Genomic DNA, 57671 nt, shown 5'->3' on the forward strand with positions numbered 1-57671 from the left:
ACGACGGCTTTCGTAGGAGGCAAATTTTATCACTTTGGCTGATAACTGACTGTCGTTATCGTCTTCAGTAAGAGCTTGTTCGGCCGCTTTCTTTTGCATGACACGATGGTTGTTTTCAGTGTTCATCACCGCTTCATAGACAGCAAGGGTGTAACCGCCATGGCGTTTAATAGCCTGTTCAAACACTTCGATGGCAGTATCGTCCATAAAGTGCTGTTTACCTTCGTATTCGTATGGTTTTACTTGACCCGTTACTTGCCCACGTAAATCAATAAACCGTGCAACAGGCTGAGATAAACGCGACATCTCCATTTTGATCAAGAACTGCTCAGGCTTAGTTAAGCCCGCTGTTTTTGATTTAAACAGTTTGTCGAATTTTGGGGTGCCTAAATACGCCTTTAGCTCTTCAACTAGGCTTTCATATTTAAGCAGAATGTCTTCAGCCATTTATAAAACCATCAACGTCTATTAAAAAAAGTAGGTATACTAGTCGGCAATTACGCAGTAAAAACACAAACAGTAGTCACTTTTTTATTTTATTAATTATTGTTATAAGTATTTGCCAAATAAATGGCAAGCACTGTTAAGTTTTATTTGTAAGCAAAAACTATGCCCTAAAGCGGTTCTTTATTTAACAGTGTGTTGAATAAAGAGCTGGAGTAAGAGGTTTTAGTTACAACGAGTTATCTTTTTGTGATTATAAACTTACTATACATTAATTGTGATAAGTGTCAGTTTTTAATAACAAGTTAGTCACAAATTAGCGACCTAAATAGGTAAGGCCGAATGGCAAAATCAGCAAAAATCGAATTTGTCTGCACAGAGTGCGGCATGAACTATCAGCGCTGGCAAGGACAGTGTAAGTGCGGTGCATGGAACACGCTAGCAGAATTTAAGCCCTCAGCCGGACAGTCAAAACAAGCGGCAAGCCGTGCCGTGGTTGCAGGCTACGCAGGCGGTGTTGGCGGCGGCTCAAAAAAAATTAATGAAGTCGAAACCGCCGAAGCAGAAAAACGCTTAACCGACATTGGTGAGTTAGACCGTGTATTAAGTGGCGGTGTGACCACCGGTTCCGTAAATATTATTTCGGGCGATCCAGGGGCTGGAAAAACGACATTATTGTCAGATTTAATTGCTCGCATGTCGAAAGTGATGCCGTCACTTTATTGTACGGCAGAAGAGTCATTATCGCAGTTTAAAAACCGTGTAAACCGACTGCGTTTAGATTATAACCCTGATGAGCTTTATTTACTGTCAGAAACCAGCGTTGAAGCAATTATTGAAGAGCTTGATAAGAACAAGATTAAGTTTGCGGTGATCGATTCAATTCAAGCGGTTGTGACAGAAGCCGCTAATGGCAGCCCAGGCTCTCCTTCACAAGTTAAAAGTGCAGCACAAGCACTCACTCAATATTGTAAGCAAAATGACGTCACCATGTTCATTATTGCTCACGTAAATAAAAACAACGAAATCGCAGGCCCGCAAACCTTAGTGCATATTGTTGATGCGCTGCTGCATATTGATACCAACGATGGGCAAATTCGTACCTTACGTGCCAATAAAAACCGTTTTGGCGATATTGATACCGTCGGTATTTTTAGAATGTGTGAGCGCGGTATGCTCAGTGTTGACAACCCAAGCGAAATATTTTTATCGGGGTCAAGCACCGAATCGCCGGGATCGGCTATTACATGTATTCGTAAAGGTAATCGTAATTTATTGTTAGAGATTCAGTGCTTAACCACAGAAACCGAGGCTGAGTTTCCGCAACGAGTGTGTGTTGGCTTAAATATGAATCGTATCAAAATGCTCACAGGGATTTTGCGTAAACACACCAAGACTAAAATCTTTCATGACACGTTTTTTAATATTGTCGGTGGCCTAAAAATTGATGAGTCTGAAACCTGTATCGACTTAGCATTAGTTACGGCATTGTTGAGTAGTTTGAATGAATTTGTTGTGCCAAGAACCACCTGTATTATGGGCGAATTAAGCTTAAATGGTGACGTTAGGCCCATCGACAGTGGGGTGCCGCGAGTAAAAGAAGCCGCTCAGCATGGTTTCACTGAAATTTTTATTCCATATCGTAACTACCATAAATCAATGGAAGGATTGGGCGCAAAAATTACACCTGTTAAAACAGTGCATGAGTTACTGTCTTTAATAAACTAGTTGTAATTTGATAGACTATAAAAAACACCAATCAAAGGAAATAAAATGAAAAAGTTAGTAATTGCAGCCGTTGTTGCTGCAGCTGTAGGTGGCGTCGTTTACGCAAACTATACAGCAACACAGGAAGTGAAAAAGGTTGTTGATAAGCAACTAAGCGCTTTATCAAGCCAAAGTGGTGTAGATATCACTTACAGCGATATTTCAGCAAGCGTGTTCAGTAGCAGCATGCAGTTGTCTGGTATAAATGTGCAAAGCATTGAAGGCGATGAAACCATTGCCACTATCGACAATATTGAAGTGACGGGTTACGAAGTTGATGCGATCCCACCCCACACGGGCTTCGTGATGACAAATTTCCGCTTTAGTGATGAGTTTTTATCGCAACTTCCAGACAGTGCGAATAATAAGCTTGCCGCAACGAGTTACAACGTGAATTCATCGCTTGATTACAACAAAGAGTCAGGTGATAGCAAGTTTGCGCTTAACGTGAAGGCAAACGAAGTGGCTGATGTACGTTTTAATCTTGGTTTAGCAAATTCAACGGCGTTGATGGAAGCATCTTTATCAATCAGCCAAGCACAAAATGCTGCGAATGGGGCTGAGCTCACTTTAGAGCAACAACTACAGCAACAATCAAAAATGATGGCGGCAATGAGCCAATTAGAGCCGCGCAGTATCGAGCTTGAAATCAACGACGACGGTGAACTTAAAACTGTTGTCGAAAGCTTCTTAAAAGCGCAAGGCATGACACTTGATGACTTTGAGCAAGTTGTGGCAATGCAATTACAACAAGCTCCTGTAAGTGCGGAGTTAGACACTGCGATTAAAAACTTTGCCAGTGGTTTATCAAAATTGTCTTTATCGGCACGCCTACCTGAAGGCAAGTCGATGATGCAAATCAACCAGCAAATCATGATGCTGGTTGGTCAGCCTGAAGAGCTTGCGAAATTTATTAATTTAAAAGCCAGTGGTGAATAACCCGCTGACCGCAGCCGTGCGTTAGCTGCAATAACCTTAAAGTGTTCAACTCTCTAGTTTACTCACTTTAAGGTTATTTTTTACATGCCTTACACCCTGACTGTGTTCTAAGAACTTTTGTGCCAGCGCACGTTGAAACCCCGTTTCCGTTGAACCTAATAATTCAATCGTATCGCCACTTACAATAACCTGTAAGTTTTCAATTTTAAAATTGCGGTTATTCGTTAGTTTCTTTAAAGCCACTTGCTGTAATCGCGGTTGCGCCGAAGTACTGGTTGTTAAAACATGGGTGTTGGCACTGGCTTGTGTGGCGCAAGCCAATAAAAAAAGACAGCTAAATAAGGTTACGACAACAGATAATTTGAAACGGCTCATACAATTCCCTCGCAATAATGACAGATTGAACTCTGTATGAACAATTACAAATTCTGTTCCAATTTTAGTTTGTTGATTTTTATAGGTTTTATTTTTTTGAAGAAACTGTATGTGAAGTAATTACACATAGTTCAGTAAAAAAGACACGGCAAATAACAGCGATAAAAATGCCGAGACAGGCTCGGCATTTTTATTAACAAGGCTTATTAAGCACGCACTACTTTTTCTTTTTTGGTTTTGCCTTTTTCTTCGCTTTGATCTTTGCTGGATCTTTTTTCTTTTTAGAAGGGATTTTTGCTTCTTTGTGTTGCGGCTCTATCCCTTTGATTACTCGACGCTTTAGTTTTTGTTCGATGTAACGCTCAACTTTGCCTAAAATGGCAACGTCATGCGCTTCGATAAATGAAATCGCGATTCCTTTTTTGCCTGCACGACCAGTACGTCCAATACGGTGAACGTATATGTCTGCGGTGCGAGGCATATCAAAGTTAATCACATGGCTGATATCTGCCACGTCAATACCACGGGCAGCCACATCGGTTGCTACCAATATTTTATTGCGGCCAGAATGGAAGTTCTCCATTGCTTTCATGCGTTTATCTTGTGGCATTTCACCACGTAACCAAGCAACGCGCAGTCCTTCGTTATTTAACGCACCAATTAATGATTCTAGGCGTTCACGGGTCTTAACGAACACTATCGCTTTATGGATATCATCGCCGTTTAAGATATCGACTAACATTTTAAGCTTATGGTTGTAGTCGTCGGCTAAGTGAACCCACTGGTGGATCTTTGCTTTTTCTTTACGCGACGATTCTGCTTCTAGTAGCGCAGGATCATTTAAAATACGCTCAGCGAAAAGCTCAACACTGTCACCTTCAAGTGTGGCTGAAAATAGAAAACATTGACGACGATTTCTGGCTTCATCACAAATACGCAGCATTTCTTTACGAAAGCCCATATCGAGCATGCGGTCGGCTTCGTCTAAAATAAGCATTTCGACATTTTCAGCATGGAAGTTCTCGGTTTCGAGGTATTCCATTAAGCGCCCAGGTGTCGCGATAAGAATGTCGTTATTGTTCTCAAAAATTTCTTTGTGCGTTCCATAGTTAATGCCGCCCGTCACAACACCTATTTTAAGGTGTGTTTGCTCAGCAAGCTGTTCACAATGCTCATGGATTTGATAAGCAAGCTCGCGAGTAGGAGTCATGATAAGTACGCGGGCAAAACCAGGGTCACGACGAGGGAAATCAAGCAAGTATTGAATAGCTGGGATCAAAAACGCGGCTGTTTTACCGGTACCTGTGGGTGCAGATGCCAAAATATCGCGCCCTTGTAATGCTTCAGGGATCGCTTGTTGTTGAATGCTGGTTGGCGTATCAAAACCCATTTTATTAATGGCATTTAACAGTTTGTTATCGATATCAAATTCAGAAAATTGCATAGAGTGACATAAATAGAGGACAATTGGCGTTAATTATACGCGCTATCCAGCTGTTGGTGAATGAAAAGGTGAAAAAATGTCAGGTTTTGTGTTTAAACAGTTTTCGATAGGGCAAACTCACACTGCAATGAAAGTTTCAACAGATGGGATTTTGTTGGGGGCATGGGCACATGTAAGCGATGCTGCACGAATTGTTGATATTGGCACAGGCACCGGGTTGCTTGCTTTAATGGCAAAACAACGTGCGCCGAAGGCGGTTGTTAACGCTATCGAAATAGAGGTTAACGCGTGTATTGATGCTCGCGCTAATTTTGCTAATAGCCCTTGGCCTGACATTATGCTTTATCAAGGGGCTGTGCAGTCTTTTAAAGCAGCAACCCCCTTTGATGCAATTATCACTAATCCACCTTATTTCAATGCCAGCCTTAAAGGCGATAATGCAGCACGCAATACAGCGCGCCACACCGATGGATTGAGTTTTAGCGAATTAATCAAAGCGTGTAGTGCGCTGAGTCATGCACATACTCTGCTCAATGTGATACTGCCTTGTCCTGAGGCCGAGCAATTTATTGCCATTGCAGAGCAAGAAGGCTGGTATTTAAACCACCTGTGTTTAGTTAAAACAACCGAGAAAAAAGCACCCAGTCGCAGTTTAATGTTATTTAGTCAGGTTGCAGCCCCTTTAACGACAACACATTTAACGATTCATGCAAACAGTGGCGCGTACAGTGCTGAATATAGTGCGCTATGCAAGGACTTTTATTTGAAAATGTGACGCATACCAGCCATTAATAGTCCGTTATCACTTTACTCTAAAAGGTCGTATTTGCTATTCACTGATGCTCGATTGTAGGCCATCTTCGCTTACTAATAATGTATAAGAGTGTCCATATGAGGCATGACAAATGGCAACTGATTCATCAACACGCTTACCTTCATCATTCAGTCGAGAGACTTTAATATCATCTGCGCAGTCATCAGTGTGATACCACGTACTTAATTGATTTTGATATAGGTTAACTATTTGATTCTCTATTTTTAAGCGAATGTTTTCGGTGGCAAGAAAGCGGACCGCAAAAAAGCCCTCTTTGTTACTTTGAGTCTGTTTTATGAGCGTTAAACGCAGCTTTTCTCCACTTTGCCAGGCGACAAAATGGTAAGGCTGGTCGTTGTCCACTTGATACATTTGCTCTGCGAAGTTGCTCGCTTCACTGTGATCTTCTACATAAAATGAAATACGGCGTCGTTCATTGTGAAGGTGTGTTATATCAACAGGTAATGAACCTGATGTGAGCGTGTCTACATAATATTGCGCATCACTGACTTCTCTTGCGTTACCAAACAGGTCGGTATTTGCCATGGAGTAGTCAACCTCTAAGGCGGTGGTGTTTATCAGTGTATACTTGTTCTCATACATCTGGTTGCCAAAATCATGACTTTCCTCGACTTCTAACTCATCACACCCTACAAGCAGCGTTGTTGCAAAGAGTAAAAATAGCGCATTTTTCATTGTTTATCCTTTTACTAATGAAGCTGCCGTATGGTTCCAATTCGCAAAAAATGCTTAATTATTTTGAGGGATTAAACCGGTTGCGACCTGTGTTAAAGATTGCTGATTTACGACTGCATGGATGCAGAGCAATGCAGGAGCAATCTAGGAGCAGTTACCGAGAGCAACTAAATAACGAAACCTTTGCCTTGTTTTCAACGAGGTTTTATCGCCCCAAAATAGCGCACTTAATTAAGCGAATTGGTATGGCATATTTATGCGTTGATTGTACCTCTATTTTACACTTAATTGCACGGGGGGTTGCAGCTGCATTACTTCATCAAGTTGAATTTGTTGAACATGCTCAAGCTCAAGTAAGGTGTCTAAGACTGCTTTTGTGTGCTGTTTTTCTATTTCAGCACTGCAAAAATCAATGATACTAAAACGGCGTTTTATCAATAAGCCATCGATATCAGGTAAAGGGTCTTTGGTTTCAATTAGCACGCGTGTGGCAGGGCAGGGGTCGGCATACCCAGAGCGCATTAATTTGTTTAAGTTAAATAAATTATCGTCGAGTTTACCAAGCTCTACGGCGGTTTTAGCGCTATGCGGAATAAATAATGACTCACCAAAGCGGTTTGTTTTAATCTCGCCATCTGCTTTAATTGGGGTGACTTGATTATTGTCGAAGCTGACAATATCTCCGGTAAGTAACGTATATTGACTCATTGTGTTCCCTCGCAATGTGTTGTCTTTTTCTGATCATAGCAAAATGGTGTGTTTTACCAAGCCCTGATATAGTAATAAGGCCTTAAATTTTATGCGAGTATTTTATGTTACGACTCACAATCGCTTTATCAGCCCTTTTATTTTCTCAATTAAGCGTCGCTGCAATGAGCCCTGTCGGGCTTTGGAAAACCATTGACGAAGAAACCAATGAAGCTAAATCTTTGGTACGCATTCGTGAGCAAAACGGTGTACTTATTGGTGAAGTTGAAAAAATTCTTAACCCAGCCAAACAAGATGCAATATGTGATGCATGTAAAGGCGATAAAAAAAATAAGCCAATTTTGGGAATGGCCATTATCGATGGCGCGAAAGAAGCGGGCGATGGCAGTTGGCAAGACGGTGAAATTCTTGACCCTAATAATGGCAAAACCTACACCTTAAAGCTCACCCCTAAAGAACAGGGAAAAGTGCTTGAAGTACGCGGTTATATCGCCTTTTTCTACCGCAACCAATACTGGCAGCGTGTTGAATAGCCTGACATTAAAACGCCAAGCAATGCTTGGCGTTTTAATAAATAAATGGGTTATGCAGCAATTCACTTAATTAGGGAGTGAATATTACAGGGTCTCGCTGTATTCAGTCATCACTTGCTCAACCCAATTAGCAATACGTTCATCGCTGAGTTCATATTGGCTGTCTTCATCAAGTGCCAATCCAACAAAGTGTTTACCCTCATTTGTGAGAGCTTTTGACGCTTCAAATTCATAGCTTTCATCGTTAGGCCATAGACCTAAGAAGGTAATATCTTGATGGCAAATTTCGTCGTGTAGCATACCCAAAGCATCTTGAAACCACTGGCCATAACCTTGCTGATCGCCCATGCCAAAAAGGGCCACGGTTTTACCGTTTAGATTCACCTCTTTGATGTCGTCCCAAATTGATTCCCAATCTTCTTGTAACTCACCAAAGTCCCACGTTGAAATGCCGAAGATAACGAAATCGAATTGTTCTGCATTTTTTAATGGCTCATCTTTGATATTGTGTAAGCTGACAACATCTTGCCCGATAATATCGCGAATTTTCTCTGCCGCTATTTCTGTATAGCAAGTAGTAGAACCATAAAATAAACCAATCTGCATCGTATTTATCACCGTCTATTTGCTTGATATGATAGTTACTCAAGCTGCTTTTAGTATCTATCTTCCTGTAGTTTGATACTATTTTACCGTAAGGCTTTTTTAATTGATACCTTGATAAGGATGACAATACGCGTGGCTGAAAATAATTTCACAGCTGAAAAAGTAGCAATAACGTCAAACAATGCCGAACATTTAGAGCTGTTTTTAGATATTTTGTACCTTGAGCAAGGGGTCAGTGAAAACACATTGATGGCATATCGCAGCGATCTTGATAAGTTTTGTCAGTTTTTAAAAGACAAAGATCTACTGGCTGTCAGCAGTGAAGATATTGAAGCATACTTGGCATACCGAGTTGATTTAGGGCTTAAATCACGCAGCACTGCGCGCAGCATCAGTGCGCTTAAACGTTTTTACCAATACTTTGTACGTGAAAAAGCCATTGCTGATTCGCCAATGCTGAATATTGCACAGCCAAAAGCAGGGCAGTCATTACCCAAAACTCTGTCTGAGGCTGAGGTTGAAGCACTACTCGCTGCGCCTAATATTGAAGAGCCTATGGGGCTGCGCGATAAAGCGATGTTGGAGCTTTTATACGCAACGGGTCTGCGCGTCACTGAGCTGGTAGGGCTTAGGATGGAGCAAATTAACTTGCGCCAAGCAGTTGTGTTCGTCAAAGGTAAGGGAAATAAAGAGCGTTTAGTGCCGCTTGGTGAAGAAGCGATGTATTGGCTTGAGCGCTTTTTAAAAGTTGGCCGCGCGCAGATGATCAAGCATGCAACTGACTTTGTGTTCCCATCTAAGAGAGGGATTGGCATGACGCGACAAACTTTTTGGCATCGTATCAAACACTATGCTATTTTGGCATCAGTTGAATCGCCGTTATCACCGCATACGCTTCGACATGCGTTTGCAACGCATTTGCTGAATCATGGGGCTGATCTTCGTGTCGTGCAAATGATGTTAGGTCACAGTGACTTATCAACAACACAGATTTATACCCATGTAGCGAATGAGAGATTGAAGTCGGTACACGAGCAACATCATCCACGTGCTTAGTGCAAGATTTTTAAAGATGTACCGGTCTATATAATAAATGATCAGGATATAGGATAGTTATGAAAAAGTTAGTTTTAGCCACGGCACTGCTTGGTACGAGTTTAAGTGTGTTTGCAAATGGTGTGTCGACCACCGACGCTGCAGATGCGCCAATTATTGCTAAATTTGCTGAGTTAGGTGTTACGGTTAAAAAAGTAAACCCAAGCCCTGTTGCTGGCCTTAAAGAGCTAATTACTGACAAGGGGGTACTTTACGCAAGCCCTGACGGTCAATTTTTAATGCAAGGTACACTGATTGATCTTCAAAATCGTGTCAATCTCACTGAGCACGCATTAAGTGATGTACGTAAGGCGGGTGTGGCTGAATACGAAGATTCAATGATTGTTTATAAAGCAAAAAATGAAAAACATTCAATTACTGTATTCACCGATATTACATGCGGTTACTGTCGTAAATTACACCGCGAATTAGACGATTTCTTAGAAGCGGGCATCACCGTAAAATACCTAGCTTTCCCTCGTGGCGGTTTACGCGGTAAAGGTTACGAAGACTTAATGAATGTGTGGTGTGCAAAAGACCCAGCAGAAGCACTAACTGAAGCCAAAGCCGGTGCAGAGGTTGCCAAGGTAGAAGGATGCAGTGCCCCTATTGCTGAGCATTATCAATTAGGCCAAAGCTTTGGTATGTCGGGTACACCTGCAATTATTTTAGAAGATGGAACGATGATCCCAGGTTATCAATCAGCAGCACAAATTAGCCAAGCGCTTGATGCCTTACCAAAAACATCTTCATAATCTTTTTATAAATAGGCCTACCTTAGGTAGGCCTTTTATTCGCTTTAAGCTAACTAAAGTAATACTTCCAACATGGAAAAAATAATCCAAGTTCGTCCCCGTGTCGATGACTCATACCTTCCTCAACACTTACATCCCGTTATTAAGCAAATTTATGCCTCGCGCCAGGTAAAAGATGCCAATGAATTAGATAACAGTGCAGCGACCCTGCATGACTTTAAATTATTTAAAGACATAGACAAAGCCGTATTATTACTGCAACAGGCACTCGCAGAACAACAGCGAGTATTAATTGTCGGTGACTTCGACGCCGATGGTGCAACCAGTACGGCCACTTTAATGCAAGGCTTGGCCATGTTTGGGTTTAACAACCTTGACTATTTAGTGCCTGATAGGTTTAGCCTTGGTTATGGCTTAAGCCCCGCACTGGCGGCGCAAATTGTTGAAATGAAGCCTGAGCTGGTTATTACAGTGGATAATGGTATTTCGTGCATTGATGGCATTGCGATTGTGAAGCGCGCCGGTATTAAGGTACTGGTTACAGATCATCATTTACAAGGGGATACGCTGCCTAATGCAGATGCTATCGTGAACCCTAACCGCCATGATTGTCAGTTCCCATCTAAATCGATTGCCGGTGTAGGCGTGGCATTTTATTTATTAATTGCGCTGCGCAGCCACTTACGCGAACAAGGGGCCTTTGAGCATAGTACAATGCCAAACCTTGCTGAGTTACTTGATATTGTCGCCCTTGGTACGGTGGCTGATGTCGTTGCGCTTGATGCTAATAATCGTACGTTGGTTCACCAAGGATTAGCACGTATTCGCAGTGGTAAAACTCGTCCGGGAATAAGCGCTTTAATTGAAGTGGCTAATCGAAATGCGGCACGTTTAAGTGCCAGTGACTTTGGCTTTTCATTGGCTCCTCGCTTAAACGCTGCAGGGCGTTTAGATGACATGAGCTTAGGCATCGCGTGCTTGTTATCAAACGACATAAATCAAGCTCGCCGTATTGCCAGTGAACTCGACAGCCTTAATCATGAGCGCCGCGAAATAGAGCAGGGCATGCAGGTTGAGGCGCAGGCCGTGCTCGATCGCCTTGCCTTTAAAACCGACGCTATCCCCGATGCGATTTGCTTGTATCAAGCTGACTGGCATCAAGGGGTAATTGGTATATTAGCGGGGCGTTTAAAAGAGAAATATCACCGGCCTACGATTATTTTTGCCGCGGGCGATAACGGTGAAATAAAAGGCTCATGTCGTTCAATTGAAGGTCTGCATATGCGTGACTTACTTGAACGAGTGAATACTCTACACCCACACTTAATCAGTAAGTTTGGGGGGCATGCAATGGCAGCCGGCTTGAGCATTAATGAGCAGAGTTTTCCCGAGTTTAAAGCTGTGTTTGAGCGTATGGTCACCGACACACTGACCGATGAGCATAAACAAAGTATTTTGTTGACCGACGGCGAGTTGCCAAATGAGTGTTTTTCGATGGAGTTTGCCAACCTGTTAAAAAATGCAGGGCCATGGGGACAGCAATTTCCCGAGCCGGTATTCGAGCACCTATTCGAGATTATTCAACAACGTATTGTAGGTGAAAAGCACTTAAAACTCGTGTTAAAGCATCAATCTGGACGTTTGGTTGATGGTATTGCATTTGGTGTCGATGTGCGTGCCTGGCCCGATACCGAAGCACGCTATGTTAAAGCTGCCTACCAACTCGATATAAATGAATTCCGTGGCAAATTCTCGTTACAACTGATTATTCGAGAGCTACAAAAAGCGACATAAAAATATCGCTATAATCGACATAAAAGGCTAATAAAACGCTCGGTTTTTTGTTAAAATCGGGCGTTTTTAATATTTGTAGATATTTTACCGTAATTCATCTTGAGAGCTGTGCGCGGTAAATCAGCCATTTTGGAGTAATGTACATGTTTGAAGTGAATCCTGTGATTAATCAAATCAAGGAAATTCGCGAACGTACTGAACTGCTTCGGGGGTACCTTTGACTACCCTCTTAAAAAAGAGCGGTTAGAAGAAGTTAACGCAGAACTTGAAGATTCAGCAGTGTGGAATGAGCCTGAGCGTGCTCAAGCCCTTGGCCGTGAAAAGTCGGCATTAGAAGCTATCGTTGAGACCATTGATAATTTAGTGGCCGGTACTGAAGATGTTGAAGGCTTAGTTGAACTTGCTGTTGAAGCCGAAGATGAGGAAACCTTTGCTGAAGCCGAGGCTGAATTAGCCGATTTAAATGCGCAACTAGAAAAGCTTGAGTTCCGTCGTATGTTCTCAGGTGCCCATGACCAAAACGACGCGTACTTAGATTTACAATCGGGTTCTGGCGGTACTGAAGCGCAAGACTGGTGTAATATGCTACTGCGCATGTATTTACGTTGGGGTGAAGCGAAAGGCTTTAAAGTTGAGCTTGTTGAAGCAACCGACGGTGATGTGGCTGGTATTAAAGGGGCGACAGTTCGCTTTGTTGGCGAATATGCATATGGCTGGTTACGAACTGAAACGGGTGTGCACCGTTTAGTGCGTAAAAGCCCGTTTGATTCAAGCGGTCGTCGTCATACCTCGTTTGCGTCTGCTTTCGTGTACCCAGAAATTGACGATAATATTGAAATTGATATTAACCCCGCCGACTTACGTATTGACGTATATCGCGCGTCGGGTGCGGGTGGTCAGCACGTAAATACCACCGAATCAGCAGTACGTATTACGCATTTACCAACCAATACGGTTGTGCAGTGCCAAAATGAGCGTTCGCAGCATAAAAATAAAGACCAAGCAATGAAGCAGTTAAAAGCGAAATTGTTTGAGCTTGAGTTGCAAAAACAAAATGCCGAGAAGCAAAGCCAAGAAGATGCAAAATCAGACATTGGCTGGGGAAGTCAAATTCGTTCATACGTGCTTGATGACTCGCGCATTAAAGACTTACGAACGGGCGTTGAAAACCGCAATACTCAAGCGGTTCTTGACGGCGATTTAGATAAATTTATTGAAGCCAGCCTTAAATCTGGCCTATAACCACCAAGCTAAAAAAGAGCTAAAAAATGACTGATCAAATCCAAGACGAAAATAAGTTAATCGCTGAGCGTCGCGGCAAATTAGACGCTATTCGCGAAAATTGCCCAGCCAACGGTCATCCAAACCAATTCCGTCGTGAACATTACACGGCTGATTTGCAAGCTGAGTTTGGTGATAAATCGAAAGAAGAATTAGTTGCTGAGCAACATGTAGTTTCAGTAGCAGGTCGTATCCTTGCTAAACGTGGTCCTTTCCTTGCGTTACAAGACATGAAAGGTCAAATTCAAGCATACGCATCAAAAGACGTACAAAAAGAATTAAAAGCAAAATACGGCCAACTTGATATCGGTGACATCATCGGTGTTAAAGGTGCGCTAAATAAATCAGGCAAAGGCGATTTATACGTCGAAATGACTGAGTATGAGCTACTGACTAAGTCACTGCGTCCATTACCAGAGAAATTTCATGGTCTATCAGACCAAGAAACAAAATACCGTCAACGTTATGTTGATTTAATCACCAATGAAGCGACGCGTGAGACATTCCGTATTCGTTCAAAAGTGGTAGAAGGTATTCGTCGTTTCTTAGCAGACCGTGATTTCATGGAAGTTGAAACGCCTATGCTACAGGTTATCCCTGGTGGTGCGTCTGCACGCCCATTCGTAACGCATCACAATGCACTTGATATCGATATGTATTTACGTATTGCGCCAGAGCTTTACTTAAAACGTTTAGTTGTGGGTGGCTTTGAGCGTGTATTCGAAATCAACCGTAACTTCCGTAACGAAGGTTTATCGACGCGTCATAATCCAGAATTCACGATGATTGAGTTCTACCAAGCATACGCTGATTACATCGACTTAATGAACATCACTGAAGATATGCTACGTACAGTTGCAACAGATGTATTGGGTTCACCAATCGTTGTTAACACAACGAAAAACGAGCATGGCGACGTAGTTGACTCTGTAGAGTATGACTTTGGTAAGCCTTTCGCACGTTTAACAATGAGCGAAGCTATCCTTAAGTACAACCCTGACTTTGATGCGGCTGTATTTAATGACCCAGAAAATCATTTTGAAGAGCTTAAAGCGTATGCGAAGCAAGTTCACGTTAAAGTACCTGAAAACTGTGTATGGGGCCCAGGTAAGTTCTTGTGTGAAATCTTCGAAGAGACTGCAGAGCATAAGTTAATTCAACCTACATTTATTACGGCATACCCTTGGGAAGTGTCGCCACTGGCTCGTCGTAACGATGAAAACCCATTTGTTACTGACCGTTTTGAGTTCTTTGTAGGGGGTCGTGAGCTTGCAAATGGTTTCTCTGAGCTAAATGATGCACAAGACCAAGCAGAACGTTTCTCTCGTCAAGTTGAAGAGAAAGACGCGGGTGATGATGAAGCAATGCACTACGACGAAGACTACATTCGTGCATTAGAGTACGGCTTACCGCCAACAGCAGGCGAGGGCATTGGTATTGACCGTTTGGTGATGCTATTTACAGACTCATCAACGATTAAAGACGTTATTTTATTCCCTCATATGCGTCCGCAAGCTGATTAATCAGTACTAAGACTCTAATAAACGCCGCTTTTTAGCGGCGTTTTTATTATCGGAAATTTCTGATTTTAAACGTTGAGCTCTGTGACTACTGATTTATAATTAATTGATAAAAAAAGAAATACTGATTAAGTCTGCGTTGTTGTTGTAGTAAAAGTGTTAAACATCGCCTTTTGTTCGTAATTACAGTGGTGTTTTTTTAATACGAGTATGAGAACATTGTACAAATGTCGTTCAACGTATTAGTGGACTTAATTATAATGACAAAAAAGCCTGTGCAGTTGCAGACAGACACCAGTAAAAGCGATGAGCAACGTGAAGCTTTTTATCGTGCCTGCATCGCCGAGTTTCAACAACTAGGCTATCAGGATCAATATTTAGCAGAAATAACCGATGAGCATATCCCATTAACGGGCATCGATTCGTTCAGACAAAAAGCAAAACCGGTCAAAGGCTGAGCAAAAGTTTGTTGTTTTTACCCGTAGTGGACAATCTATAACCATCTGTGCGATTTTCCTTGAAAAGTGTTTGACATATTTTCTGAAATCTTTATTATACGCCCCACAAGACGGAGAGGTGGCCGAGTGGCCGAAGGCGCTCCCCTGCTAAGGGAGTATAGGGTTTGTAGCTCTATCGAGGGTTCGAATCCCTCCTTCTCCACCATTTTTTAAATGGTTATCTTGTAAAGTAAAGAATGGGCGCATAGCTCAGCTGGATAGAGTACCTGGCTACGAACCAGGCGGTCGGAGGTTCGAATCCTCCTGCGCCCACCATCCTTTACTAACATCAAAATGTGGGCGCATAGCTCAGCTGGATAGAGTACCTGGCTACGAACCAGGCGGTCGGAGGTTCGAATCCTCCTGCGCCCACCACTTTTGAAAAGTCTTAGTGAGACTTAAACTAACTAGAATAGAATGTGGGCGCATAGCTCAGCTGGATAGAGTACCTGGCTACGAACCAGGCGGTCGGAGGTTCGAATCCTCCTGCGCCCACCACTTTCTATACATTCATACAGCAATGTAAGAAAGCATAAACCGACAAACTGTCGGTTTTTTTGTGTTTAAACGACACCGTCATTGCAAGACGTAAATAAGCAGAACTATTGCGGACGCGTAGCTCAGCTGGATAGAGTACCTGGCTACGAACCAGGCGGTCGGAGGTTCGAATCCTCCCGCGTCCGCCACTTTCACTCTGAAAGTGACATAAACCGACGAAAGTCGGTTTTTTTGTGCCCGAAATCCGCAGCCGCAGTATTACAGTATATTTATTCTTCTTAACAATATGCTGCTTCACCTTTTAATCAATATTGACCTATTATTTACATTTAGCATGTAAAGGGTACAATTTGCTAATACAATAATAATTAAATTAATTTCCTTTGCGTTTACTCCACTTTTTATATATCTGTTGCTTTGCTGTTTTTTCTGTTGCTGCGCAAAGTGAGTCAACGGCGGCTCGTTCAATACAATTAAGCTCACAGCAGATCCAAGCTCTCAATTTTGAGTTTCTTCCTAAAGACGACTGGCAATTTAGTACCTTTAGAGAGTCTGTGTTTAATTCATCGATGTTGGTGTTAGAGGTGGGTGATAAGCAGGCTCCTCCGCTATTATTAGTGCATGGATTGGGCGTATTGGGTATGCAAGACTGGTTTAGTATTATTCCTGAGCTTAGTAAAAACTACTATATAGTTGCTATTGATTTGCCAGGGTTTGCGCATTCACAAAGCCCTGATGGTCGATACTCACCACGCAATTATGCGAAAGTTTTGGCTGAGGTTGTCGATTATTACATGACAAAACCTCCCTCGGTTGTCGGCCATTCTATGGGGGGCGCTGTGAGTTTATATTTTGCTGGTAAGTATTCTGAAAAGCTCAATAAATTGGTGTTGGTCGATGCTGCAGGTATCCTACATAAAGTCGCCTTTATTAAGCCTATTTCTAATGTGCCTAAACCCAATAGTAAGCTACCCGCATTTATCTCAACGAAATTAGCACAGCTAAACGACTTTACAACAGGGCTTATCGAAGAAGGCGCGATTGACTCTTACCTTAGTGAGTTATTACAGCGCAGCGACGGAGCTTGGAAGCTAGTGATGGGTGATACGCCTAATATGAATGCTGCGCTAAGTTTAGTAGAAGAAAATTTTAGCTATATTGTCGCAAACCTCACAACCGAAACCCATATAATATGGGGGGAAAGCGATGCGATTGCTCCGCTGCGTACCGCAAAAGTATTAAATAGCCAGCTTGCAAACAGTGAATTAGCAGTTTTGCCCGGTGTCGGTCATGTTCCTATGAAACAAACGCCCTTGGCATTTTTGGCCTTGTTAGATAAAGCATTAACAGGTGCTATTCAGGATGTCACATCCGGAAAGGTTACTGATAAACAAATCGCGACCTTTCACTGTGAAGATCAACATAGTCGAGAATTTACGGGACATTATCGTCATATGATTATTGAAGATTGTCACAACGTGCTGCTTAAAGATGTGGTTGCTGAATCAATTCGTATTAAGGATTCATTGGTTAGGCTTGAAAATGTCACACTGGCGGGCGCTGAGCTTGCGTTAAATATTAAGCGCTCCGTGGTTGAGTTAACCAATGTATCAATCGATGCTGAACGAGCGATAAAACTTAACGAAAGCCGTTTTGATGGTGCTGGGGTCATGATTAACGCATCTAAGCATGCTATGAGCGTCGTTGATGATAGTAATATCATTTTTTCGTTAAGTACGATTAATAGCCCGCTTTATCAAGGTTTGGCACATGATGCCATCGAAGCAGAAAAAGGAATTGTCGATGCACGTTTTAAATCGAGTCACACTCACTAAACTCGTAACTTGCTCTGTATTAAGTATCGCTTTATTAAGTGCATGTAAGTCAACAAAATCAGAGCATCAACAATATACTGAGCTGCAACGTAGTTTTAGTTATGAAGCCTACTCGGGTGTATCTGATACCAGTGTAGATACCATTGCTTATGGTTATAAGACTCTACAAAAAGAGCGATTAAAACAGGTTGGCGAAATTGAACCAACACTGACCCATGCTATGATGAGCTATATTCTTAGCATGGGATTAAGCAATGACTTTGCCATCGCCGAGAGCGATCTAGCGCTAGCAAAAGCCATTGATATACGGGGAAAGTATTTAGCTTATAGTGCTCAGTCACTGGCATTTTATAATAAAGGTTGGCGAAAAATGGCGAAGCAGAAAGCCGATTTCATTCGTACCGACCCACTTTTTAAAACGGTTAGTCAAAGTTACCCGAAAGAGCAGCTGATTTCATATCTGATCATAGGTAGTGTTGCTGTTCGTGATGGTGACTTGGCAACGGTGCAAAATATGTTTTATGTGATTGGTGAGCAAATTGAGAAGCCGTGGTTGCCCAGTTTAGCGAAGGCGATCACTGTGACACTAAACGGTTCTATGCTTGAATCACTGGTTATGCTAAAAGATATCAGTACTGATCCGTCTTTAAATGCGTATGAACAAGCGAAAATTTCTGAACTAATAGGAATTGCTGGCAGTAAGTTAAGTGATAAGAACAAGCGCCAGCAAATAACTCGCATTACTGACGACTTTTTCCTCGACCGCATCAAAGATAACAGTGTATCGCTTTACCGTGACCTAATCACTAACTTGCAAAAGTACACAGACCAGGTTCTCTAAAAGAGTAAACTGACGTTGAATCTAAGCGTACGTGGCTCTATGGGGTGGTAGTGATTATCTTCTATTCCCCCTGCGGGCTCAGTCGGTAAGCGTGATGCATAATAGTAATCGATATCATGATCACTGCTATCGAATAGATTAAGTAGCTCTAAGCCGACTTTCCAGTGAGTATGTTGGTAACTAACTAAACCGTTAACGACGGTCAAAGGCTCTGAACGTTGACTGCCATCATCATTGAGCATGCGTTTACCTATATGGCGAAGACGCAACGATGTTTGCCATTGCTCTGTTATGTGCCAGTTTACCCCAGCACTGGCAACTACTGGCACAGCCCCTTCAATGCGGTCGTTCTGGCTATCTATGTCTAGGCGTGAATGTGTAAACGATGCTTCAGCATCAAGGCTAAGTGTCTCGGCTAGCCAATAGTAAGCGCTTAGTTCTAATCCGTAACGTGTTGATGCATCACTGGCTTCAGTATTGCCTGCATCACCAACAAAGAGGAGTTCTGAGTCAAGTGAAAGCCACCACAGTGCCGCTGAAAAGTTAAAGTGCTTTTCATCAAAGTAGCGCATGCCCAACTCAGCACCATTACTTTTAACCAGCAAATCAACGGTATCAGTGGCTGCAAGGGTTACAGGGTCTTGTTGAATTGTTGCGCCGCGTGCATCGTTAGAATGAAACGATTGCCCCCAGTTGGCATAACCCGCTACGTTCTCGTTGAATAAATAAGTTAGGCTTGCTTTGAAACCGAGTAAATCGTCATTTGCATCGCCTGAATTTAGGTGATTATCGCTGTTAACGCTCGCATCAATATAGTCATAGCGTACGCCTACAGTGGCCTCTAATTGAGGGCTCATAGTAAGTTGGGTTTGCCAATAAGCAGCGTAACTTGTTTCGTCAACACGGTCTTCACGTACGGTTGATAAGTAATTTCTCGACTGTGTGTTATACAGTCCTACGTTATCAATGTTATCGTTACGAAGTTCAACACCTACATCATGATTCAGTAAAATAGAGCCTAAAACATCCGAAAATTGATAACTGATTGCCCCGCCAGACACCGTACGATTATCACGTTGATTAAATTGGTCGCCATTAACAGGATCATTAAGAAAATACGAGAAATTAGAATACAAGTTCAGTTTGTAATCAATTACATAGGCATTAGCTGTGAGGTGTTCGTTTTGCCAATTAGCCGATAAGCTATAGCGACTAGAGCTGCCACCTAATGTGGTGTCCAAAGAGCCCAGCGATGAAATGATACCTTGATCAACGGCGCGTTGCGGAATTTGGTCAGCCGAATTCCACGTATTATCATATGCCATAGCACTGATGGATAGGTTACCGTGCTTAGACTCATTAACGAAACGAAGGAGGGCGTTCTTTTTATTTACACTTTCTTTAATGTCTTGCCATGGCCCGTCGTAACCTTGCCATTCTGTGGCGCCAATAAGTTTACTATTACCAAGTGGAATGCTGCCTAAAGCAACCGCGCGTAAATAGTTATCCTCACCAATAGTGAAATCTAACTGTTGATGCTTTGGGTTATCTGTCAGGTGAAAGTAGGCGCTGCCCGCAGTTGAAAAGTCACCTTGCTTTGCATCGTAACTGCCTTTTTGATAACTGACTGTGGCAATCGTTTCGGGAATAATAAAGTTCAAGTCTGTATAGCCTTGACCATGTCCATGGCTGCGCATATTGATTGGCATACCATCAATATTGGTTGAAAAGTCTGTACCATGGTCAAGGTTAAAACCACGAATAAAGTATTGATTTGCTTTACCTGAACCACTGTGTTGAGTAACGGCCATACCAGGGATTAACTCAAGTAGCTCTGTGCTTCTGAGCATGGGTCTATTTTCAATCTCACCTTGGCCAATAATGCCACTTGAGGCGCTGATTGATTCACCGATTAAGCCAGAGCGGTGGCCATATACGGTAATTTTTTCAATATTAGCAAATGCGCCACCAGAACAGCTTAGACAGCCCGCAATAAAGCATAACTTTTTCATTTTATAAATCCCTTTTCTATTTGGTATTAAAAGTATATACGCGTAAGTCATTTTTTTGGATGCAGAATAGATGAATCGTAATAAAGCTGAGTTAATTTGCTTCATGGGAAATTTGTGTTAAATTTAATAAAATATTCCAAAAATAAAAATAAGTGGGAATTTTATTTTATGCACACCATGCGTTTACGCTCTCTCAATTTTACGCTGTGTAGTAGCCTTTTTCTGTTAGTTGGCTGTCACGCGAATAACCCCGTGGACACAATGATTGACGAGCAGTTTTTTGCCGAAGTGATGATGGCACCTGCAATCATGCCACGTGATTTAAATAATACCGGTTGTTTAAGTCTCGCTAATAATGGGACTGGAAAAGGCTATAAAAGTGCTGACCAAGTGGCTTATCAGCAACCTGATTGGCAGTCTCGAATTGCCGCGGATTGGCAATATTTTTCTCCGTCTCAACAGCAAGGAAAATTGCTTGTTATTGATTATCAGGTAAGAGGCGGGGCACTTGCTTACCGTTACTTAAGTGATGGCACGCACAATGAGCTTTATGAGCCATGGAGCTCATCAAAGATTCAAGCCTTCACAGGTGCTGTCGCTACCGTGAGAAAAGATCAGCCTAAATTAGGTGCGCACGCACTGGCTGGTGATACTCCCTTGGCTGATTTAATTAGTAGCGTAAATAGCTATGAGCCATTTGGAAAAGCGGATGGCAATTCAAATGCAATCGCGAGTTATTTTATTAATGTTGCTGGGCGCAATACATTACAAAGCTTCTTTTATAATGACTGGTTAAAGCTCAAAACCCCTGGTTTATTATTTAATGGTGCCTATGGCGGTGAGCAGTTTATGCCATCTGATGAATATTGGCATGACCCTGCACACCCAGAACATGATGCAAAGATCAGCCATTACAAAGCAAATCGTGATGATCCTGGTTATTTAAGTTACCGTTGTGATAACTGCGGTTTAACGGGTAATAAGGCAATGACTACCTTGGCACAAGCTGAATGGTTAAAACGCCTTGTTAGTCACGACCGTGAACCCAGTACCCGTATGCCGTATTTGCAAAGTAGCGATGTAGATGTACTCCTTAATGGCACAGGTCATAGCGAACAACAGGCTGGCGGAGGTGGTATGATGATTGGCATCAGTCATCTTGTGACTAATGCACTTGCAAAAGCGATTGCACCCAATGATACACGCTCGGCAAAAGAAGTACTTGATACCGCGACAAATGGGCAGTGGCGAGTGTGGCAAAAAATCGGCTGGGGCCCAAGTGAAACTCGCTCTGCGACCGAAACGGTTATGCTCGCTCATGTTTGCTTGGGGCAAATTAATGGCGGTCGCGAGTTTACCTTGAGTATTCAGCAAGCAACCCCTGGTGCAGAGGAAGCCCACTTGCCAAAAGTCGGCAAGCTAATGCAGCAAAATTTGCAGGCAGCTTTTACAAAACTATTAGATTCACGCGCTCAATAAGTATTAAGGAACACACATGCGTCGTTCAATTATCGCTTTATCAATTAGCCTAGGTGTTGCCTTTAGCTCACCTATGCATGCCGAAGGGTGGCAGTCAGATGTGATAGCCGTCACTCAGTCACAGTTGTCACCTAGTTATTGGTTGCAGCAAGGCGCATCAGCAAAAATGCTCATGACAAATGCGCAAATTCAGGCGTTTAACGATAAGTTAATCAAAGAAAATAAGTACATTGTTGATCCACTGTCATTTCAAAAATCGCTGTCTAAAGCCGAACTCATTAGCTTAATTAATCAAGCCAGCTCAGTGCCAAAAAGCCCACGCTTTTTTACTGACGGACGTCAATTAACAGCGAAAGATTTTGCTAAATATCAGGCAAATTTAAATATTAATAAGGTCGCGAGTACTAACTTAGTTCGCTTTGGTGTGGTGGTGAAACGTACGTCATTACGGACCTTTCCAACGTGGGATCGGGTGCTCAACAGTGGCTTAGATCACGACCTAGATCGCTTTCAAGAAAGTGGCATGTTTCCGGGAGAGAGTGTCGCTGTCTTGCATCAAAGCGCGGATAAAAAGTGGCTTTTAGTGCGTGCTTATAACTATTTAGCGTGGACGCCCGCTGAGGATATTGCTTTTGCCGATGCTGATAAAATTAAAGCGTACCGAGACCAAGAAAACTTTTTAGTCATCACTGGCGCTAAAGTGCACACTGCTTATGTGCCTAATGATGATGCACGCTCAGAAGTTCAGCTTGATATGGGGGTGCGTTTACCCCTTGTTGATAACGAGCAAGTTCCTTACTTACTGAATGGGCAAAATACTTATGCCAGCCATATTGTGCAATTACCAACGCGCGATGAAAATGGCCAATTAGCCATAAAGCCAGCAATGATCAGTAAAACCGCAGATGTAAATATCGGTTACCTCGCCTACACCGAACAAAACCTGATTAAGCAAGGCTTTAAGTTTTTAGGTGAGCGGTATGGATGGGGGCACGATTACAATGGCCGAGATTGCACTGGTTTTGTGGGAGAAATTTATAAAAGTTTTGGTTTACTCATGCCACGTAACTCCGGTCAGCAAGGGAGCAGTGAATACGGTAAAAATAGCCGCTTTGATAAAAATGCCAATGAAGCGTCTAAATTATCTGTGGTTAAGAATATGGCAATTGGTGATTTAATTTATATTCCAGGTCATGTGATGATGTATTTAGGTGAACACCAAGGTGAGCCGTACGTAATTCACGACGTGAAAGGGCTTGGCTACAACAAAGGCGATGGTAGTTTTTACAGCAGTGCTCTAAATGGGGTATCGGTTACTCCATTATTGCCGTTAAGACTCTCGCAAGAAACCAGCTATTTAGACCGTGTGTACAACATTAAACGTATTCGCTAGAGGCCTGTATGAAAATTAAAGCAATTCGTTTTGCAAAGCTCAAAGTGCCATTAGTGACCCCATTCAAAACGGCGTTGAGAGAAGTTAGTTTTATAGAAGATTTAGTGGTGATCATCGAGACTCACTGCGGCCAGATTGGTTATGGTTCAGCAGCATCAACCCCAGTTATTACAGGGGATACTCACCAAGGCATGATAAGCGTTATTAAGCAGTTTATTGCGCCGAAATTATTGGGCCTAGAAATAGAAAATATTAATCAGCTCACCCATATTATACAAACGACAGTAGTCGGTAATAGTAGCGCAAAAGCGGCGCTAGAAATTGCTGTTTATGATTTATGGGGCAAGCTTTATAAAGCGCCGTTGTATAAATTACTCGGTGGCGGGCAGTCAGAGCTTAAAACAGATATCACTATCAGTGTTGATAATATCGATAAGATGCTCAGCGACTGCCAGCTCGCAGTTGATCAAGGTTTCGATGTATTAAAAGTTAAAATCGGCAATAACCTGAACCAAGACATTGAGCGTGTTAAAGCAATTTATGCGGGCTTTGCAAGCAAAGCACTCTTGCGTCTTGATGTTAATCAAGGCTGGAGTGCTAAGCAAACAGTGCAGGCCTTACAGCAACTAGAACACGCCGGAGTCGTGCTTGAGCTTGTAGAGCAGCCTGTTAAAAGTAACGACATCCAAGGACTAAAATACATTACTGATCGTGTTAATACACCGATTATGGCCGACGAGAGTGCTTTTTCTCCTCAGCAGGTTATTCAGCTTTTAGAGCTTGGCGCCGTTGATATTATTAATATTAAGCTGATGAAAACCGGTGGGTTGAGCCGTGCGATTGAAATAGCCAATATCACTGCGCAGTATCAAGCGCAGTGTATGATTGGCTGTATGCTTGAGGGCAGTATTGCTGTGGCGGGAGCTGCACATTTAGCATCCGCAAAAGCCCAACAAATTAGTAAAATTGATTTAGATGGTCCTGCCCTTGGCCAGTATGATCCGGTGCAAGGTGGGGTTGAATTTAATGGCCCGCAGATCACGCTTTCGGATGCCCCAGGTCTTGGTATTGAATCAATCAACGGTCTTGAACTGATAACAAATGGAGTGTGGCCAGAATGAAAAAAATCTTTAGTTTTGTTGCAGCAATGAGTTTAACCGCCTGTGCAAGCTCGCAGCAGTACACGCCTGTGATTGATAATACACATCAACAATTAGTTGTGGTTGTAGCCAATGACAGTGACGCAATTGATGCGACGCTTTATCGCTTTGAAAAAAAAGGACGACAATGGCAACAACAAGGTGATCAACACGCTGTTGTGCTTGGGCGTACTGGGCTTGCTTGGGGTGTTGGCTTACATCCAGCGCAAGCTGGTTTGCAAAAACAAGAGGGGGATGGCAAAGCGCCAGCGGGTATCTTTGAACTAGGTACTGCATTTGGTTACTTAGACACATTACAAACGAATCTTAGCTATCAAGCTATGACTGCTAACGATTACTGCATTGATGTAAAAGGGTCTCCTTTTTACAACCAACTCGTTGATAAGTCAGAAGTGGGAGACGCTGCGGTAAAAAGCTCATCTGAATGGATGCGCCGTGATATTTATAGCCAAGACGACTTATATAAAAAGGGGATCGTGGTAAAGCACAATCCTTACAATGTCGATGGGGCGGGCAGTTGTATTTTTATGCATTTATGGCGTGCGCCCAGTAAACCAACGGCAGGATGTACAGCGATGACCGAAACCGATATGGATACCTTATTAGCTTGGCTTGATGAGCGTAAAAAACCATTATTGGTGAGTTTAACTAAGCAGCAATATCAGCAAAAACAAAGTCAGTGGCAATTGCCGGTACTGGAAAATTAAAAATAATAAAATAAAAGTATTTTATTATTGTCGTAAAGATGGAATAATATATTCCATTAAGGTTTGAGTTAGGATAATAAATGAGTGCAAATTACGCATTACTCGATTGGTTAGTATTCGCAAGTTATGGCGCAATTTTATTGCTCAGTGGCTGGTGGTTTAATCGCAAACGTGCCAACTCAAGCCAAGATTTTTTCTTGGGTGGAAATAGCATGCCGACCTGGATGGTGGCTATTTCCGTTTTGGCGACGTCGCAATCTGCGGCAACCTTTATTGGTGGCCCTGATCAAGGTTATCAAGGTGATTTCTCTTATATCGCAACAAATATAGGGGCGTTTATTGCGGCATTTGTGGTGTCGGCATTTTTAATTCCTAAGTTTTACCAACAAAAAGTGTACACAGTGTATGAGCTGTTAGAAAAGCGTATAGGCCCAAAAGCTAAACGCCGTAGCGGTTTAATGTATTTATTTGGTCGTGTGTTTGCCAGTGGTGCGCGTCTTTATATGGCAGCCATCGCGGTGGCTATGATTTTATATGGCAATATACATGCCGACAGTGTGGTGATAGCGACCTTAGTACTGGCGCTGGCGGGTTTACTTTATACCTTTTTAGGCGGGATCCGCAGCGTTATCTATTCTGATGTTTTACAGAGTGTTGTTTATGTTAGTGCAGCGATCGCGGTTATTTGGTGTTTGCTGAATATTATTCCTGCCGATTTCTCGACCATTATAGCCACCTTAAATGAACCCGCTCCTGGTGCTGACTCGAAACTTGCTTTGTTTAAGTTTGATTTAGACTTTACGCCATCAGGGGTATTCAATATGGCCTCTGTATTAACCGGGTTTGTATTGTTAAATATTGCAGCATTTGGCCTTGATCAAGACATGACACAGCGTTTATTAACCTGTAAGAGTCCAAAAGAAGGCAGTAAGGCATTATTGCTATCGGTGCTGATGGTAATACCGGTTATGGCTATTTTTATCTTCATTGGCATGCTGCTTTATATTGTTTATCAGCAACCAACACTTATGAATAATCAGGCTGGAGAGGCGGTTGTACAAGAGTTTAATGGCGAAAAAATTACTATTTTTATGTATTACGTATTAAATGAAGTACCAGCAGGAATTAAAGGCTTGGTTAGTGTGGGCATAATCGCTGCGGCGATATCAACATTAAATTCGGGGCTGAGCTCAATGTCATCAGTGATAGTGCAAGATTTATATCGCCCGTATCTAGAAAAAGCCAATAAACACGTGAGTGACCACCACTTTGTTAAAGCCGGTAGAGTGGGGATGGCAGTGGTTAGTTTAGCGTTGGCGTTGATGGCAATACTTTGCTATTTCTGGCAGCAATACAGTGATATGCCGTTATTAAAGTTTGCCTTAAGCGTTATGGTGTTTTCGTACAGCGGTTTATTGGGTGTTTATTTCACAACGTTATTTACAAAACGCGGCAGTGAAGGTTCTGTGCTCGCTGCATTAATTGTTGGTTTTGTTGTTACGCTATTAATGCAACCCTATATGGTTGACTGGTTATTGCCTGAGTCGATGCGCTTTTATTTAGGTTTTACTTGGCAGTTATGTATTGGCACCTTGTTATCAACATTAGTGTGTTGTGTTGGCAAACCCAAAGCAAGTAATGAGGCATTTGCATAAATGACAGTGCGTTATGTTCTAGCCATTGATGGTGGCGGTACTAAAGTTTTAGCTGAACTGACAGAGCAATCCTCACAATTGACGTTTCGCTCACAAGGCGGGCCCGCGTCTATTTCGAATGATCTTGATTTAGCAGTTGAGAATATTGTGAAGGTTGTTCGAGACGTTTGCGAACAAAGTGGTGCAAAGGCCAGTGATATCGTTGCTGTAATGGGCCTCGCCGGAGGTGCATCAACCACATTAGCTGAGCAAGTTAAAGTAATGCTCAAGCTAATTTACGAGATTGAGTTTGCAAGTCTTCGCATAGAGAGTGATGCCATTACATCGCTTTATGGTGCAAATTTGGGGGAACCTTGTGTTGTTGTTGCCCTTGGTACAGGTGCTGTCGGAGCGCGTTTACAATCAAACAACCAAGCTAAATTAGTCGGTGGTTGGGGTTTTACTGTGGATGACTTTGGTGGCGGCGCGCGTATTGGTCTAATGGCTGTACAGTATTTATTAAACGATATAGATTGTTACGATTTACCAAAAAGCCGATTAACGATTCGCTTGAGTGAGCAGCTAGGATGCACTCGTCAAGCAATTAGTCATTGGCTTAAACAAGCCAAACCCGCGGATTATGCACGTTTTAGTCCGCTTGTGTTTAGCTTACAAAACGAATGTAAAGTAGCCAATAAGGTATTAACTGAGCACACGACGTCAGTGGTTGAGTTAATTAATAAAAGTCGCGGTACATCGCCGTTACCCGTAATTTTAATTGGGGGGCTTGCTAAGGTGAGCCAAGACTTATTGCCACTTACATTGCAAAACGAATTATCTCCTTGTAAAGGGGATTCATTAACTGGTGCCGCTATACTAGCGGTAAAGCATTACCATGACATTATTGAAAAAGGACAACGTAATGAGCCCTGAGCACGTCTTTAAGCATCAAAGTGAGTTACTTGAAGAATTAAACGGTATTGTCTCTGAAGGACAAAACCCTGACACTTTGGATATCGATCTGCTCAGCACCACTGAGATCCTCACAAAAATCAATAATGAAGATCACAAGGTTGCAGCAGCCGTTAAGCTGGTTATCCCGCAAATAAGCTTAGCAGTAGATCATATTGTTGAAGCATTTCAACAAGGTGGCAGACTTATTTACATAGGCGCAGGCACTAGCGGCCGTTTAGGTATTCTTGATGCTGTTGAGTGTGCCCCGACCTACAGTGTGAGCGAACAGCAGGTATTAGGCATTATTGCTGGCGGTGACACCGCGTTTAAAAAAGCTGTTGAGGGTGCCGAAGATAGCACCACACTTGGTGTGGAAGATTTAAAAAATGCGAACCTTACAGGAAAAGATATCGTTGTGGGTATCGCTGCCAGTGGACGTACTCCATACGTGTGTGCTGCAATTGAGTATGCTAAGTCGTTAGGGTGTGTCACGGTGGGCATTACGTGTAACCCTGATTCAGCGGTGATGCGTTTACCGCAAATTGGTATTTGCCCTGTGGTAGGGGCAGAAGCTGTGACAGGCTCAACACGAATGAAGTCGGGTACGGCACAAAAGCTTGTACTTAATATGTTAAGCACTGCCAGTATGATCCGCACCGGTAAAGTGTATAAAAACCTGATGGTTGATGTAAATGCAAGTAACGAAAAGCTCCATGCACGTGCTATTCGTATTGTGATGCAGGCAACTAGTTGCTCACAGCAGCAAGCTGTCGATGCTTTAAAGCAAGCCGAGCAAAGTGCCAAATTAGCTATTTTGATTGTATTAACGGGTAAGCCTGCAGATGAAGCAAAACAGCTGCTTTGCCAAACGAATGGGTTTTTACGTAAAGCGGTGGAGGAATAATGCGTTTTTTAGCCATTTTAATTGTGAGCTGTTTAGCATTACTTGGTTGTAAGGAAACGCCAGTTAATGTGCCAGAAAAAGCACAACCATTACAAGTGGGGGCTGTTAACTATCAAGCCTATGTGCCAGAACTTAAAGGCAAGCGCGTTGGTTTAGTTGTCAATCAAACGTCAGAAATTAATGGTCAACATTTAGTCGACTTTTTACTCGAGAAAGGCGTTGTGGTGCGTAAAATATTTGCCCCGGAACATGGTTTTCGAGGCGATCATGATGCGGGTGCCCATGTAAAAAGTACTGTAGATGCCAAAACGGGTATCGATGTTGTTTCTATATACGGCAGCAATAAAAAACCGAACCCAGAAGCACTGGCTGATCTAGATGTTATTATTTTTGATATCCAAGATGTCGGTGTGCGCTTTTATACATACATCAGTTCAATGCATTATATGATGGAAGCGGCTGCTGAAAACGGTAAAGCGTTTATTGTTCTTGATAGACCCAATCCGAACATTGCTTATGTCGATGGGCCAATTTTAGATCCCAAATTCCGTTCGTTCGTGGGGATGCATGAAATTCCCGTTTTACATGGTATGACGGTTGCTGAGCTTGCACAGATGATTAAAGGCGAAGGGTGGATAAATAACGCAGCTGAACTTCAGCTATCAGTGGTACCGGTGGCGAATTATAAGCGCACCATGACTTACGACTTGCCAGTAAAACCAAGCCCTAATTTGCCAAATGCTCAATCTATTCAGCTTTATCCATCATTATGCTTCTTTGAAGCGACACCCATAACCATTGGTCGTGGAACTGATTTTCCGTTCCAAGTCGTCGGCTATTCACCTGTAAAACTAGGAGAGTTTAGTTTTACGCCACGTGCGATTAAAGGGGCATCAATGAACCCTAAATTCAAAGACGTTGAGGTTTTTGGTCAAGATTTACGTGATTCAAACATGCATGGCTTAGATTTAAGTTTATTTATTGCTGCTTATCAACAACTAACCGATTCACAGCAGTTATTTTTTGAACGTGCTGAGTTTATGGATAAGTTAGCGGGTACAGATAAGCTTCGTTTAGCGATTGAGGCGGGACAAACCGAGCAACAAATAAAACAGAGTTGGCAAACTGAGCTTGCGGCATTTAAACGTAAGCGACAGCCCTATTTACTGTATCAATAACAAAACATATTTCAAAAAGAGGCACTTGCCTCTTTTTTATTATCACTTTTTGACGGCTGTGGTAAATTCAGGCCCTGAATAATTAAAAGGATGTATTATGAAGGTCTATTTTTGTGCGGCAGTATTTTCCTTCCTCTCTGGCTGCTCACATGCCTCTAGCAAGGCCGCACGTATACTTGACTTAAGCGCCGATAAAAGCGCTGCAGATCGAGCTATGGGCGTTAAAATGCGTAACTAAACCTAGCTATCCTAAAGTGGCACTGATGACCAAAAAAGCGGGCTGTGCACGCTTCATTATTACGATTGATCAACACGGGAATAGCAAAGATATTACCTTTCTAGAAAGTTTCCCCGCAGGCATGTTTATTAATGAATCGCGTGAAGCACTTAGTGACTGGCACTGGCAAGCAACATTAAAAAACAGCCAGCAACACGCTATTAAACGTACGGTACAGATTGATTATTTTATTAAGCAGGCCATTAATTTAGATGAAGCAAGAACGTTTTGTACAATTTAGATTAAAAGGGATGAAAAAGGGCCGCATATGCGGCCCCCAACAGGATTGATTGGTTTAAAACTTGAAGTTAACTGAAAGCTGTAAACTACGTGGATTATAGTAACTGCGTGATTCACCATAGTTTTCATCAAGTACATACGGGTTTTTGTTGTAACCTGTTTGACGGTTAAAGACATTAAATAAGTCAGCACGGAATTGTAGTTCCATGTCACCTGAGAACGTAAAGTCTTGCGTGTAGTTCAAGTCAAGTTGCCAGTGGCTTGCTGTTCTACGAGAACCAGCAGGTTCTGCATAACGACTAACATGGCTTGTCGGATAACCATACATAGTCCCATCCCAGTTTTCCCAAGCTTGACCAGACTGGAATACAAAGTACGCACCAATGTTTGCTTCCCACGGCACAGTGTAGTAACCATAGACTTTAACCTTATGCGGCTTATCTCCTGAAAGTGTGCCGTAACGGTTATCCCATGAGTAACGGCCGCGGCCATCACCATAGTATGATGAGCCAATAAAGTTATTTGCATCGTTACTTGTCGTGGTATTGTCTTGGTCGAAATTACCGTAGTAATGGCTCCACACATAAGAGGCATTGATATAGCTGTTTTCACCTAGGTATTCAGCTTCGATACTGGCTTCCCAGTATTTCGTTTCGCCGCCATCAACCTCAGCGATTACATACGATGAGCCACCGATTTCATCGATAATATCGGCAAGGTTTTCAACATAAAGGCCTTTATCTGCGATATGTTGTGGCACACCTTCGGCATCAACGCCTGAGTAATCAGTTAAGCGTGCATTGTTAGGCATATCTTCCCAAAAATGCATACCTTTACGGTGACGTACGTGAGCACGTAATACTAAATCAGAGCCCACATATTTCGTTGTGCCAAGCGTGAATTCATTGATACGACGAGGTTTCATGCCTTCTTGGAATGCTTTACCTGATGAACCACGTTGAGGTGATGCAGAAAGAATGTTGCCAGACTCATCTAGAAGTAGCTCAATTTCTGAGCGCGTATTACGGTCCCACGAGGCTGCACGAGCGAGTGAACTTGCTTCAGGATTATAAATTGCGAAATTTGCAAAGACTGAGTCTTCATCTGAGTACGTCCAAGTTGCACCTAAACGAGGTTGCAGCATATCACTCCAGTCTGTTTTATACATTTCGTACTTCTGTCCTGGAGCCAACTCATAACCTGAAACGGTGCCTGACTTCGCTTTTAAACCTTGCCCGTACCACGTATCTTGGCTTACGAGTAAACCGATATTATAAGTCCAGTCACCATGTTCTATGGTATCGTTTATTTCAAAATTGATACTACGCATTTCTGAGTTTATGCCAGAAACAGTTGTACCATCTTCAGTTGCCAGACTCATTTGTTGCACATGTGCACGATATATAGCATCTGCAGGGTCAAAGCCTGCCGTATCTGCATCAGCATCAACTAAACCGCCAAGGTAAGAGATGCGCCCCCAGCCATTTGATAAACGGGTAAGTTGTTCTTCACTTTCTTCCCATTTGGCACCAAAGTGGAGTGTATGGTACGTGTCACCCCAATCAAATTCATGTTCTAAGTTGAGTTCAAATGAATCACGATAGAAGTTTATATTGTCATATTGTGAATAAGCGCCAACACCACCGCTGCCTTTCATTACACCATCTTCAAGATAGCCATAAGTATTAATTAATGCGGTAGCTCCGGCATTATAAATAGCGATTTGCTCTTCTGTGAAACCTTCTTTAGAGACATATTCTCTTGGTTTTGGCACCGAAAAATAGCCCATCTGAGTAAGGTTGTTAACATCAAGCTGACTATTTAACGAAGGTACGACACTCAACTCAGTATCTGGTTTCGAACCTGTTTCTAATTCAAACTTACTGTATTGGAATGACAGGGTGGTTGCAGAGCCTAAAATCCAAGAGCCATCTAACGTAAAGATATCTTGGTCGGCTTTGCTACCAACAGATACACTGTCAGTTTCGTAAGCGCCTATTGAATCGCCTTTTACCTCTTTATCAGAGGTACGTTGTGAAATATTAATTAAAATATCGTCGGTCGGTGCCCATGTAAGCTTACCGAAGTATTCGTCACGGATACTTTCATAGTCTTTTACTTCGCCATAAGCTGTATTCTTGTTAGCCTTCGTTTCTTCAGGGCGATAATACGAGGTATAAAAGTACAGTGTATCTTCAATCAGCGGTCCACCTAGGCTTGCAGTTAACCAGCTTTTATCCATCTCATAACTTTCTTCGCCTATAGGGGTCGCAACAAAACTCTTCGGTTGTGCTTTGTATTCAACGTTACCGTGAAATTCATCAGTGCCAGATTTTGATACTGTATTGATTGAGAAGCCACCTGAACGGTTAAAGCCTACCGCTTTAGCACCACCGCGGTCCATGGTGACATACGCCACATCATGGGTCGAAGGCTCTGACGCTAAATTACCAAACATTGGCATAGAAACATTTACGCCATCAAAACCGTATGAGTTATCAACCCCTGAACCACCTGCTGACGGACCTAAAACTGTGTTCGCCGAAAGCTCCACACCTGGTACAAGTTTTAATAGGTCTCGGTAGTCTTGACCCACTGGCACGTTGTTGATTGCCTCTTCGCCTAGTGAGTTGGTCAGAGCTGACTTACCCTGACGGTATAATTTACTACCAGTAATGGTGATGACCTCAACATTTTCATTTGCGCCGCCGAAGGTAACGTTAAGGCTCGATGTTTGCTCAAGCAAAACATCGACGGTCATCGTTTGAGTGACCCCGTTTTTATCGGTGAAAGTGAGTTCATAAGTCCCCGGTTTTAGTTGGGGTAAGTCGTAGCTTCCGTCTTCACGAGTCACAACAGTGCGTGGTTTCGGCATTACGTTACTTTTTGCCGTTACCGTGATCCCCGCCAGAGACTGCTGTGCCTCTGGTGTTGATACTTTACCCTTGATTCCACCGGTTAAATTAGCAAAGGCTGGTGCGCTGGCTAAAGCCGCGGCCATTACAACACCTGTTAGAGCTGTTTTCTTTGCGCGAAGTGCATTATGTGTCGCTTTAGCTATGGAGCTTATTACGAGTGAGGATGCATGTTGTTTCATTGTTTCCCGTCCTTATATTTATATGCTTTGTTGGACTGCTTACCCAATTGAGACTTATGAACTTTAAAATTATGTTGCCTATACATTAAACAGCTGTTAGAAGAATCGGTCAAGAATATTTTTTTGTTACTCATGTTTGTTTGTGGAATAAAATATATTACCTTTATTGGGTAAGTGTTTGTGTTCATTTGCTTTTAAGAGCATACGGAATGTGAGGGGCTTTTTTGTAAGAAATTATGATCGCTTTATTTTTTATTAGCTTATACAAATCAATACATAACAAGATAGGTGAGGTGCAAATTTAGTTGCTAAATAAAGGCATAAAAAAAGCAGCTTTCGCTGCTTTTTTAGGTTTATAGTCAGTATTTAAAAATTAGTTATTCTTAAATTCGCCTACAACTTCATTAGAATGTTCTAGTAATTTCCTGCCTTGTCGACTCGATTGAGTCAGTGCAATGAACAGAATATCAATGACAAAATCTTGTGCAGTTCGGGCTAAAATTGATGACAGCCTTACTGATTCACCTTCAGCAACAGAGTAGAGTTTTACATCTGCTGAGTCTGCGACGGGGCTACTACCAAACTTAGTGACTGAGATCACTGCGCTGTCGTTTTTCTTAGCTTGTTTAACGACCTCAGCAATTTCACGGGTCATCCCCGATTCACTAATTGCAATAACCAAGTCACCTTTTGAAAACGTAGCAACGTAGGCAAGTTGGGCGTGGCCGTCTGGTTCAGCGATAGCTGGCATTCCTAGTTTTTGTAATTTATAAGAGAAATCTTTGGCAACCAGCGCCGAGCCACCTAAACCGCAAATAAGAATACGTTTAGCTGATTTTAATAATTCAACCGCTTTTTCGATTGCAGGCGCTTCGTTAAGGTTTTTGGTTTCAGTTAAAACGGCCAGTTTACTGCTGAGTAATTTTTCGGCAATTTGTTCAAGAGAGTCGTTTAAGGTAATTTTACCGTGTAACTTGGGCTCGCTGCTTTCATCGTTTAGTGCATCGATAACGGCTAGCTTAAAAGCAGGAAACCCTTTGTAACCTAATTTTTGTGAAAACTTAACCACGCTTGATTGGCTAACACCAACCACTTTTGCTAATTCAACAGAGGATAAATTACGAATCGCATTGGCCGAGTTTAATGTGAAATCTGCTAGTTTTGCTTCGCTGCTCGACAAAGACTGGCGTAAGGCTTTAATTTTTACAAAAGTAGACATTCGGGCTCACTTTGTTAGTTAACTTATTCTTTGTGTAATACAAACTTTTCAATCGAAAATATTAAGCGCCAAGACGCAAAATTAAGTATAAACGACGAATTATTTTTGTTTTACTCGAATTAACTTTGGAATATTTTTCTTAATTTAGATGGAATAATATAGTTTTATTCCATAATAGATACAACATTATTTGTTGAGATAGCACCATTTTTAGTGAGGTAGCGATAATGTATGCTTTTTATTCTTAGATCTTAAAATAAAATATTTTACATGTTAAGTCGGTGTTGCTACTGTATTGCAGTGAATCGTCAATGCTTAAAACTTCAGGTATGAAACTGTTATGAGTTTTCCCTCTTTAAAAACATTACTTAAACAGCTGTGTTATCTCAGTGGCGCTGCGCTTTTAGTCAGTTGTGCCAGTAATCAATATACGTTTACCCAGTCAGCTAACTACAGTCATCGCGTTAAGTTTTTAGTGATGCACTACACCGCGATTGATTACGAAAAGTCGATGCGAGCTTTAGTGGATGAAGGGGGCTTAAGCTCACATTACTTATTACCGGAGTCGGGCGATTCAAGTTATCCGCACGATAAATTAGAAATTATTCAACTTGTTGATGAGAACGATCGCGCGTGGCATGCTGGACGAAGTTACTGGCAAGGACGTGAAGATTTAAACGATCACTCCATTGGCATTGAAATAGTGAATGTGCCTACATGTCATATTCCTGAGCATAGTTCGCCTGCAATGCAAAATGATGCAAGCAAGCTGTGTATTTATCCTGATTATGATGCCAAGCAAATTGAATTATTAATTACGTTAAGCAAAGATATTCTTAAACGCAATCCAGATATTGGGCCAACTCAAATTGTAGGGCATTCAGACATTGCGCCAAGTCGTAAAAATGATCCTGGTCCGCGTTTTCCTTGGTATCAATTATATAAAGCGGGTATTGGCGCGTGGTACGACAGCGACACGGTCGATAAGTATTGGCAGTTATTTAGTGCATCGAAACCTTCGACAGAGTTAATGCAAAAAGCCATGCGCAGCTACGGTTACGAGGTGATTGCAACAGGGCAACTTGATTCACAAACATTAGATGCGTTGAGCGCCTTTCAAATGCACTTTTTACCTTGGCATGTTAGCGGTAATAACGATGCCAGAAGTGCAGCTGTGCTGTTTGCTTTATTAGAAAAGTATTTTCCTAAAAAGAGCGAGAGACTGTTTAAAGAGTATCAGCAACAGCAACTGGCAACGGAGCCTGAGACAACGGTGCTTGCGAATGCACAAGTTGTCGTACGTATTCCATCGCTCGACCCTAGTAGCCGTGAGTTAGTAAATAACCGAGGCACGTTTCAAGCGTATAAGGGACGTGGTGAAATAATCATTGAAAATCACGATGCCCGCAGTGCTGATATTTATATTAATGGTGAAAAAATTAATATCGCATCACCATTAACAGCTGAAAAAGTATATCAATACAGCTTAGCGAAACGCACTCATAACGGTATTAACACCTTTAAAGTTGACAATGTTCAACCCGAGGGGGCGAGCTTAACATTGCGGTTTCCTTACCCAACGTTGATTAAAAACACACATAAAGACCGTTTTAAGGCTGTTGATGAGCTGATAAATCAAGAAGTCGCCGCAGGATTTCCTGGCGCTGTGCTTGGCGTTATTAAAGAGGGTGAGTTAATTAAATTAAGCCACTATGGCGCTGCTAAAAAGTACCATGCAGATGGCACATTACTCGCATCGCCTGAAGCGATGAAAAACGATACCTTATTCGACATTGCCTCGAATTCAAAAATGTTTGCTACTAACTTTGCGTTAATGAAACTTGCAAGCGAAGGTAAGTTAGATGTAGAAAAACCATTATTTTATTACCTGCCAGAATTTAGAGGCAGCGGTCGAGAGCAGCGTTTAGTAAAGGATTTGCTCACGCATAGCGCAGGTTACCCTGCAGTGGTTGATTTTCACCGTAAAGATAATAAATTTGGCGAACGGTTTTTCTCGCAAAACAGTTTACGTACCAAAAATTTACTGCTTACAGGAGTGCCTTTTGTGGCGGGGCGTAATGTAAAGCACCTCTATTCAGATATTGATTACATGTTGCTAGGCGTATTGATTGAGCGCATTAGCGGTATGCCTCTCGACAGCTATGTTGAAAGCCAACTCTATCAGCCGCTAGGGTTAACACACACAGTGTACAACCCTTTGCAAAAGGGATTTTTAGCGTCGCAGATTGCTGCAACTGAAATAAATGGTAACACCCGTGGCGGGCGTATTGAGTTTGACAATATTCGTACCGATGTATTGCAAGGTGAAGTACATGACGAAAAAGCCTTTTATGCTTTAGGGGGCGTAGCAGGGCATGCAGGCCTCTTTAGTACGGCTGGCGATATAATGGTATTGATGCAGGTGCTGCTTAACGGCGGTGGCTACGACAATAAACAGTTATTTACCCCACAAGTACTCGCGCAATTTACTCAGCCTCAAGCCAGCGACGAAACCTATGGCTTAGGCTGGCGAAGAGCAGGGCACCAAGCACGCACATGGCATTTTGGCCCGTATGCCAGCCCAAGAGCCTATGGTCATACTGGCTGGACCGGCACCGTTACTGTGATTGACCCCGAGTATGACCTTGCCATCGTGTTACTTACCAATGCCCGTCACACACCTATTGAGGGCAACGATAAAAGTTATGAATTTGTCGGAAAGCGTTTTGAAACAGGTAAGTATGGTTCAATTATCTCACTGATTTATGAGAGTATATTAAATCACTAGTCGATTTAAGTTGAGTTTAGCGGCAAAGCCATTAAGCTTAGCGAGTTTTTGCATAATAAAAATAAAATATTGGTCTTAATTTAAAAGGGTTTTTATGTCTTGGTATTCAATTTTACCACCCTTGATTGCTATCTTAATTGTGTTTTGGCGCAAAGAAGTGATCATGGCTTTATTGGTCGCCGTTGCGTCGTCTGAGTTTTTGCTAGCCCTCAATGGTGAAGGCAATAGTGTGTTTTACACTTTTATCAATACCATTGAACGGGTAATCGAAGTCGCGAGCTCAGCGGGTAACAGCCGTATTCTTATTTTTAGTATTTTGATTGGTGCACTGCTTGCCTATATTCGTGAATCTGGCGGTGTGGCAGCAACCGTAAACCTATTAATGAACAAAGGTGTTGCTAAAAGTAAGCGCCAAGTGGGTTATTTAACCATGTTCTCGGGCATTGCGGTGTTTATTGAATCGAACTTGAGCGTATTAACTTCGGGTATTTTATCGCGAGGTTTATTTGATAAATTTAAAATGAGCCGGGCGCGTCTTGCCTATATTATTGATAGTACCAGTGCACCCGTGTGTATTTTAATTTTACTTAACGGCTGGGGTGCGTATGTGCTTGGCCTACTTGGTAACTACGAGATGGAAGAGTCTGCTGTTTCGGTACTGTGGGGCAGTATTGGTTATAATTTTTATGCGATTATCACCTTGCTCATCGTGTTTTATACCATTACTTTCGACAAAGTACATGGGCCATTAAAACAAGCCGAAGAGAACTTTGAGCAGCAAGAAACCGAATTAGCAGAAGAAGTTAAAGGCTCAAAAGCGCGTTACATGCTTATTCCACTTATTACCTTAATTGGCAGCATGGTTGGCTTTATGTTCTGGACTGGCGATGGCGATATTGCTAGTGGCAGTGGCTCAAAATCAGTGTTGTATGCAACCATTTTAGCCTGTGTAGTCGCTTACTTTTTAATGATTAGCTCTCGTGATTTTACTCACCATAAGCTTGTTGATATTGGGTTTAAAGGCATGGGTGAATTATTACCGCTGGTTGCAATTGTCTTGTTATCACTCACACTTGGTGCGAGCTTAAAAGACTTAGGCACCGGTGTGTTTGTAGCGGGGCTTGTGGGTGATTTCTTACCTATTTACCTTGTTGTGCCAGTGCTATTTTTAACCGGAGCGGTTATTTCATTCACAACGGGCACCTCGTGGGGCACATTTGCCATTCTTATTCCAATTGGTGTGCCGCTTATTCAAGCGCTAGGTTTACCGCCTTCACTGGTTATTGCTGCCATTCTAGGTGGCGGTGTGTTTGGCGATCACTGCTCGCCAATTTCAGATACCAGTGCGGTATCGGCGATTGCCTCTGGGTGTGACTTATTAACCCACGTTAAAACTCAAATGCCTTACGCCTTATTCGGCGGCGCATTAACCTTTATCGCTTATTTGGTAACCAGTATTTTGGTTTTGTAACTTTAAGCCCTTAAGCAAACAATAAAAAACCACAGAGAAATCTGTGGTTTTTTATTGTCCGTACCTCGTATTTCTAGGCTCGCTTCTCAAATCTCGATAGCCAGCACGTTCAAATCTGATATCTGACGACTGAAAACTAGCTTCTTCGAGGTGACAGCTTAAGGCTTGGAGCTAGGCTTTAGGCACAACTTTATAAATACCTACACCATCAACCCCAAGGTATAAATCTCCATTTGGATGGGTCGCAATACTGCGCACTCTGCCAACACCCTCAAATACTTTGCTGTGGCCAGTGACTTTATTACCATCGAGTTTAACAAGCACAAGGTGAGCAAACTTCATTGAGCCCACGGCTATTTGCCCTTGCCACTGCGGGTATTTATCGCTATTTATAAACGCCATACCAGAGGGCGCAATTGAAGGTACCCAGTACCAATCAGGTTGCTCCATGCCTTCGCGGCTTGTTTCATCAGTGATTTTTGTACCAATGTAGTTAATGCCGTAGGTGATCTCAGGCCAACCATAATTAGCCCCAGCTTTAATAATATTAATTTCATCTCCCCCACGAGGGCCATGTTCATGACTCCAAATTACCCCAGTTTCTGGGTGCATAGCCATACCTTGAGGATTACGGTGACCATATGAGTAAATGCTTTTACGCGCGCTCTTATGGTTATAAAAAGGGTTTGATTCAGGAATAGAGCCATCACTGTTGATACGGTGAATTTTACCCGCATCGTAATCAAGGCTTTGTGGGTGAACATCTCTGTCGCCACGGTCGCCAATCGAAAAATACAAATAACCGTCTTTATCAAACTCAATACGCGAACCATAGTGTTTAGTTGTTGTGGTATTTGGTTCACCATTAAATAAGAGTTGCTGGTCTACAAGCGTCATGTCCTTTAAACGTGCACGCATTATTGAGGTGTTATAGCCTTCATCATCACCTTCATAACCTGAGTAAGAAAGGTAAATCCAGCCATTGTCGGCAAAATTTGGGTCGAGCTCTATATCAAGTAATCCCCCTTGGCCTTCTGCGTGAAGCTTAGGAGTTCCTTTGATTATTTGTTTATCAAGCTGACCATCGCGGATCAGCCTTAACTCACCACGCCTATCGGTCACTAATAAATCACGCTCGTTTAGCCACGCCATACCCCAAGGGATCTGAATCCCTTTACTCACTAATTCAAGCTCATACTTATTGGCACTGGCATCTAACGGAATTGTTTGCTCTGGCTGCGCACATGCCTGAAAGCTGGTTAAACTGATAGAAGCGACGACGAGGCTGCTAAATAAAGACTTTTTCATGGTTACTCCAAATTATTAAGCACAATACTATTAGCCTAGCTTGTTCGTAGGTAAATTGTTATTAACTTTCAGCAAAGTGCGACTATTGGTAGAAAAAGCGGGATAGAACAAAAGCGGTTGTAAGTTAGCCGTAGGCGTGAAATTTATTTCGCGCGAAAAATGAAATGTATGAATGTAGTTGGCTTTTTAATCTCGAATATTAGGCATTACAGTCATGAAAAAACCTGCCAAGTTGATTAACTCGAACCTTCGTCCCTAGATAGCTTTGTTTTAAGTTTACTGGTAGCTTAGAGATATCAGTTACTTAAATGGATTTAATCTACGTATGAAATCAGAAAAGTTTTTCAAATGGGTGTGGAATATTAATGGCCTTGTGTTACTTATTGGCTTAATTATCACAATATTGGTTGTTGGCTATAATCTTGCGAGCTTTTTGTTTAAATCTAATACTCAAATGGATCATCAGGCGCTCAATTTAGCTGAAGATGAAAAGCAGCAAGAAAAGTGGAAGTTAGGGTACCCACGAAAAGTCGCTGATAGCGATTATTATTACATCCCGTTAGAGTCAGAAAAAAGATCGGTTGATATAAAACCTGAATCAGCAGTTTACGAAAGCTTTGGTAGCGGCAGCTACAAATATAATCCCACGCGCTCAAAGAATATCTTATTTATTAATGACAAAACCAATCAAGCAAAGTGGCTATTTAACACAACTGATCAGTTAATCATAGAGTTTGGTGCTTTAAGCAATTACAAAGAGTTTGATACTCGAGCCTACATGGAGCAACAAGTCGATACTCCTCGTGGGGTTTCTTATGAGGTTATCAAAAACGATAGCAATAATGATAAACGGCTTGATGGCAAAGACAAGCGCACCTTTGCGCTTAGCAAGATTGATGGCTCAAACTACACCGAAGTCATTTCAGGTTACAACCGCATTGTAGAGTCTAATCTCAACGCCGAAGGCAATCTATTTGTGGTATTCATCAACAACAACGAAGTTTATTCGATGTTGATAGATCTAGATACATTCAAAGTGATTAGTAAGAGTATGCTGCCGAAGGTCGGGGCATGACCCAAAAATTAATGCTATTTAAAATAATTTGATATTTGGATACATGGTATGGAAAGAAAGGAAAGCGAAGTAATAAGTCAAGACTATCATAAAGAGCTAACTTTATGGAAAAGTCGTTTTAAGATTTCTTTTTATGCTACTCCAATAATAACTATAGTATTTTTCTTATTACAAGCACTATTCACTAGTGAACAGCTATCTACAGATTTTAAACTAATTGAAAACTGGGTTGGCTTTTCTAGTACCTTCAAGTTACCTATAGGTGTCTTTACTTCTATGGTTGCTATTACCTCATTAATAGGGATGTATTTCAGAAGCATTCAAGTTTCACATCAGCTAAATAAAATAGAAAAGCAGTTAGATATTTCTCAACAGCAATTTAATTTGGCCAATAAGAAAGAAAATTTTGTTCTGTTCATAGAACATAGGAAAGCACTGTCTGAGTTAGTAAAATTAGAGCTAAAAGAGCAAATTTCTTATCAGAGCAACATTTTTCAAAGTAGAGATTTTAAATCAGCTTTATGTATTGATAGTCAAAAGCTATATAAAAAATTATTTCCAGAAAATAGCCCCGAAGAAATGGTTTGCTTTGATTTATGGGTGCCTAAAAGTAAAGAGATCATAAATATTGAAGTATTGAGTGAAAAACTATATTCACTAAGTAACCTCGATTTATTAAAAGTTAATTTAATATCTTTGTACTCTTTCTACGAAATGTTTTTAGATTTTGGCGTTGTGTTTCAAATAAACTCTTATGGCTCATGCCAGAACAAAGGAGGGATTGAAATTGCGTATTTTTTCATTGATTTTTATATTGTAATCAATGTGTTGTCTAAACTGGGTCTAATTGAAGAAACTGATACTCAAAGACTTAGAGGAAAAATTATAAGCTTAGCACTTGATATTAATGATTCTCTTATTCCGGAGTAGTTGTTATTCAATCTAAATATCTCGGCGTTAAATCGCCTCTTAGGCTCGAAAAATTGGCTTAAGCTTTTTATGCTTCACATTTCACGGCCTCATGCGTTAACTGTTTAAGTGCGATGATTTGCCCTTGTTGGTTTTGGTCAAGGGCCAGCAGGTCGCCTTGGTGAATGTGGGTATCGAGTGTGCCGTGTTTTTGTAGCTCTTCAAGTAGTGACTGTTTTATTTGTACGAGTATATTTTGCTCGCAGTCTGCGATATACCAATCGTTATCAACACTGACTAAGCGGCCAGTGAAGCGGGTACGGGTTTGATGAGCAGCAAGGGCGTGTTGGTAGTCGGCATCTAGGGTTTGTTTTTGTTGTTTTAGGTTGCTGACATAGCTGCCTTTTGCGTCAAGTTCATGAACTTCAAGCCAGTGGTAATCTGATAAATCTACAGCATATACGTCAGTCAGTTCGCGGTTATTGTATTGCAACATAATAAAGCCCAAAATGGCCAGCGCAGCAAAAACACCTGTCATTTGAAGTCCTAAAAAGCGTTGCTGTTTTGAGCGAGCTTGTTGTGGCTTTTGCATTTGCGTCAGCTGCTCAGGGCTTAAAGTATGCTGTGCTTTGCGTTTTTGATAATGCGCTTTTAAATCGGCATCAAATTGCTCGTCGTTACGCTTCATGATTGCCTCCAAGTTGTTGTTTTAGGTTTTGACGGGCGTATCGCAGCCGAGTTTTTATGGTCTCATGGTTGCTTTGTGTAATGGCAACAATGTCATCGAGGCTAAAGCCTTCTTGCTGCAGGGTCAGTGCTTCTCGCTGCACAAAGCTAAGCGCCATTAGTGCTTTATCAAATGCGTCATAATCGTAGTGATAACTTGCATCGTGTGGCTCAGACACTAGCTGGTTGTCTTCTAGTTCAACAAATTTTTGTTGTTTTCGAAACTCATCAATTAGCACGTTACGCGCTAAACGAAATAGCCACGCTTTTGGGTTGTTTTGCGCGTGATAAAAGTCACGTTTATCAATGACTTTTAACCAGGTTTGCTGGCAAATATCGAATGCTAAATCTTTATCACTTTGTGTTACTAGGTAGTGATAAAGGTCGTTACCGTATTGAGCAACAAGTTGGTTGAGATAACGGTTGTCGCCTGTTTTGGCATACAGCGCCAAACAATCGCTGTTTGGCGTGTCAAATAACCATGTCTTGATGCTCATTAGCATAGGCCGTTATCCATCTATTTTAAAATCAAGTTGAACGCTTTGGTTTGTTTGTAATTGTGCCACACCTTCAACTACTTTGGGGCGGTATTTCCAACGTTTTATAGCGCGAATAGCTTCTCGATCAAATACTCGTTTTGGCTCAGCGTCAATAATGACTGGGTCGATAACTTCGCCGGTGGGTGAAATGCTGAAACTAATTTGCACCCATCCTTCAATACCATCACGTGCAGCAACAGGGGGATACTTAGGGTTAATACGCACGATAGGGGTCGCATCACCGGTTGGTTGATTAATTGCTTTACTGAGTGAGTCGCCAATGCCATCAAATGTCATAGTAGGTGTTGCATCGGAAATGATTATTGTATCTGGGTTTTCAGCAGCTGGCCGCGGGGGCGTTTTCGGTGGCACCTGAGCAACGGGCGGTGGCGGCAAAGTTTGCTTTACTTGCACTTTTGAGTCTTCGGGCACTTGGTAAATTTCAACGGTGATATCGGGGCCCATTTTTATATCTGCGCGTTGCTCTGCTGAAATTAGGTATTGCATAAAGGCAAATGCAGCAAAGGTCATTACCCCGCCACCTATAATTGCGACGGTTGTCTTTAAAGCGCCATTGCTGTTATTCAAGCTTGCTGAGTTTAGTGGTAAAGTATGCATAGCCGTTCCTTTTTGGATAATTGCTTTCATAGCTAAAACGGCTGGCAAATAAAAAAGGGGTGAAACTATTTTCACTTTTTATTTTTTCACTTTAATTAGTGTGATTCTTTAGGTAGTTATGAAACTCATTCAAATAGATAAAGCCCGTTACCGTAAGCATTTAAACCACGTTATTGTAGCGTGTGTTATTGCTTTAGCCGTTGGTAGTTTAGCCATTTCACAAACCTTGATTGCGTTATTCCCAGACCCAAGTGGGAGTCATTTTCACTGGAATCTATTGGGGGTTGTTGTGTGCAGTTTGCTGGTGGGCTTTGTACTCAATAAATACCGCAACCATGATTATATGACCGAGATTGTGTATGTGTGGGAGCTTAAAAAAGCGCTGAATAAGATTACCCGTAAAATGCCAAAGCTAAAAGCGGCTGGGCGTGAGGGCAATGCCGATGCTTTATTAGCGATTCATTACAGCTATGCTGGCTCGCGTTTGTTATGGCAGCTCGACGACAACACCATCACTATGGATGAGCTGGCAATTAAACAAGCTGAGCTTGATAGTGTCGCCGAGAAATATAATTTAAGCCTGGATGCCGAGCGCTATGATGAGGCTATTTTAAAGAACTTTTAAGGACGAGTAATGAAGAAGGTTTTGGTTGTATGTTTGGGTAATATTTGCCGCTCACCAACTGCTGAAGCGGTGCTCAGAAGTCGTGCAAATACGCTTAATGTTAATGTAAAAGTCGACTCAGCAGGCACGATTGGCTATCACCAAGGTAATCCACCTGATTCACGTTCAAAAGCAGCAGGCGAAAAACGAGGCTACAGCTTTAAAGGGATTTATTCGCGCCCGGTTACGCAGGCTGATTTTTATGAGTTTGATTTTATTTTAGCGGCTGACAAGCAAAACCTTGCTGATTTACACGCGCAATGCCCTGAGCATTTGCAATATAAATTGTCGTTATTTTTAAGCCATGGTGATGCGGGCGAGCAAGAAATTCCCGATCCTTATTATGGTGGCGATCAAGGTTTTGAAAAGGTCCTAGATTTAATCGAAAACGCGGCGGATAACTTGCTCAAAAAGCTTTAATTTTTTTAAAAGGTCGCACTGCGACCTTTTAGTTTATTTTGATTAGTTTATTTTAAAGTCGAGCTGAACTTGGGTTGTTGATGCAACGGCATGCCCATCTTCAAATTTTGGGGCATAACGCCACTTTTTCATTGCTTTTATAGCTTCTACTTCGAATGCTTTACCGCCTTTAGACTCAAGTACGGCAACGTTATCTACAAAGCCTGTGGGAGTCACTTCGAACTCCATAATAACAGAACCACTTTGTCTAAGCTGTGCCTTTGACATGGGGTACTTAGGATGCACGCGATACAAGGGCTCTTGCTCTTGGTTGTCTTTCCACGGCACCATTTTTGCGATAGCAATACAGTGCTTGGTTGCTTCATCGCTTTTGCCTATTTTTTCGTATAAATGAACTAGCTTAGAGTGGGCGTCCAGTTCGGCTTTGTGATCAAAACTGAGTGCGTCATCAAATACTTTAACAACATGGTTAAGGCGCTCAATTGCGTAGTCATAATCGTGCCTGCTTTGAGCAAAAGCGGCGGCTAAAAAGTCTGCTTGAATACGCTCTAGCGAGTTACTTGGCACATTATCTTTGTAATATTCATCGGCTTCTTCTAGGTAACGTTTAGCTGTTAAGTAACGTTCACCACTGTTTTTAAGGGCCAAAATACGTGCTGCACTGAGCTTACTGTCGGCAACCAGTTTGTCATTCTTTTGTTGCTCAGCAATGCTAATTAAGTCGCTTAAGTAAGCACTTGCTTTTCTTGCTGATTGAGTCGATTCAGCCATGCCGAGCAGTGCATCATAGACTTCGGTACTGTGTTCACCATGTCTTTTTTCTAAAATAGTGTATGCCGTTTTGTATAACTCGTATTGTTTTTCGTGCTGGTAAGTGGCAAGACTATTTGCGTAGTTAATGGCTAAATTCGCTGTATTATCGGTGTTTTCGCCATACACTTTTTGACCGAGTTGATAGGCTTTTTGCGCAAGTTCGGTAGTGTCTTGTTGGTTTTCAAGCGCAGCTAAATAGGCGCGGTAAGTTTCATTAAACTCACTGTTTATATCTTGATTAGCTAAACAAGGCTGGCTTAATAGTATGCCTAAACATATGGCTAAAGAGGCTTTTTTCATAATAATCCTTATTATATTTCGCAAGTTAGCTTTTAAATAAACCACAAACGAGGGTTACTCATATTTATTAGTCGAGATTAGCAAAAGGTATTATAAATGTCACTTAATTGGGTAATTTCTAGTTAAAAATGCGGAGGAAGTGTTGATGAATACGGCTGTAAAATTAAGCTTGAAAGATGTGCAAAGCTCGTATCTTCGTCTGGTTTGAGTGTATAATACTTGAATTGCTGGTAACTGCCTCAATATTAGTTATCACTCGTCGTATGTTGCATTCTTACAACCTCAAACTGTTGTAATCACATTTGCAGTATTGCATTTATTTTTTTAATTTGGATTTGTCGTGGCGCAAGTAAGAGCAAGAGTCCAGCTAAATGTTGGCAAAAACAGTGATATCCCTGCAGAAATCGTCTCGTTTAGTGGTTTAAATGATGGTCAAGAGCATATTGCTTTAGTATTTAATCAAGCCGACACCGAGCAAGACATCCCCTTAATTCGTATGCATTCAGAGTGCTTAACGGGTGATGTATTTCATTCTTCGCGTTGTGACTGTGGTGAGCAGTTAAATGAGTGCATTGAAATGATGCATGAGCAAGGTGGAATTTTATTATATTTGCGCCAAGAAGGGCGTGGCATAGGTTTATACAATAAGATTGATGCTTATGTATTGCAATCGCAAGGTATGAATACTTACGAAGCGAATAACCACCTAGGTTTTGCCGATGATTTGCGTGATTTTTCTGACGCTGTTTTAATGCTCGAGGCACTTAATCAAAAGCATGTTAAGTTAATGACTAACAACCCAAATAAGCTCAAAGCTCTGCGTGATGCTGGCATTGAAGTTGATTCAGTTGTCGGCACGCATGCACACATTAAAGCAGGTGTTGTTGGTAATCGCGCTTACTTAGAAACAAAAATCAAACATGGTTCACACATGCTTGACATCAAAAAAATTAAAAAGCCTGAATAATTTTCACAGCAGGTGACTATAAACAAATAGCGCACCCAGTTATACTCGGTGCGTTTTGTCGTTATTGAATGAGAAGCTATGTCGATCGAAGTGCGTATTTTTAAAGCCGATGCAGGCGTAAAATGGTTTAAAGCAGGTTGGGAAATCTTTAAGCTGCAACCGTTTACGTTTATTTTAATGCACCTATTAATAGGTGTGATTGGTTTCTTATCGTTAGTGTTACCCCTGCTGCAAGTTGTCGGTGCATTTGTTGCCCCATTTTTAATGGCGGGCTTTTATCAAGCCGTGCTAACTAAACAACAAGGTGGCACGATTAGTCAGGCAGATATCTTTAAACCGTTTACCAATAAAGGGAATCGTATTGGTTTAGTGCGAGTTGCTGTGTATCAAATGGCGGCGGGCATTTTATTAGCGGTGTTATCTAATTTTATCTTTGCTGATGCCTATGCAGTTATTTCAAGTCAAACGTTCGACCCACAAAACCAAACACACATAGCGGATTTACTGGCAACCATTTCTATGGGGCAAGTGGCCGTTTTTTTACTGGCAATCTGTGTGTATTTAACGGCGTTTGCTTATGCAGTCCCCTTGGTTTATTTTCAAAAGCAAACCAACATGTTCCAGGTATTAAAAACCTCGTTCATGGTGTTTTATCATAATATGGCTCCGTTAGGTGTTTACGGTTTGATTTGTGCTGTATTAATGCTGATCTGTATACCTTTATCGTTTATTCCACTATTGGTTTTAATGCCAATTTGTTACATTAGCTTCTTCGTGTCTTTTCAGGCTATTTTTATGCCAGTTGTGCCAAAAAGTGATGACCAACCAAAGACACCAGAAACATCGTCACAATCAGGACGCTTTGACGCGTAATGGATGATAAAGAAAAAAAGTTAAAAAATTACGTACTTTGGTTACTTTCACGACAAGATTACTCGCGTCGCGATTTAACCCGAAAGCTACAACAAAAAGAAGCGACGCCCGAGTTTACAGAGCGTTTGTTAGATTGGTGTGAGTCACACAACTTTATTAACGAGCAGCGCTACTGCGAAGGGTTTGTACGCCGCCATTTAGCGAAGTATCATGGGGCTAAACGCATCCAAAGCGAAGCAATGGCAAAAGGGATAGATCGGGCTTTGTTAGACAAGACGCTCGAAGAGTTCGAAATCGATTGGTTTGAGCTCGCACAGGACGCATATTTAAAAAAGTTTTCAAATTCACGTAAAGAACTCGATCAGAAAGAAAAAGCGAAACGTGTACGCTACTTGATGTATCGAGGCTTTAATTACGAACAAATTGATTTTGCAATGCAAGCACAGCAATAAACGGGTGAGACTTTCACATGCAGCATATGACTACCGCACAGATCAGGCAACAGTTCTTAGACTTTTTTGCCTCTAAACAACACCAAATTGTTCCTTCAAGCTCGCTGATCCCGGGCAACGATGCCACATTATTATTCAATAACGCCGGCATGGTGCAATTTAAAGATGTATTTTTAGGTGCGGAAAGCCGCCCTTATTCACGTGCAACCAGCTCACAGCGTTGTGTGCGCGCAGGTGGTAAACATAACGACCTTGAAAACGTGGGTTACACTGCACGTCACCATACATTCTTCGAAATGTTAGGTAACTTCAGCTTTGGCGATTACTTCAAACAAGACGCGATTAAGTTTGCGTGGCAGTTTTTAACAGAGACTGTAAAGTTACCGCAAGAAAAGTTATTGGTTACTATTTACCACGATGACGAAGAAGCGTTTAACATTTGGCACAAAGAAGTGGGTCTAAGTGAAGACCGCATCATTCGTATTGCAACGAGCGATAACTTCTGGTCAATGGGTGACACGGGTCCGTGTGGTCCATGTTCAGAAATCTTTTATGATCACGGTGAAGAAATTTGGGGGGGGCCTCCAGGTTCACCTGAAGAAGATGGCGACCGTTTCATTGAAATTTGGAACCTCGTATTCATGCAATACAACCGCCATGCCGACGGTACAATGGAGCCGCTTCCTAAGCAATCTGTTGATACTGGTATGGGTCTTGAGCGTATCGCGGCTATTTTACAAGGCGTTCACTCAAACTACGAAATCGATTTGTTCCAAGCACTCATTGCTGCGGCGGCTAAAGTAACCAACGCGCAAGATTTAAATGATAAATCATTACGCGTAGTGGCTGACCACATTCGTTCGTGTGCATTCTTAGTGTCTGACGGCGTTATGCCATCAAACGAAGGCCGCGGTTACGTATTACGTCGTATTATTCGTCGTGCAGTACGTCACGGTAACAAACTTGGCGCAAAAGGCGCGTTCTTCTATAAGCTTGTTGCTGCACTAATCGAGCAAATGGGTCAAGCGTACCCTGAGCTTGCTAAGCAACAAGAAATTATCGAAAAAGTATTACGCATCGAAGAAGAGCAGTTTGGTAAAACACTTGAGCGTGGTCTAGCAATTCTTGAAGAAAGCCTTACTGACATCGAAGGTGATGTAATCCCGGGTGATTTAGTCTTCAAGCTTTACGATACTTACGGTTTCCCTGCTGATTTAACGGCTGACGTTGCGCGTGAGCGTTTCATGACTATTGATGAGCAAGGTTTTCAAGAGTGCATGGCTGTTCAGCGTAAGCAAGCACAGCAAGCGGGTAAATTTGGTGCTGATTATAACCAGCAACTTAAATCTGAAAAACACACAGACTTTAAAGGGTACGATTCAGAGCACTACACTGGCACCGTGGTTGAATTATTTGCTGAGGGCCAATCTGTTTCTGTACTTGAAGATGGCCAAGAAGGTATTGCAATTCTTGACCGTACACCATTCTACGCCGAGTCAGGTGGTCAGGTTGGTGACACGGGTGTGTTAAAAGTGGCGGGTGGTGAGTTTGTTGTTACTAACACTACCAAGCTGGGTAATGCATTTGCGCACCATGGTCGTGTACAAGGCCGCATTGGTACAAACGACAAAGCAGAAGCAACAATTGATGCTGCACGTCGCGATAGCATCAAGAAAAACCATACTGCCACGCATATTTTACATGAAACGCTTCGCCAAATTTTAGGTGATCACGTAAGTCAAAAAGGTTCACTGGTTGACCCTGAGCGTTTACGTTTTGATTTCTCTCACTTTGAAGCCGTAACAAAAGATGAGTTACGTCAAATTGAGCGTGCAGTGAACGACGAAATCCGTCGTAACTTTGCGCTTGAGACTGAGCTTATGGCAATTGATGAGGCCAAGGCAAAAGGGGCGATGGCGTTATTCGGAGAGAAATACGACGACGAAGTGCGCGTAGTCACGATTGGTGATTACTCAATCGAGCTGTGTGGTGGTACTCACGTTAAGCGTGCTGGTGATATTGGTTTATTCAAAATCGTATCAGAAAGCGGCATTGCAGCTGGTATTCGTCGTATCGAAGCGGTAACAGGTGCTGAAGCTGTTGCGTATGTCAGTGAGCAAGAGCAACAGTTAAACGATGTTGCAGCTCTAGTAAAAGGTGATAGCAGCACGGTACTTGAAAAAGTAACAGCACTCCTTGAAAAGTCAAAAGGGCTTGAGAAGCAAATTGCTCAGCTTAACGATAAGCTAGCAAGTGCGGCGGGTGCATCGCTACTTGACTCAGTTGTTGAAGTGAATGGTATTAAACTTCTAGTTGCTGATGTAGCTGGTACAGAGTCGAAAGCATTACGTGGCATGGTTGATGACCTGAAAACGAAGATTGGTTCAGGCGTGATTGCACTTGGTGTAGCAAACGGCGACAAAGTTAGCTTAATTGCCGGTGTAACTAAAGACCTGACAGGCAAAGTGAAAGCGGGTGAACTTGTTAATCACATGGCTGCACAAGTGGGCGGTAAAGGCGGTGGTCGTCCTGATATGGCGCAAGCGGGTGGTACTCAGCCAGAGAACCTAAGCGCAGCTTTAGAAAGCGTAACTAGTTGGTTATCTGAACGTTCTTAATCACTAGTGGCACTTATCGTCCAAAAGTTCGGCGGCACTTCAGTGGGCTCCATTGAGCGTATTGAGGCCGTCGCCGACCTTGTTGTTAAAACAAAACAACAAGGCCATCAAGTTGTGGTGGTGCTCTCGGCTATGTCGGGAGAAACTAACCGTCTGATTGACCTCGCTAAACAAATAGATTCTCGGCCTAGTGCCCGTGAACTCGATGTGTTGCTTACCACTGGTGAGCAAGTGTCGGTATCGTTGTTGGCAATGGCAATAATTAAGCGTGGACACTCAGCTGTTAGCTTACTTGCCGATCAGGTAAATATTCGTACTGACAATATGTTCGGTAAAGCCCGTATTGAAGAAATTGCAGCGACACGGCTAAAGCATGAGCTTGAGCATAACCGGATTGCAATTATTGCTGGTTTTCAAGGCCGTGATATCGAGGGCAATATCACCACGTTAGGTCGCGGCGGCACTGATACCTCAGCAGTTGAAATTGCGGGGGCAATTAATGCCGATGAATGCCAAATTTATACTGATGTTGACGGCGTTTATACGACCGATCCACGCATTGAACCAAATGCGCGTCGTATGAGCCATGTTACCTTTGAAGAAATGCTCGAAATGGCGAGTTTAGGCGCAAAGGTCTTACATATTCGCAGTGTCGAAGCAGCAGGAAAGTATAATATACCGCTCAGGGTGTTATCGAGTTTTAATCCCGATCAAGGGACCTTGATCAGTTTTGAGGAGCCGGATGTGCAAGCAAATATTGTGTCGGGTATTGCGTTTAATCGAGATGAAAGTCTTATTTATGTCAACGCAGTGCCACAAGGAATGGAAAACCTTGCAAAAATTTTGCAACTTTTTGCAGAATTCGGTATCGAAATAGATATGATTAATCAAGTTAATCATAACTTTGAAAAAATAGACTATGCTTTTACTGTGCACACAAATGATTTTGAGCAGGCGCTTGAAATTTTAACCAGTAACCAAAGTGCTATCAAAGCTGAATCTATAAATGGAGTAAGCAATGTTGCCAAGGTATCTGCTGTTGGCGTAGGGATGAAATCTCACTCAGGTGTCGCAAGTTTATTTTTTAATGCACTTGCACAAGAAAGCATCAAAGTGATACTTATATCAACATCAGAAATAAAGATATCAGTTTTAATTGATGAAAAGTATTTAGAACTGGCTGTACGTGCACTACACAAAGTTTTTTTAACTGAAAATGAGTAAGATATAGAGTTTTTACTTACTTTTAGGTCTAGTTTTCATTAAAATGATTTTGACGCGGAATCTTTTAATTTTTTGGAACATGGGAGCAAGAGAATGCTAATACTAACTCGAAGAGTAGGTGAAACCCTAATGATCGGTGACGAAGTAACAGTTACTGTTCTTGGTGTTAAAGGAAATCAGGTTCGCATTGGTGTAAATGCACCTAAAGATGTCTCTGTACATCGTGAAGAAATTTACATGCGAATCCAAGCAGAGAAATCTAACCCTAATCCGGGTAATGTTTAATCAGCAACAAGATTTTTTAAGAGCCACTCATTGAGTGGCTCTTTTATTTAGCACGGTGGTCATTGCTTCGTTTAGCGCTTGCTTTGATAAATACTGCATACCTTTGTCTGCTTTTAAAATATAACCCCGCTCTGTTTCAATAATCTCATTGATTTGCTGCCAACTTAATTGGTAGCTTTTGTAAGGGTTTTCGGCTTTTACACCCCCATCATCAAAACTAACGGTTACTTCACTGCCTGATGCGCGACTCAGCATTTGTCTAGTGACCCACCAAGGGCGTTTGTAGTAAAACGATAAACACTCAACGATAGCCAGCATAAACATAAAGCTGCCAAGGTAATGGTTTTCAAGCATATAAAAGGCAAGTAACCCTAGGCTTATTAGCAATAATAATAATGGATATTTTGGTTTTGCCTGTGAAGAGTAGGGCAATGACTCATCAAAGCACTCATAGTAATAAGGTTTATCTAGTGTGTAAGTTATACTTAGCGACATTCATAGTACTCACATTATTTGATACATGAAGTTTATCATTTTTAGAAAAAAACTACCGTAGTTGGTTTTCATTTTGTTGTCATTATGAGAGCTTATACCAACCTGCAATATTACTTAATCATTCAGAGGGGTTAAACCTGACGCAAGCTGCGTTAAAAGTTTCTATCTAGAACAACGTAATGATGAAGCTTTTCGCCTTGCTATTGCCCGTTTTATCTGTCTCTAAACAGCTTAATTAAGCTACCTAGAGTTTAAGTGAATGCGTTTTTAGGCGAAAATATTATGCTCGTTAGCTCATTATCTTTAGCTCTTACAGTGGCCACTAACTCGTTTTTAGTTATGGCAGACATGCCTTATACACCGATTGATGAAATTAACCTTGCTAAGCCCAATGGCAAGTTAGCAAAAGCTGTTGCGACTACACCTCATGGCTTTTTGATGCATTTAGGTGATATGAAATCTGGCTCTCTTGCATGTACCAATGAACTCTTAACAAGCAATAAACAACTACTTACTTCTCTTTCTTCTCAGCCATTTATTTACACGCCTGGCGACAATGAATGGACCGACTGTGACCGTGCTACGCTAAATCCCCGTTTTGATGAACTTGAGCGATTAAACTACGTTAAAGGATTAATGTATGACGAAGCATACGTTAAAAAAGCGAAGCAGCTCGAGGGCTTTACACAGCAGGCCGATATGCTTGAAAACGCTCGCTGGCAGTTTGACGGAATAGAGTTTCGCACTTTGCATATACCAGGTACGTTTAATGGCCGCTCTCAAATACTAAAAACTGATAAACATGTTGCACTCGATGCGGCCGATACACGAGACAAGCTCAATGTAAATTGGTTAAATCAGGCGTTAGTTAATCAGAGTGCGAAGGCATATGTGTTTGGCTTTCAAGCCGATATCTATCGTTCAACTAAAAAGCAGCCATGCGCTGATTCACGCCGAAGCGACTGCGACGCCTTTAAAGTATATCGAGATGCAATCAATGACTTTGCAAAGCGCACTGATAAGCCGGTGTTGGTAATGCATGGTGATACACCCCCATACTGTCAGCAGCAACTGGCTGATAATTTAACCCGTTTGAATGTACCCGGCGACTTTGAAGTAAGTGATATAGCGAAGGTGAGTTTAGTCGATGGTAATTGGCAAATTAACAGTATGGCGTCAGGGAAGGTATTAACTGTTCAATGTAAGTAAAAAATTAAGTAAAAAAAGAGCGGCTTTATAAGCCGCTCTGGTTTTAAGTTATTAAAACTTTAACTTCACACCCATTTTAAATTGACGACCTAAAACGTCATAGTTACTTGGGAATGTGTTACCTGAGTTTGAGCTTGTATCACCAGCTTCACCACCCACTACAGGTGGCTCTTTTTCAAACATGTTATCAATACCGAATGTAACATTCATGTATTCGGTAACATGATAGCTGGCAAATAAATCGAAGTAATCGTAGCTTTCAATACTTCTGAATTCTTCAAAAACATTAGGTGCTTCGATTGGCTCAACATCAACACCATCTATATGGCGCCATTGTAATGAAACCGTAAAGTCTTCCCAAATCCAGCTAGTACGTTGTACCCAGCGTAATTCAGAAACAGGATCACAGCTTGTGCTGAAATACCCTTTACAGTCAATAATGCGGGCAGTGCTGGAACTTTGTGATTCTTGAGTTAGGTATTTGTTTACATTACCAGAGAACTGCAATTCGCCCATATCATCAAGCAAAATACCAAAATTAAACCCAAGCTCTACACCCTCGGCGCGTTGGTTTTTTAAGTTGGTCGTAAATTGCTCAATACCCGCGCCAGCAATTGTTAAATCACCCCCAATGCGGTTGATTTTTGCACACTCGTTTGCATCGCCAAGTACATAACATGCATCTAGAATTTCCTGAGCTGAGAAGTTACCAATAATATTATCAATATCAATATCGTAGTAATCGAGTGTAATTGTAAAGTTTTCAACTGCACTGAACTCAGGCGTCCAGACAATACCCGCAGTAAATGTTTCTGCTTCTTCAGCACCAGGTGGGTTTAAAGGATCGCTCCCGCTGATAACTTGCACTTGACCAGATATTACATCTTGTACATTACCTACTTGCGCGTCAGTCATGCCAGTTGAAATACAAAGTTGTCTCAACGTTGCATCAATATTAGCGGCATTTGCGACAGAGCAAGGATCTTGTTGTGCATTGTCTAAGCCTGTGACTACAGGTGATGCAATCTCACCAACATTAGGTGCACGTGTTGCTTGTTGTTGCATTACACGAACAAGTACATCACTTACAGGGCGCCAGTTAAAACCGAGCTTCCAAGTTTCGTTACTACCAACAGTGTCATAGTCTGCCCAGCGGAAACCAAATTCAACATCAAGTGTTTCAGCACCAGGTAACCCATCTAACACAGGTAGGTAACCTTCTAAAAATACCTCATCAACTTTAAAGCCACCCGAAATTGGTAGCTGGTTACCACCGGCTCCCCCTTGGCAGCTTGCAGGGGCAAGTTTTAAACATTCATCCGGTTCAAAAAGGCCTTTTTCGCGACGATTTTCGTAACCAAAGCTCATCGAAAGTGGCGCACCTGCACCTGGAATTTCGATAAAATTAATGGCGCCATTAACCGTTGCGGTGAAAATTTCTTGGCTGTATTTTTGCTGTTGCAGGGCGATTGCTTGAGCGTATCCTGCCATTTCTTCAGTGATTGTACCGAAACCACCAAATAAATTGATTGGCACACAGCTAGAATCACCATTTTTACAAGTGACACCATCTGTTGTATCAAGAGCATTTTGAATATTAGTTAGGTTAGTATAGCCGCCACGCACTGTGGTTCTGTTAGATTCACCATATTGGTAGCTAACATCGTATTCCCAGTCATCAAGGAAGAAACCTGTCACACCAGTTACAAGTTGGAATTGCGCACTGTCATAACGTTCTGTTCTTGCGCCAAGTTCTAACGTTCTACGACGAAGTTGAACTTTTAAATAGTCTTCACTATCAACGATACCATTGCCATTGACGTCTTGCCAGTTGCTATCATCTAAGCTTCCAGCTGCCAGAGCTGCTGTTGCTCCGTCAATCATAAATTGTCTAGCTTGGTCACCAATTAGTGGATTAGCAAGCGGTAAGTTGAAGCTTGAACCAAATGTTCCAGATGGTGCGACCTGAGTATCAACACTGGTATTTGTGTAGTTGAAGCTTGAATATACTTTATGCTCATCAGTTAAGTTATATTTAGCAATGGCTGTAGCAGAATAACGCTCTGAAGGTGTTTGGTAGAAGTTATAAGGGTTAAAGTTAAATACACTACAGGTGTCTGGTTGCAATGTTCCGTCATTTCTAAATTGCCCAGAACCTGTTGTACCCGCACCTACAATCGCAAATCTCGTAGGGAATGCTGTTGTTGAACCGCCACTTTCAACAGAGTTTGGACCGCTACAATCTGCTGGTGCTGGAATTGGGGGTTCACCATTGAGGAATTGCTCGTAGTTAGCACCTGTTTTAGTTTCTATACCGAGTAGGCCCAACGGACGGTCACCCAGTAAGATTTGATCACGTTGGCTCCAGCCTAAAGAGAGAACCACATTGCCTTTATCATCTTCTAAATTAGAGCCGATTGTAAGAGCTATGCTGTCTTTATCGCCATCACCATCACCTGTTTCAGAGTGCTTAAAGTCTAAATCAACGCCTTGGAAGTCATCTTTTAAGACTACATTCACAGCACCTGCAATCGCATCTGAGCCGTATACCGCAGAAGCACCACCGGTAATAATGTCAATTCTTTCAATGAGGGCTGTGGGGATTGTTGAGCTATCAACAGACCCATTATAGTTGTATGGAATCATCCGGCGACCATTCATTAACACTAAAGAGCGTTGTGAACCTAAGCCCCTTAAGTTAATGGTTGCTGCACCGCCAGAGCCATTATTTACGTTACTACCGTCTCCAGGGATTGTAGAGGGAAGGGTTCTAAGGATTTGCTCTACTTCAGGTTCTTGTTGATAACCTAGTTCTTTTTCTCCAATTGAAACAATAGGGCTTGCAGAGACCGCACCAGGTTGTCTAATCCGACTACCGGTGACTGATATCACTTCGAGATCTTTTTTTGCTTCAGTTTCTTCTTCGGCTGAACTTGTTGGTGCATACAGTAAAACTGATGACACGAAGCCTGTACTAATTGCTAATCTTATAGCATTAGATAGTTTGCTGGTTAACATTGTTATCTCCCAATAAATTATAGTTGGCTAGAAAACAATGGAATACTGCTGATAGTCCATTCTTAGCAATATCAGCTTAGTATACATATTAGGTAAAAGTAAAAAAATACTTCGTTATTTTGTATATGTTTTTCAAAAATACCAATGCTTTACGAAAAAAAGCGACTTATAAAGCCGCTTTTTTTCGTAAAGTCTCTATTTTT

The 57671-nt window shown here is 42.0% G+C and carries 51 protein-coding genes and 5 tRNA genes (2 of these 56 only partly in view); 39 read left to right on the top strand and 17 right to left on the bottom strand.

The genetic code is table 11. The annotated features are described in order from the left end of the window. Positions 1 to 447, bottom strand: the beginning of a protein-coding gene (locus tag GZH31_RS03795) for a PilZ domain-containing protein (RefSeq protein ID WP_036970583.1). It extends 2034 nt beyond the left edge of the window; the window shows 447 of its 2481 coding nt (coding positions 1–447); the start codon lies at positions 445 to 447; its stop codon lies off the left edge, out of view. Between the two features lie 339 nt (positions 448 to 786). Between GZH31_RS03795 and radA the strand changes: the two genes are divergently transcribed. Both radA and GZH31_RS03805 read left to right on the top strand, forming a co-directional pair. Beyond that, on the top strand, positions 787 to 2172 hold the full coding sequence (gene radA, locus GZH31_RS03800; RefSeq protein ID WP_036970582.1) for a DNA repair protein RadA: 1386 nt from the start codon (positions 787 to 789) through the stop codon (positions 2170 to 2172). 45 nt (positions 2173 to 2217) lie between these two features. Then, positions 2218 to 3150, top strand: a complete 933-nt coding sequence (locus tag GZH31_RS03805; protein ID WP_180311391.1) for a hypothetical protein — start codon at positions 2218 to 2220, stop codon at positions 3148 to 3150. Between the two features lie 45 nt (positions 3151 to 3195). On the opposite strand, the gene GZH31_RS03810 is transcribed toward GZH31_RS03805, so the two are convergent. Both GZH31_RS03810 and srmB read right to left on the bottom strand, forming a co-directional pair. After that, positions 3196 to 3525 (bottom strand): BON domain-containing protein, encoded by a 330-nt coding sequence (locus GZH31_RS03810; RefSeq protein ID WP_180311392.1) that lies wholly within the window; start codon positions 3523 to 3525, stop codon positions 3196 to 3198. A gap of 217 nt (positions 3526 to 3742) precedes the next feature. Then, positions 3743 to 4969: an ATP-dependent RNA helicase SrmB gene (gene srmB, locus GZH31_RS03815; RefSeq protein ID WP_036970576.1), complete on the bottom strand. Its 1227-nt coding sequence runs from the start codon at positions 4967 to 4969 to the stop codon at positions 3743 to 3745. Between the two features lie 76 nt (positions 4970 to 5045). Between srmB and GZH31_RS03820 the strand changes: the two genes are divergently transcribed. Continuing rightward, the gene (locus tag GZH31_RS03820; protein WP_118844054.1) at positions 5046 to 5744 is read left to right on the top strand and encodes a tRNA1(Val) (adenine(37)-N6)-methyltransferase; all 699 of its coding nucleotides are present in this window, start codon (positions 5046 to 5048) and stop codon (positions 5742 to 5744) included. Between the two features lie 54 nt (positions 5745 to 5798). On the opposite strand, the gene GZH31_RS03825 is transcribed toward GZH31_RS03820, so the two are convergent. Both GZH31_RS03825 and GZH31_RS03830 read right to left on the bottom strand, forming a co-directional pair. Continuing rightward, positions 5799 to 6479 carry a hypothetical protein gene (locus GZH31_RS03825; protein WP_180311393.1) on the bottom strand — a complete coding sequence of 227 codons (681 nt, stop codon included), beginning with the start codon at positions 6477 to 6479 and terminating at the stop codon, positions 5799 to 5801. Positions 6480 to 6752: 273 nt separating this feature from the next. Next, positions 6753 to 7187, bottom strand: a complete 435-nt coding sequence (locus GZH31_RS03830; RefSeq protein WP_180311394.1) for a hypothetical protein — start codon at positions 7185 to 7187, stop codon at positions 6753 to 6755. 104 nt (positions 7188 to 7291) lie between these two features. On the opposite strand from GZH31_RS03830, the gene GZH31_RS03835 reads away from it, so the two are divergent. Continuing rightward, entirely contained in the window at positions 7292 to 7720 is a 429-nt protein-coding gene (locus GZH31_RS03835) for a DUF2147 domain-containing protein (RefSeq protein WP_036970567.1), read from the top strand. 84 nt (positions 7721 to 7804) lie between these two features. On the opposite strand, the gene fldB is transcribed toward GZH31_RS03835, so the two are convergent. Beyond that, entirely contained in the window at positions 7805 to 8326 is a 522-nt protein-coding gene (gene fldB / locus GZH31_RS03840; RefSeq protein ID WP_036970565.1) for a flavodoxin FldB, read from the bottom strand. A gap of 168 nt (positions 8327 to 8494) precedes the next feature. Here fldB and xerD point away from each other — a divergent pair, with 168 nt between their 5' ends. The 13 genes from xerD (at position 8495) to GZH31_RS03905 (ending at position 18442) form a co-directional block, all read left to right on the top strand. Beyond that, positions 8495 to 9382: a site-specific tyrosine recombinase XerD gene (xerD, locus tag GZH31_RS03845; RefSeq protein WP_371915641.1), complete on the top strand. Its 888-nt coding sequence runs from the start codon at positions 8495 to 8497 to the stop codon at positions 9380 to 9382. A gap of 59 nt (positions 9383 to 9441) precedes the next feature. Then, entirely contained in the window at positions 9442 to 10176 is a 735-nt protein-coding gene (dsbC, locus tag GZH31_RS03850; RefSeq protein WP_036970561.1) for a bifunctional protein-disulfide isomerase/oxidoreductase DsbC, read from the top strand. Between the two features lie 72 nt (positions 10177 to 10248). Next, the gene (recJ, locus tag GZH31_RS03855; protein WP_180311395.1) at positions 10249 to 11970 is read left to right on the top strand and encodes a single-stranded-DNA-specific exonuclease RecJ; all 1722 of its coding nucleotides are present in this window, start codon (positions 10249 to 10251) and stop codon (positions 11968 to 11970) included. 143 nt (positions 11971 to 12113) lie between these two features. Beyond that, a protein-coding gene (gene prfB / locus GZH31_RS03860) for a peptide chain release factor 2 (protein ID WP_118844059.1) occupies positions 12114 to 13212 on the top strand; the annotation gives its coding sequence in 2 pieces (ribosomal slippage) (positions 12114 to 12188 and positions 12190 to 13212; 1098 coding nt in all). A 26-nt stretch (positions 13213 to 13238) separates the two neighbouring features. After that, positions 13239 to 14774: a lysine--tRNA ligase gene (lysS, locus tag GZH31_RS03865; RefSeq protein WP_036970557.1), complete on the top strand. Its 1536-nt coding sequence runs from the start codon at positions 13239 to 13241 to the stop codon at positions 14772 to 14774. A gap of 257 nt (positions 14775 to 15031) precedes the next feature. Beyond that, positions 15032 to 15229, top strand: coding sequence for a hypothetical protein (locus GZH31_RS03870; protein ID WP_118844781.1), 198 nt, complete (start codon positions 15032 to 15034; stop codon positions 15227 to 15229). Between the two features lie 112 nt (positions 15230 to 15341). Then, a tRNA-Ser gene (locus GZH31_RS03875) sits at positions 15342 to 15434 on the top strand. A 33-nt stretch (positions 15435 to 15467) separates the two neighbouring features. Next, positions 15468 to 15544, top strand: a tRNA-Arg gene (locus tag GZH31_RS03880). 22 nt (positions 15545 to 15566) lie between these two features. Next, positions 15567 to 15643: transfer RNA gene (locus GZH31_RS03885), tRNA-Arg, on the top strand. 46 nt (positions 15644 to 15689) lie between these two features. After that, positions 15690 to 15766: transfer RNA gene (locus GZH31_RS03890), tRNA-Arg, on the top strand. A 111-nt stretch (positions 15767 to 15877) separates the two neighbouring features. After that, positions 15878 to 15954 (top strand) — tRNA-Arg (locus GZH31_RS03895). Between the two features lie 195 nt (positions 15955 to 16149). Continuing rightward, positions 16150 to 17601, top strand: coding sequence for an alpha/beta fold hydrolase (locus GZH31_RS03900; RefSeq protein WP_180311396.1), 1452 nt, complete (start codon positions 16150 to 16152; stop codon positions 17599 to 17601). Beyond that, complete coding sequence (locus tag GZH31_RS03905; RefSeq protein WP_180311397.1) at positions 17570 to 18442, top strand: hypothetical protein; 873 nt, start codon at positions 17570 to 17572, stop codon at positions 18440 to 18442. Before GZH31_RS03900 ends, GZH31_RS03905 begins: the two co-directional genes overlap by 32 nt. Here GZH31_RS03905 and GZH31_RS03910 read toward each other — a convergent pair. Beyond that, the gene (locus tag GZH31_RS03910; protein WP_180311398.1) at positions 18439 to 20454 is read right to left on the bottom strand and encodes a TonB-dependent receptor; all 2016 of its coding nucleotides are present in this window, start codon (positions 20452 to 20454) and stop codon (positions 18439 to 18441) included. The two genes, GZH31_RS03905 and GZH31_RS03910, sit on opposite strands and share 4 nt — an antisense overlap. A 252-nt stretch (positions 20455 to 20706) precedes the next feature. Between GZH31_RS03910 and GZH31_RS03915 the strand changes: the two genes are divergently transcribed. The 9 genes from GZH31_RS03915 (at position 20707) to GZH31_RS03955 (ending at position 30381) form a co-directional block, all read left to right on the top strand. Continuing rightward, positions 20707 to 21933: a hypothetical protein gene (locus GZH31_RS03915; RefSeq protein WP_180311399.1), complete on the top strand. Its 1227-nt coding sequence runs from the start codon at positions 20707 to 20709 to the stop codon at positions 21931 to 21933. A gap of 16 nt (positions 21934 to 21949) precedes the next feature. Then, positions 21950 to 23326, top strand: a complete 1377-nt coding sequence (locus GZH31_RS03920; RefSeq protein WP_180311400.1) for an SH3 domain-containing protein — start codon at positions 21950 to 21952, stop codon at positions 23324 to 23326. 8 nt (positions 23327 to 23334) lie between these two features. Then, complete coding sequence (locus GZH31_RS03925) at positions 23335 to 24447, top strand: mandelate racemase/muconate lactonizing enzyme family protein (RefSeq protein ID WP_065978430.1); 1113 nt, start codon at positions 23335 to 23337, stop codon at positions 24445 to 24447. After that, entirely contained in the window at positions 24444 to 25193 is a 750-nt protein-coding gene (locus GZH31_RS03930; RefSeq protein WP_180311401.1) for a L,D-transpeptidase, read from the top strand. The genes GZH31_RS03925 and GZH31_RS03930 overlap by 4 nt, the downstream gene beginning before the upstream one ends. 80 nt (positions 25194 to 25273) lie before the next feature. Next, on the top strand, positions 25274 to 26848 hold the full coding sequence (locus GZH31_RS03935; protein WP_180311402.1) for a sodium:solute symporter: 1575 nt from the start codon (positions 25274 to 25276) through the stop codon (positions 26846 to 26848). Next, positions 26849 to 27760: a BadF/BadG/BcrA/BcrD ATPase family protein gene (locus GZH31_RS03940; protein WP_051501818.1), complete on the top strand. Its 912-nt coding sequence runs from the start codon at positions 26849 to 26851 to the stop codon at positions 27758 to 27760. Beyond that, entirely contained in the window at positions 27750 to 28685 is a 936-nt protein-coding gene (murQ, locus tag GZH31_RS03945; protein ID WP_075593827.1) for an N-acetylmuramic acid 6-phosphate etherase, read from the top strand. Before GZH31_RS03940 ends, murQ begins: the two co-directional genes overlap by 11 nt. Continuing rightward, on the top strand, positions 28685 to 29863 hold the full coding sequence (locus GZH31_RS03950; protein WP_118844067.1) for an exo-beta-N-acetylmuramidase NamZ domain-containing protein: 1179 nt from the start codon (positions 28685 to 28687) through the stop codon (positions 29861 to 29863). Before murQ ends, GZH31_RS03950 begins: the two co-directional genes overlap by 1 nt. 263 nt (positions 29864 to 30126) lie before the next feature. Continuing rightward, positions 30127 to 30381 carry an energy transducer TonB gene (locus GZH31_RS03955; RefSeq protein WP_180311403.1) on the top strand — a complete coding sequence of 85 codons (255 nt, stop codon included), beginning with the start codon at positions 30127 to 30129 and terminating at the stop codon, positions 30379 to 30381. A 54-nt stretch (positions 30382 to 30435) separates the two neighbouring features. Here GZH31_RS03955 and GZH31_RS03960 read toward each other — a convergent pair whose 3' ends face one another. After that, the gene (locus tag GZH31_RS03960) at positions 30436 to 33477 is read right to left on the bottom strand and encodes a TonB-dependent receptor (protein ID WP_180311404.1); all 3042 of its coding nucleotides are present in this window, start codon (positions 33475 to 33477) and stop codon (positions 30436 to 30438) included. A gap of 373 nt (positions 33478 to 33850) precedes the next feature. Next, positions 33851 to 34696, bottom strand: coding sequence for a MurR/RpiR family transcriptional regulator (locus tag GZH31_RS03965; RefSeq protein ID WP_036970537.1), 846 nt, complete (start codon positions 34694 to 34696; stop codon positions 33851 to 33853). A 340-nt stretch (positions 34697 to 35036) separates the two neighbouring features. On the opposite strand from GZH31_RS03965, the gene pbp4b reads away from it, so the two are divergent. Next, entirely contained in the window at positions 35037 to 37484 is a 2448-nt protein-coding gene (pbp4b, locus tag GZH31_RS03970) for a penicillin binding protein PBP4B (protein ID WP_118844070.1), read from the top strand. Positions 37485 to 37578: 94 nt separating this feature from the next. Further along, positions 37579 to 38955: a Na+/H+ antiporter NhaC family protein gene (locus GZH31_RS03975; protein WP_036970533.1), complete on the top strand. Its 1377-nt coding sequence runs from the start codon at positions 37579 to 37581 to the stop codon at positions 38953 to 38955. Positions 38956 to 39126: 171 nt separating this feature from the next. Here GZH31_RS03975 and GZH31_RS03980 read toward each other — a convergent pair whose 3' ends face one another. Next, entirely contained in the window at positions 39127 to 40263 is a 1137-nt protein-coding gene (locus tag GZH31_RS03980) for a PQQ-dependent sugar dehydrogenase (protein WP_180311405.1), read from the bottom strand. A gap of 325 nt (positions 40264 to 40588) precedes the next feature. On the opposite strand from GZH31_RS03980, the gene GZH31_RS03985 reads away from it, so the two are divergent. After that, positions 40589 to 41338 carry a hypothetical protein gene (locus tag GZH31_RS03985; protein ID WP_075593833.1) on the top strand — a complete coding sequence of 250 codons (750 nt, stop codon included), beginning with the start codon at positions 40589 to 40591 and terminating at the stop codon, positions 41336 to 41338. 48 nt (positions 41339 to 41386) lie between these two features. Beyond that, on the top strand, positions 41387 to 42268 hold the full coding sequence (locus GZH31_RS03990) for a hypothetical protein (RefSeq protein ID WP_180311406.1): 882 nt from the start codon (positions 41387 to 41389) through the stop codon (positions 42266 to 42268). A gap of 67 nt (positions 42269 to 42335) precedes the next feature. Here the strand turns inward: GZH31_RS03990 and GZH31_RS03995 are convergent, their stop codons facing one another. The 3 genes from GZH31_RS03995 to GZH31_RS04005 are packed head-to-tail and all read right to left on the bottom strand — an operon-like array spanning position 42336 to position 44130. Continuing rightward, positions 42336 to 42935, bottom strand: coding sequence for a hypothetical protein (locus tag GZH31_RS03995; protein ID WP_180311407.1), 600 nt, complete (start codon positions 42933 to 42935; stop codon positions 42336 to 42338). Beyond that, a complete protein-coding gene (locus GZH31_RS04000; protein WP_065978423.1) occupies positions 42925 to 43476 on the bottom strand; it encodes an RNA polymerase sigma factor in 552 nt (183 codons plus the stop codon). Before GZH31_RS04000 ends, GZH31_RS03995 begins: the two co-directional genes overlap by 11 nt. A 6-nt stretch (positions 43477 to 43482) precedes the next feature. After that, positions 43483 to 44130 (bottom strand): energy transducer TonB, encoded by a 648-nt coding sequence (locus GZH31_RS04005; RefSeq protein WP_180311408.1) that lies wholly within the window; start codon positions 44128 to 44130, stop codon positions 43483 to 43485. A 118-nt stretch (positions 44131 to 44248) separates the two neighbouring features. On the opposite strand from GZH31_RS04005, the gene GZH31_RS04010 reads away from it, so the two are divergent. Both GZH31_RS04010 and GZH31_RS04015 read left to right on the top strand, forming a co-directional pair. Next, positions 44249 to 44755: a DUF3087 domain-containing protein gene (locus GZH31_RS04010; RefSeq protein ID WP_074989455.1), complete on the top strand. Its 507-nt coding sequence runs from the start codon at positions 44249 to 44251 to the stop codon at positions 44753 to 44755. 9 nt (positions 44756 to 44764) lie between these two features. Next, complete coding sequence (locus GZH31_RS04015; RefSeq protein WP_180311409.1) at positions 44765 to 45214, top strand: low molecular weight protein-tyrosine-phosphatase; 450 nt, start codon at positions 44765 to 44767, stop codon at positions 45212 to 45214. 42 nt (positions 45215 to 45256) lie between these two features. Here the strand turns inward: GZH31_RS04015 and GZH31_RS04020 are convergent, their stop codons facing one another. Then, on the bottom strand, positions 45257 to 46327 hold the full coding sequence (locus GZH31_RS04020; protein WP_180311410.1) for a TonB family protein: 1071 nt from the start codon (positions 46325 to 46327) through the stop codon (positions 45257 to 45259). A 340-nt stretch (positions 46328 to 46667) separates the two neighbouring features. On the opposite strand from GZH31_RS04020, the gene ribA reads away from it, so the two are divergent. The 6 genes from ribA to csrA all read left to right on the top strand — a co-directional run bounded on the left by ribA (position 46668) and on the right by csrA (position 52746). Further along, entirely contained in the window at positions 46668 to 47294 is a 627-nt protein-coding gene (gene ribA, locus GZH31_RS04025) for a GTP cyclohydrolase II (RefSeq protein WP_036970507.1), read from the top strand. 78 nt (positions 47295 to 47372) lie between these two features. Further along, positions 47373 to 48167, top strand: a complete 795-nt coding sequence (locus tag GZH31_RS04030) for a BPSS1780 family membrane protein (RefSeq protein WP_065978419.1) — start codon at positions 47373 to 47375, stop codon at positions 48165 to 48167. After that, positions 48167 to 48619 (top strand): regulatory protein RecX, encoded by a 453-nt coding sequence (locus tag GZH31_RS04035; protein WP_036970503.1) that lies wholly within the window; start codon positions 48167 to 48169, stop codon positions 48617 to 48619. The genes GZH31_RS04030 and GZH31_RS04035 overlap by 1 nt, the downstream gene beginning before the upstream one ends. A gap of 17 nt (positions 48620 to 48636) precedes the next feature. Further along, complete coding sequence (alaS, locus tag GZH31_RS04040) at positions 48637 to 51237, top strand: alanine--tRNA ligase (protein ID WP_065978417.1); 2601 nt, start codon at positions 48637 to 48639, stop codon at positions 51235 to 51237. Between the two features lie 6 nt (positions 51238 to 51243). Then, on the top strand, positions 51244 to 52461 hold the full coding sequence (locus tag GZH31_RS04045) for an aspartate kinase (protein WP_036970498.1): 1218 nt from the start codon (positions 51244 to 51246) through the stop codon (positions 52459 to 52461). Positions 52462 to 52554: 93 nt separating this feature from the next. Then, positions 52555 to 52746, top strand: a complete 192-nt coding sequence (gene csrA / locus GZH31_RS04050; RefSeq protein ID WP_036970495.1) for a carbon storage regulator CsrA — start codon at positions 52555 to 52557, stop codon at positions 52744 to 52746. Between the two features lie 27 nt (positions 52747 to 52773). Here csrA and GZH31_RS04055 read toward each other — a convergent pair whose 3' ends face one another. Next, on the bottom strand, positions 52774 to 53241 hold the full coding sequence (locus GZH31_RS04055) for a YcxB family protein (protein ID WP_180311411.1): 468 nt from the start codon (positions 53239 to 53241) through the stop codon (positions 52774 to 52776). 255 nt (positions 53242 to 53496) lie between these two features. On the opposite strand from GZH31_RS04055, the gene GZH31_RS04060 reads away from it, so the two are divergent. Continuing rightward, a complete protein-coding gene (locus GZH31_RS04060; RefSeq protein ID WP_257473677.1) occupies positions 53497 to 54450 on the top strand; it encodes a hypothetical protein in 954 nt (317 codons plus the stop codon). 51 nt (positions 54451 to 54501) lie between these two features. Here the strand turns inward: GZH31_RS04060 and GZH31_RS04065 are convergent, their stop codons facing one another. Both GZH31_RS04065 and GZH31_RS04070 read right to left on the bottom strand, forming a co-directional pair. Beyond that, positions 54502 to 57468 carry a TonB-dependent receptor domain-containing protein gene (locus tag GZH31_RS04065; RefSeq protein ID WP_036970486.1) on the bottom strand — a complete coding sequence of 989 codons (2967 nt, stop codon included), beginning with the start codon at positions 57466 to 57468 and terminating at the stop codon, positions 54502 to 54504. A gap of 201 nt (positions 57469 to 57669) precedes the next feature. Beyond that, positions 57670 to 57671, bottom strand: partial view of a hypothetical protein gene (locus tag GZH31_RS04070; RefSeq protein WP_036970483.1) — a 2-nt sliver only. 190 nt of this gene lie beyond the right edge of the window; just 2 of its 192 coding nucleotides fall inside the window; the start codon falls outside the window, past its right edge — the gene reads right to left on this strand; its stop codon straddles the right edge of the window (only 2 of its three bases are visible, at positions 57670 to 57671).

It is taken from the genome of Pseudoalteromonas sp. JSTW (genome assembly GCF_013423925.1).
Classification (GTDB): domain Bacteria; phylum Pseudomonadota; class Gammaproteobacteria; order Enterobacterales; family Alteromonadaceae; genus Pseudoalteromonas; species Pseudoalteromonas lipolytica.

What these genes read in the sequence shown, in the direction of transcription:
- GZH31_RS04015 (WP_180311409.1), top strand. Translation starts at nt 44,765, where the DNA reads ATGAAGAAGGTTTTGGTTGTATGTTTGGGTAATATTTGCCGCTCACCA.
- GZH31_RS03995 (WP_180311407.1), bottom strand. Translation starts at nt 42,935, where the DNA reads ATGAAGCGTAACGACGAGCAATTTGATGCCGATTTAAAAGCGCATTAT.
- GZH31_RS03835 (WP_036970567.1), top strand. Translation starts at nt 7,292, where the DNA reads ATGTTACGACTCACAATCGCTTTATCAGCCCTTTTATTTTCTCAATTA.
- recJ (WP_180311395.1), top strand. Translation starts at nt 10,249, where the DNA reads ATGGAAAAAATAATCCAAGTTCGTCCCCGTGTCGATGACTCATACCTT.
- GZH31_RS03905 (WP_180311397.1), top strand. Translation starts at nt 17,570, where the DNA reads ATGCACGTTTTAAATCGAGTCACACTCACTAAACTCGTAACTTGCTCT.
- srmB (WP_036970576.1), bottom strand. Translation starts at nt 4,969, where the DNA reads ATGCAATTTTCTGAATTTGATATCGATAACAAACTGTTAAATGCCATT.
- GZH31_RS04010 (WP_074989455.1), top strand. Translation starts at nt 44,249, where the DNA reads ATGAAACTCATTCAAATAGATAAAGCCCGTTACCGTAAGCATTTAAAC.
- csrA (WP_036970495.1), top strand. Translation starts at nt 52,555, where the DNA reads ATGCTAATACTAACTCGAAGAGTAGGTGAAACCCTAATGATCGGTGAC.
- GZH31_RS03975 (WP_036970533.1), top strand. Translation starts at nt 37,579, where the DNA reads ATGTCTTGGTATTCAATTTTACCACCCTTGATTGCTATCTTAATTGTG.
- GZH31_RS03825 (WP_180311393.1), bottom strand. Translation starts at nt 6,479, where the DNA reads ATGAAAAATGCGCTATTTTTACTCTTTGCAACAACGCTGCTTGTAGGG.
- GZH31_RS04065 (WP_036970486.1), bottom strand. Translation starts at nt 57,468, where the DNA reads ATGTTAACCAGCAAACTATCTAATGCTATAAGATTAGCAATTAGTACA.
- GZH31_RS03910 (WP_180311398.1), bottom strand. Translation starts at nt 20,454, where the DNA reads ATGAAAAAGTTATGCTTTATTGCGGGCTGTCTAAGCTGTTCTGGTGGC.
- GZH31_RS03960 (WP_180311404.1), bottom strand. Translation starts at nt 33,477, where the DNA reads ATGAAACAACATGCATCCTCACTCGTAATAAGCTCCATAGCTAAAGCG.
- fldB (WP_036970565.1), bottom strand. Translation starts at nt 8,326, where the DNA reads ATGCAGATTGGTTTATTTTATGGTTCTACTACTTGCTATACAGAAATA.
- GZH31_RS03820 (WP_118844054.1), top strand. Translation starts at nt 5,046, where the DNA reads ATGTCAGGTTTTGTGTTTAAACAGTTTTCGATAGGGCAAACTCACACT.
- GZH31_RS03830 (WP_180311394.1), bottom strand. Translation starts at nt 7,187, where the DNA reads ATGAGTCAATATACGTTACTTACCGGAGATATTGTCAGCTTCGACAAT.
- radA (WP_036970582.1), top strand. Translation starts at nt 787, where the DNA reads ATGGCAAAATCAGCAAAAATCGAATTTGTCTGCACAGAGTGCGGCATG.
- GZH31_RS04030 (WP_065978419.1), top strand. Translation starts at nt 47,373, where the DNA reads ATGTCGATCGAAGTGCGTATTTTTAAAGCCGATGCAGGCGTAAAATGG.
- murQ (WP_075593827.1), top strand. Translation starts at nt 27,750, where the DNA reads ATGAGCCCTGAGCACGTCTTTAAGCATCAAAGTGAGTTACTTGAAGAA.
- GZH31_RS03930 (WP_180311401.1), top strand. Translation starts at nt 24,444, where the DNA reads ATGAAAAAAATCTTTAGTTTTGTTGCAGCAATGAGTTTAACCGCCTGT.
- dsbC (WP_036970561.1), top strand. Translation starts at nt 9,442, where the DNA reads ATGAAAAAGTTAGTTTTAGCCACGGCACTGCTTGGTACGAGTTTAAGT.
- GZH31_RS04020 (WP_180311410.1), bottom strand. Translation starts at nt 46,327, where the DNA reads ATGAAAAAAGCCTCTTTAGCCATATGTTTAGGCATACTATTAAGCCAG.
- GZH31_RS03870 (WP_118844781.1), top strand. Translation starts at nt 15,032, where the DNA reads ATGACAAAAAAGCCTGTGCAGTTGCAGACAGACACCAGTAAAAGCGAT.
- GZH31_RS03985 (WP_075593833.1), top strand. Translation starts at nt 40,589, where the DNA reads ATGAAATCAGAAAAGTTTTTCAAATGGGTGTGGAATATTAATGGCCTT.
- GZH31_RS03810 (WP_180311392.1), bottom strand. Translation starts at nt 3,525, where the DNA reads ATGAGCCGTTTCAAATTATCTGTTGTCGTAACCTTATTTAGCTGTCTT.
- GZH31_RS04035 (WP_036970503.1), top strand. Translation starts at nt 48,167, where the DNA reads ATGGATGATAAAGAAAAAAAGTTAAAAAATTACGTACTTTGGTTACTT.
- GZH31_RS03955 (WP_180311403.1), top strand. Translation starts at nt 30,127, where the DNA reads ATGACCAAAAAAGCGGGCTGTGCACGCTTCATTATTACGATTGATCAA.
- GZH31_RS03935 (WP_180311402.1), top strand. Translation starts at nt 25,274, where the DNA reads ATGAGTGCAAATTACGCATTACTCGATTGGTTAGTATTCGCAAGTTAT.
- alaS (WP_065978417.1), top strand. Translation starts at nt 48,637, where the DNA reads ATGCAGCATATGACTACCGCACAGATCAGGCAACAGTTCTTAGACTTT.
- GZH31_RS03950 (WP_118844067.1), top strand. Translation starts at nt 28,685, where the DNA reads ATGCGTTTTTTAGCCATTTTAATTGTGAGCTGTTTAGCATTACTTGGT.
- GZH31_RS03980 (WP_180311405.1), bottom strand. Translation starts at nt 40,263, where the DNA reads ATGAAAAAGTCTTTATTTAGCAGCCTCGTCGTCGCTTCTATCAGTTTA.
- GZH31_RS04005 (WP_180311408.1), bottom strand. Translation starts at nt 44,130, where the DNA reads ATGCATACTTTACCACTAAACTCAGCAAGCTTGAATAACAGCAATGGC.
- pbp4b (WP_118844070.1), top strand. Translation starts at nt 35,037, where the DNA reads ATGAGTTTTCCCTCTTTAAAAACATTACTTAAACAGCTGTGTTATCTC.
- GZH31_RS03805 (WP_180311391.1), top strand. Translation starts at nt 2,218, where the DNA reads ATGAAAAAGTTAGTAATTGCAGCCGTTGTTGCTGCAGCTGTAGGTGGC.
- GZH31_RS03925 (WP_065978430.1), top strand. Translation starts at nt 23,335, where the DNA reads ATGAAAATTAAAGCAATTCGTTTTGCAAAGCTCAAAGTGCCATTAGTG.
- GZH31_RS03990 (WP_180311406.1), top strand. Translation starts at nt 41,387, where the DNA reads ATGGAAAGAAAGGAAAGCGAAGTAATAAGTCAAGACTATCATAAAGAG.
- GZH31_RS04055 (WP_180311411.1), bottom strand. Translation starts at nt 53,241, where the DNA reads ATGTCGCTAAGTATAACTTACACACTAGATAAACCTTATTACTATGAG.
- GZH31_RS03940 (WP_051501818.1), top strand. Translation starts at nt 26,849, where the DNA reads ATGACAGTGCGTTATGTTCTAGCCATTGATGGTGGCGGTACTAAAGTT.
- GZH31_RS03920 (WP_180311400.1), top strand. Translation starts at nt 21,950, where the DNA reads ATGCGTCGTTCAATTATCGCTTTATCAATTAGCCTAGGTGTTGCCTTT.
- lysS (WP_036970557.1), top strand. Translation starts at nt 13,239, where the DNA reads ATGACTGATCAAATCCAAGACGAAAATAAGTTAATCGCTGAGCGTCGC.
- GZH31_RS03965 (WP_036970537.1), bottom strand. Translation starts at nt 34,696, where the DNA reads ATGTCTACTTTTGTAAAAATTAAAGCCTTACGCCAGTCTTTGTCGAGC.
- GZH31_RS04000 (WP_065978423.1), bottom strand. Translation starts at nt 43,476, where the DNA reads ATGCTAATGAGCATCAAGACATGGTTATTTGACACGCCAAACAGCGAT.